This is a genomic window from Rummeliibacillus stabekisii, assembly GCF_007988965.1.
In the GTDB taxonomy this organism is placed as follows: domain Bacteria; phylum Bacillota; class Bacilli; order Bacillales_A; family Planococcaceae; genus Rummeliibacillus; species Rummeliibacillus stabekisii.
In genome coordinates this window covers 1-57,671 of sequence record NZ_BJVD01000002.1, presented here as the reverse complement: position 1 = coordinate 57,671, position 57,671 = coordinate 1, and the positions used below count along the sequence as shown (strand labels likewise).

Sequence of the window (57,671 nt, the reverse complement as noted above, 5' to 3'; positions counted from 1 at the left end):
AAAAATTAGAGAAATTAATGAAGAATGGCTACTTTGTAGAAGGCTTTGTGAGACTAGTAGGTACTGATAAAGAAAAGGCAGCACCTGAGCTGACAGTTCCTTTTGTTGGATTCAAAGGAGATTGGAACAAAGCTCCAATACTAGACAACATGATTTATGAGGATGGATCTTATCTAGAAACTTCCTTCATGGTTGATGAAAAAGGAAATGCACTAGGCGAAAATGCGCTGACAGGCGACTTAAGCAAAAATGCAATTGCTATCTCACCTAATGGTGATAAGCAAAAAGATTCTGTTACCCCAGTTCTTTCTTTCCTTCGTAACAGTAAATCTGTTGAGTATAGTATTGTGGATGAAAGCGGTAAGGAATTAAGGAAATTAACGACTAGAGGTGCACAAAGCAAAAATTATAAAGCCACAGCACCGTATGTATACAATCCAAGCAGAACAAACTGGGATGGCTATATCAGAAATGAAAAAGCTAAAGACGGCAAATACTTCTATCAAGTAAAAACACAAGTTGATTATGAAGGTAAAGAGCCACAGGTTACAAAGATTCCAGTAATTGTTGATACGGTAAAACCTGAAATTACTAATGCTTCATTCAGTAGCAATAAAGGTCAACTTTATTTTGAAGCAACAGATATGGCAGGTAGTGGATTGCAATATATTCAAATCCTTGTAGATGGTAAAAATGCAGGCTATTTAGATGGATCTAAAGCAAAAGCATTTAAAGTACCTGTGAGCAATGTAAAGGATAAATCAACTATTCAAATTGTAGCTGTAGATAATGCAAATAATATTGCATCCACAACAGTTACAAATGATAATACTATTCCTTACATTGTCACTACTTCACCAGAAGCCCTTGGTGTCTATGATACAAAGTCAATGGCTGTAACTGGATATGTTGAAGATGCTTCAAAAATTGAGGAATTAAAAGTTACCGGTGATAAATTGGAAGGCGGCGGTATCGAAATTCCTGTAACGTACAATAAAGTAACGAAGCGATATGACTTTAATACGCAACTGACATTTACTGAAGATGGCGTACATGATATTTTCTTCTCTGGTAAGGACTCAGTCGGAAATAAAATTGAGTTTAGAAGACAGGTTATTGTGGATACAACACCAGCGGAACTGAAGGTGGAAGGTATTCCTGATAATAATATTGTAGGAAAAGATGAAGAGAACCCAACACTAAAGATAACAGCTTCAGATAACTATGATGATCTGCGTCTTGTTGTGGATGGCAATGAAGTTTACAATCATGAATTCGATGAACCATATGAAATGAGAGCATTATCTCATTCGTATGATTATAAGCTAGATTTAAAAGAAGGCTCGAATAAAGTTGTGGTTGAAGCTACTGATTTATCTGGGCATGTGACAAAGAAAACGATTGTCATCTACAAAGGTCAACCAGAAAATGGATTTATCACAAATTATGATTTCGGTCCAACAGAAGAAGTTAGCACTGAAAATCCAGCTACTTTAACTGCTGAAGCAAATGAATCAGTTAAATGGGAAGCAAAAGTTACTGACCCAACCGGAAAAGTAATTGACTTAAAGCCTGGTGAAGGAAAAGAATACACTTCAACTTTCACACCAGATGAGTTTGCACCAAATGGTGAATACACATTAGAATTTGGTCCAGAAGGAAGCGAAAAACAAGTAGTGACGTTTACAGTTGCTAACTATCCGATTGTCATTGAAGGGCAAACCAAGAATACAAAAGGAAAAGCAGTAGAAGCTGTGACAGAAGATGGCGTCTTGAACATCGTTGCCAACTTCGCAAACCGCGGTGAGGTAAAACAAAACGCGCAAGTGTTAGTTCAAGTGAAAGATTCCAAAGATGAAGTGGTCATTTTCAAAGTGCTTAGCCTAGATGAATTCAAAAAAGCTTCTCGCGGAAGAGTTGGAGTAGATATTCCTCTCGAATCACTTAAAACAGGTGCTTATACTGCAGAGGTATTTGTTTGGGATAGCCTAGAAAACCCAACGCCATTGGCACAAACAAGCACAATCAACTTTGATATCAAATAATAAGGAACAGTTGAAAGGGAGGAGTATTCCTCTCTTTCTATTCATAAGGAGGGTCAATAATGAAGAAAAATATAGTCGTCTTTATGACTTCACTAATCTTATGTTTAAGTATTGTCATTCCGGCTTATGCAGCAAATATTGTAGTATCTTTTAATACAGATAAATCGGATTATAAAACAGGTGAAAAAATCTTAATAACGGGAAAAGTAATGAAAGATGAAGAACCAGGTTTAGGTACAAAACCTGTTTTATCAATGGTAGATTCCGATAGCAATCTAATCCAAATCTATCAGTGGAAAGATGGAGAAATACAAACAGATGGTAGTATTCATACAAGCATTGCGTTAAATGAATCATTAACAGATGGAACTTACAAACTTAAATTAACTGCAGGGGGCGTGTCAGATACCCATGAGGTTAAGATAACCAAGACAACTCAGCCACCATCTACAGGAGGAGGAGACTCAGGGACAACACCACCATCTACAGGAGGAGGAGATTCAGGGACAACACCACCTCCAGTTGTTACACAGCCTGGAAACCCTGGAGATACAACAGATCCAGTTCTGCCCGTTCCGGTACCCGAGTTCAGCCCAATCACATCAGAAAGCTTAGTTATTAAAGGAACGGCTTCTAAAAATACAAAAATCGAAATTACAGACAAAAAACAATTACAATTTGAGACTAATACACAAGATAACGGCGAGTTTACATACCAGTTATCCCAAAAGTTAGAGGCAGGAACAGTATTATATGCGAAAGCAAGAGATTTAAAAAGCGGACAAGCTAGTGATGAAGTAACAATAACAGTTCTTGATAAAACAGCACCATCTGTACCAACAGTAAAAAAATTCAGCGATAAAGACAAAGTGGTATCAGGCAAAACAGAAGCACGTGCTACCATCATTATCTATAAACAAAGCAAAAAAATTGCGACAAATAAAGCTGATTCTAAAGGCAGCTTTACAGTGAAATTAGCTAAACAAAAAGCTGGTACTACTTTAATTGTTAAATCAGTAGATGAAGCTGGCAATAGCAGTAAAGGTGCCAAAGTAAAAGTGTTAGACAAAACAGCGCCTAACAAACCTACTGCTAAAAAGGTAACAGCGAAAACAACTAAAATAACAGGCAAAGCAGAAGCAGGATCTAAGGTGTATGTAAAAGTTAAAAACAAAATTATTGCTAAAACTACAGCAACTAAAAAAGGAACATATACATTAAAAATTAAGAAACAAAAAGTTAAAACAGTCCTAGCTTTCTATGCAAAAGACAAAGCAGGCAATGTAAGTAAGGCAAAGGTAGTCAAAGTTGTTAAATAGTATCTTTATTATTCGCATTCTTAAAGTCTTCGATCTCATAAGAGGTTGAAGACTTTTTTGTTGGGATTAAAGTAAAACTTATGATTCATCCAATTAAAGTGTTACCATATTACTAATTTAAAATATTTAGAATATTTCGGTTGACGGAATATATGTACTTCTGTATATTTATTAGCAATATTCAAAATTTATTACTATTCATTTAAAAAGAATAGATGATAAGGGGGGAAAGGTATGACAAATAATACGGCGCCAAAGGTTGTAGACATACGAGAGGCAAAAGCTGGGAAGAAGCCGAAAGAGATTAATGTCTTTGCTCTTTTATTAGGATTGTTAGCTATCTGCGTAATATTGACGTATATTATGCCAACTGGAGAATATGAAAGGGAAATGATCGATGGCAGGAGTATTGTGAAGCCTGATTCGTTTCATTTTATAAAGGCTGAACCAGTTGGGTTTATGGGCATCTTGGGTAGTATCCCTGCTGGGATGGTCGATGCAGCTTCAATTATGTTTTTCCTCTTAATTATTGGTGGTGCATACGGCGTGCTGAATTCGACGGGTGCTGTTGAGGCTTTCATTGTAACGATGACTCGCAAGTTCGGCTCAAAAGAGAAATTACTCATTCCCGTTTTGATGCTATTTTTTGCATTGTTAGGCTCATTGCTTGGGATGTATGAGGAAACACTTCCTTATATTCTGATTATCACTCCGCTGATTGTAGGGCTAGGATATGATGCGCTTACAGGTCTTGGCATTGTGTTAGTCGGCGTATCTGCAGGTTTTACGACGGCGATTATGAATCCATTTACTGTAGGGGTAGCACAAGGAATAGCTGGGCTTCCGCCATTCTCGGGGATGGGCCTTCGGATTGCAGCTTTTGTTGTTATGTACATAGTATCTGTAATTTTTGTTTATCGGCATGCGATGAAAGTGAAACAAGACCCGTCCTTAGGGGAATATGGAACAATTCAACGTGAACAAATTGACCAGCTATTAAAGTCTGATATTACATTAACACGCAAACATAAATTGATTCTCGCTTGCTTTGTTCTCAATTTGATAATCCTAGGAGTGGGCGTTGTAAAATTTGGCTGGTTTATAAATGAAATTGCCGGAATGTTCATTATATTTGGCATAGCAATTGGGCTCATTGCCCGCTATAACACCAATACATTAGTCGATGAATTCATGAAAGGTTCTCAAGCACTCATTTATGGTGCCATGATTATTGGTGTTGCAAGAGGCATTGTGATTGTGCTCGATCAGGGACACATCATGGATACCATTCTGTATTATGCCTCTACTTTAATTAAGGACCTGCCTCCTTCCTTTGCGGCGATTGGCATGATGGTTTTCGATTCGCTGCTCCATATAGCGGTTCCTTCCGGCAGTGGGATGGCTGCTCTAACAATGCCGATTATGTCTCCGCTATCTGATATTATTGGTGTTACCCGCCAAACGGCTGTACTTATATTCACATTTGGCGATGGCATATTCAATATGATAATACCTGGCATAGCTGTAGCAGGGGCGGCCTTGGTTGGCGTTTCTTATATTCGCTGGTTAAAATGGCTGTTCCCATTGGTGCTCGTGCAATATGCAGTAGCCATCGTGTTTGTCATTATCGCCTATCTCACAAAATATGGACCTTTTTAAGGATATACAAATAAAAAAATGAGGTGTTCTAAATGAATGATACGAAAATAGAAAATGAAGTAGCAAGAATAGATCAATTAATTGAAGAAAAACGAGACAAGCTGATTGGCGTCAGCGATCAGCTTTGGGAATATGCTGAGACTGGATTTGAAGAATGGAAGTCTGCCGATCTCATTAGCAAGGTGCTTGAAGATGAAGGATTTCAGGTGGAGAGAGGGATTAGCGGCATTGAAACAGCCTTTGTGGGAAGCTATGGAAGCGGCAATCCTGTGGTGGCGATTTTAGGTGAATTTGATGCCTTGACTGGTCTAAGCCAAAAAGCAGGATCGACCAAACAGGAAGAGGTTGTGAAAAACGGTAACGGCCATGGCTGTGGACATAATTTGCTTGGTACTGGGTCGCTAGCCGCAGCGATTGCTCTTCGTCAATTAATGGAAGAAAACAATTTACCAGGTACTATACGGTATTATGGATGTCCTGGAGAAGAAATCGGGGGCGGTAAAATCTTCATGGTTCGAGAAGGCGTGTTTGATGATGTCGACTTTGCCTTAACATGGCACCCAGAAGCTCATAATAAAATTTGGTCTTCTCGCACACTCGCATGCTATGAAGTGAATTTCCGCTTTACAGGCAAAAGTTCTCATGCTGCAGCAAGTCCTTATTTAGGGAGAAGTGCGTTGGACGCGGTAGAGTTAACAAGTGTGGGAGTGAATTATTTAAGAGAGCATATCATTCCAGAAGCAAGGGTTCACTATGCGATCACCAATACAGGTGGAGTGTCGCCAAACGTGGTTCAATCAGAAGCGGAAGTATTGTACTTTGTTCGTGCGCCAGAAGTAAAACAAACACATGAGATTTATGAGCGGGTCTGCGACATTGCAAGAGGAGCTGCTCTTATGACAGGCACCGAGCTTGAGATTGGTTTTGATTCGGCCATGTTCAATTATATTCCCAATACAACGTTAGAAGCCGTTATGCAGGAAAAATATGTAGAACTTGGCGTACCCGAATTTGATGAAAAGGAAATACAATTAGCAAAAGAAATTCGAGATACACTAACAGATGCAGAAAAAGAATTTGGTTTGCAAAATGTGAAAGAGTTAAAAGGAAAAGAACTCGCTGATATTGTGGAGCCACATGTGGAGGACAAAGAAGTCATGCCTGGTTCTACAGATGTAGGCGATGTCAGCTGGATTGTTCCAACAGCCCAATGCTATGCTGCCTGTGCAGCAATAGGTACCTCTTTGCACTCTTGGCAAATGGTCTCACAAGGCGGGTCTTCCATCGGCCACAAGGGAATGCTGCATGCAGGAAAAGTGATTGCTGCTACTGCCGCTGAAGTGATGAAGAGACCAGATATAATCCAGAAGGCGAAAGAAGAATTGCTTGAACGTCTTGATGGAGAAAGCTATGTTTCACCTCTTCCAGAGGACTATAAGCAATATAGAATCCGTAGATAATTAAATGGATTCTACTATTGATTTTCCGCACAAAGAAAAACCGTGATGTTATCAACATATCACGGTTTTTTAGTGTGATTGAGATGACTAGGGGTGTTCCTAGGAATCAGTCTTTTCTACTAATTCCCATCCAGTATTCCTCCCAAATAATATCAAGTCGTAGATAGAATTCCTGCTCATCATAATACTGTGACTCTAAGAACAAACCATTCATTAAGCATTGGAAGGCAGTTGTCATGTCTTCACTTTTTCCTTCTCTAACCTCTTTGTTGCGTATAGCTTCTTCAAAGACAGCATTAATTGCTTGTCGTTCTATTGCAATAAGTTTTTGGAAGCTTTCTGTGATTTCGCTTTGTAAAATTTCAGGCGGGAAGAGCATCAGCCTTCTAAACAATTTCATTTTTCCAGCTTCAGATAAATGATATTCTGCCGCGGTTACTAACAATCCATACAGCTTATTTTTGGCGTATCCATTCTTCAATTGTTCTAGCATATCCTGCAGATGCTTATGATGCTCATCAAGTATCTCTTGATAGATATGCAGCAACACATCTTCCTTTCCCTCAAAGAATGCATAAATAGATGGAGGCTTTATGCCAACAGCATTTGCAATATCCTTTAAAGTTGTTCCTTCATATCCTTTTATGGCAAATAGTTCTGTAGCCGCTTTCATAATGTTAATTTTTGTCGACAATCTATTTCCTTCTCCCTCTTGATTACCTAACTAATATTAGGTAGTATATATTTTATTAAACTTTATATTATCTGAATATTTCATATTAATTTAATTATTTGTAATATAACTGGAATATTCACGCAAAAAGGGGTGGTTTTAAAGTTAATCTAGCATTGCATGAAAAGAATTCTAGCCTTATCACTTTAAGTATAAATGAAAAAGGAGAGCAGACAATGAAAATTAAAGTAATCATGCCTATTATTTCAGATGTATTTTTAGAGGAAACGAAAAAGGAATTTGATTTATATGGTGCGGCTAACACAGAATTTGGGGTTTGCAGTCTAGATTATGGTCCTGCATCAATAGAAAGTGAATATGATGAAGCATTTAGCGTGCCGAATTTGCTAGAAAAAGCTAAGGAGGCGGAAGAGGAAGGCTATGATGGAATTATTAGCGATTGTTTCGGAGATCCCGGAGTGAAGCCTGCCAGGGAGATACTAGATATTCCTGTCGTTGGGCCATGTGAAGCAGGAATGCTATTTGCGAGTTCATTGGCCAAGTCCTTTTCAGTCGTGTCGGTGCTACCGAATGTGGTGCCAATGATTGAGAATATCAGCAAGACTTTAGGTGTGCACGGGAATCTAGCATCCACTCGATATATTAATATTCCTGTATTAGAAGTTCATGAGAAGGAAAGGTTGAAAGAGGCCCTATTCGAAGAAATGGTGAAGGCAATAGAACAAGACGGTGCACATGCAATCGTACTTGGATGTACAGGCTTTTTGGGCGTAGCAGCAGAACTGCAAGAGCGCCTTAGGGAAAAAGGTTATGAAGTCCCAGTGATTGATCCGGCCTTTGCTGCCACAAAGATGCTAGAAGGTTTGATAGAGATGGGTGTGAAACAAAGTCGTTTGACATATATGACGCCACCTTCAAAACAAAGAGTAAAGATGTAATAGAGTTTAGTTCCTATGAGTTAGAGCTGAGTAGAGGAGAAGAGGCAAATGGAAAATAAACAAAATGCAATGGATGATTATTCACTATCTCGCGTACCGCAATCAGCACGACAATCATTATGGAATGTGTCGATTGTACGTGTTGGATCAATGGCAACGATATCCTCATTTGTGATCGGGGCAGCATTAGGATATGGCATGACCTTTTGGCAAGCCTTTTGGGCAACGATGTTCGGCAGTGTCATTTTAGAAGTAATTAGCCTTCTCCTAGGATATGCAGGAGCACGTGAAGGTCTTTCCACGAGTCTATTGTCAAGATGGACGGGCTTTGGCCGTTATGGGTCAAGTATTATTGGTGCTGTTATTGCGATTTCCACAATTGGCTGGTTCGGTGTACAGAACTCCGTTTTTGCAGAAGGGCTAGTACAGGCAAGCCATGGGAAATTAAGTCTCCCTGTTGCGGCTACACTAACGGGACTTGCTGTTACGGTTCTCGTGATTTTTGGATTTAAATTATTAAGCGCGACCGCGACAATCGCTGTGCCTGCATTTCTAATCGCTGTAGCCTTTGGGATTTATCAGGTCCTTAAAGATCATTCCATTTTTGAACTAATGAGCACGGCTCCTGCTGGTGAAAAGATGACCATGGGCGTAGCAGCAACAATGGTCGCCGGAGGATTTATTATCGGAGCAGTCATCACACCGGACTTTAGCCGTTTTGCTAAAAGTGGAAAAGACGTCTTTTGGATGACGATGATTGGAACTGTTATTGGCGAACTTTTTATTAATATGATTGCGGTTTTGATGGCACTTGCTGCTAGAACAAATGACGTGGCGAGCATCATGATGCAAACATCTGGCTGGCTAGGCGCATTAGTAGTCGTTTCATCAACGATCAAGATTAATAATTTGAATTTATATTCTTCATCACTTGGTTTTACAAACATCTTTGATTCAGTATTTAAGGTTAAATTAAATCGAGGAATTGTCACATTGGTTATTGGGATTATTGGAACGCTGCTTTCCGTTCTAGGCATTCTTGATAAATTCGTGGATTTCCTTGTCTTGTTGGGCGTTCTGATACCGCCAGTTGCCGGTATTATGGTGATTGACTATTTCATATTAAAAACCAATCGCCAGGCACTTGATGAGAGCAGAGAAGAAGGGACACTACCAGTGGTGGGTGAAAAGCTAAGTCCGATTACACTTATCGCGTGGGCAATGGGTTTTGCTGCAGGTTACTTTGTCACTCTAGGGATTCCATCTATTAATTCTCTTGTGGTAAGTGGAGTAGTTTATTACATTGGGAAATTAGCTACGAGATCGAGTGCAAATAAACATATTGAAAATGAGAAACAAGTGGCATAATAAAAAATCGGAATATTCGGGAGGCTTTTTAATGAGGAAAATAGGCAAACAACAAATTGAAGATATTGCAGTTGGCGCAGCAATGCTAGGAACAGGCGGTGGAGGTGACCCATATATCGGAAAGCTGATGGCACTGCAGGCAATCGAAGAATACGGGGAAGTCACACTTTTAGATGTAGAGGAAGTACCAGACGACGCTTTAGTAGTGCCATCCTCCATGATGGGGGCACCAACAGTGATGCTGGAAAAAGCGCCAAGCGGTGAAGAGCCTATTTTGGCTTTTAAAAACCTTGAAAACTATTTAGGGAAAAAGGTGTATGCCACATTCCCAATAGAAGCAGGCGGTGTCAATTCTATGATTCCATTTGCGCTTGCTGCCAAACTAGGCATTCCTGTCATAGACGCAGATGGAATGGGTCGAGCATTCCCTGAATTACAAATGGTCACTTTTTATCTAGATGGAATATCTGCTACACCTGCCATACTCGCAGATGAAAAAGGTAATACAACTTTGTTATCTACGGTGGATAATGTGTGGACAGAAAGAATTGCTCGTGCTGTCACTATCCAAATGGGCGGATCCGCTATGACTGCGATGTATTCAATGACTGGCAAGAATCTACGCGACAGTGGCGTGAAAAATATTTTAAAACTGGAAGAGGAAATCGGTAGAACGATTAGGCTCGCTAAGGAAAAGAATGTAAACCCAATCCAGGAATTATTGAAGCAGATTGATGGTTATGAATTGTTCAACGGCAAAGTTAGCGATATCAATCGCAAAACAGAATCAGGTTTTGCGAAGGGGATTGCAACATTTGAGGGACTTCATTCATATAAAGGGGAAACACTGCAGCTACATTTCCAAAATGAACATCTTCTTGCCAAGACAGACAATCGCTTACTTTGTGTTACCCCGGATTTGATTGCGGTGCTTGATGCAGAAACAGGGCTACCTATCACAACAGAAGGCATTCGATATGGATCAAGATGTGTCGTCATTGGTATACCATGCCACCCGAAATGGAGAACGGAAGAAGGAATTAAGGCTGTCGGTCCAAGGTACTTTGGATACGATGTGGACTATGTACCTGTAGAAGATCTTGCGAAAAAAGGAGTGCTATCATAATGAGTATTTATCGTATAGGAATTGATGTAGGCGGAACCCATACAGATGCCGTTTTGCTAGACCAAAATAATACTGTATTGTCAGAGACAAAATCCCCTACAACTGAAGATGTGGCAACAGGCATTTATAATGCAATGCACCAAATTATTACGCAAGCAAACGTACCTCGCGAGAAAATTAAATATGCAATGCTTGGCACCACTCATTGCACGAATGCCATAGTAGAAAGAAAAAGGTTAAATAAAGTAGCTGCCATCCGAATCGGAGCTCCTGCAACTTTATCAGTGAAGCCACTGATTGGTGTTCCTGATGACCTTCGGGAAGTACTAGGGAAACATGTTTATCTCGTGCGTGGAGGTCATGAATTTGATGGCAGGGAAATTGTTCCTTTAGATGAAGACCATATATACCAAATAGCTGAGGAGATTAAGGGGAAGGTAGATTCAATTGCGATTACATCAGTGTTCTCACCTGTATCCAAATCGCATGAAGAAAGAGCAAGCGAGATACTTCGAGAAGTGCTAGGCGAACATATTCCTTTATCACTATCCTCTGAAATTGGTTCAGTAGGACTGTTAGAAAGAGAAAATGCAACAATTTTGAATGCATCCGTTGTGAATGTGGCAAAAACAGCAGCCGACGGATTTATTAACGCACTGAAAAGCGAAGGAATAGATGCGAAAGTATTTTTCGGACAAAATGACGGGACACTAATGTCTATTGAATATACAGTCAAGTACCCTATATTTACTGTAGCGTGCGGTCCGACCAACTCATTACGAGGGGCTTCTTATTTAAGTGAACTCACTGATGCAATTGTCGTAGATGTTGGGGGCACAACATCCGATGTGGGTGTTTTAGTACAATCCTTCCCGCGAGAATCGTCTCTAGCAGTTGAAATTGGTGGTGCTAGAACCAACTTCCGTATGCCTGACCTTGTGTCGATAGGACTTGGAGGAGGGACAGTGATTCGTACCCAAGATAATGGAGATTTCACGATTGGACCGGATAGCGTTGGGTACAAATTACAGGAAAAGAGCCTTGTCTTTGGAGGAGATATTTTAACGGCTACAGATGTTGCTGTAGCTCTAGGCAAAGTAGAGATCGGTGATTCTGCTAAGGTAGCACATTTAGATAAGGAATTGTTGAATAGAATGTACACGAAGATGGTGTCACTTGTAGAAGAAGCCATTGATAAAATGAAGACGAGCGCAGATCCAGTACCTGTAATTCTTGTAGGAGGAGGTAGCGTATTGTTGCCGGAACAACTGGAAGGTGCTTCAGAGGTAATCCGTCCGAAGCATTCAGGTGTTGCCAACGCAATCGGTTCAGCTATCTCACAAGTAAGTGGCCAAATCGAAAAGATTTATTCTTTAGATGAAATAGGAAGAGAAAAAGCATTAGAGCACGCAAAACTACAAGCTAAAACAGAAGCGATTAATGCGGGGGCAGCTGAAGAAAGCTTGGTCATCGTAGATGTGGAGGATGTTCCACTTGCCTATATGCCGGGAAATGCAACACGTATACGCGTAAAAGCTGCTGGTGATTTGGCACAATTTGAAATGAAAGAATTGGTGTAATTTTAAAGTTCCATTTATAATTTAGCAATTGATCAACAGACGTTCCATCTTCTTAGGGGGATGGAATATCTTTGGAATTAATGATGAGTATCATTGTAATTGTGTAAAGAGGAGGGCGCTGATTCCTGCAGATACAGTTCAAGGTGTCATAAACACAAAAAAATACACCTACTTTTTAGTAGATGCTATAACTATTTTTGCATAATCAAGATAATTGGTGAAAATCCCATCAACTCCTAAGCCAATGACTTTCTTGGTAAGTTTTTTTTCGTTGTTAAAGAAAAAAGTATACACAAGTAAATTATTTTTATGGAGAAGTTTAATTAAATTCTTATCAGCAATTTCAGCATTCATACCAACACCTGATGAGTATTCTCTCCATTTTTTTATCTTTTCACTTGTGAAATTCTCTGTGCTTTTATAGGTGTTAAGTTGAATTAAAGGAATCTTAGAATCAAGTTTATGTACCTTTTTCAAACTGCTTGCAGAAAAAGATTCAATTATTACTTTACTTTTTATCTTTTTCTTTTTCATAATATCAATGAGTTTACTTTCCATCAAAGTTTTATGATCTACTAATCTAGTTTCGATATAATAATTCGTTTTGTCTCCATATTTATCGAATATTTCCTCTATAGTTGGTACCCTTTCTTTACTATACTTCTTATCAAACCAACTACCTGCATCAAGTTCTTTAATCTCTTTTAAAGTTAAACTTCTTACATCCCCTTTACCATTAGTTGTTCGATTAACTGTATTATCATGAATTGCAATTAAACGATCATCTTTTGTCATTCTTAAATCAATTTCGATATAATCAGTACCCAAATCAACAGCTTTATTGTATGCAGCCAATGTGTGTTCCGGGGCCATAGAAGATGCACCACGATGGGCCAGAATTAACTTCTTATCTTTTCCTTTCACGGAATTGACATCTGTTGTTGACTCACATGCAATTAAAATCATTCCTAAAACAGAAGCACCCAAAATTTTAGACAGTTTATTCATTACTTCACTCTCCTGGTAGGCTTTTTAAATTATTAATTTTAATAATAATATTGTTCCTGCATGTGAACAACGTAGATTTCATTTTTTATGTGAAATTTTTATACTTGCTACATTTTATAAAGTAACCGATAAATTCAAATGCCTAACTCTAAAAATAAAGGAACATTTTCTACAAAGGTTCTGGCGCATTCGCTGTTTTTTGTTTCTTTGCTTTCCGAGCCCACGAAAGGATGATAGCTATGATTAAGGCGAGCCCTAGGTAGCCCATAGTAGAGTAGACTTTTCCGACAAGGGTGGTAAAGCCGACAAGGCTTGCGCCGAATCCAAGTAAACCAATCACAACAATAGCAGGCTTGAAGTATTTTTTTTCAGGTTGTACGAAACGAACGGTGAAAGCATAGAACATGCCGACCGCAGTGTTATACATCATGCCAAGCAGGGCAATTCCCATTAGCACTCCAACAATGGGGTGGATTTGGGCAGCTAATTCAAGTGTTGGCATGTCAACACCTTTGATCACATCGATCTTTACAAACATCGCAATATTAATAAGGATAATTAAGGCACCCAACATAATCCCGCCATATATCCCACCCATACCTGCGACTTTGCGGTCTTTAATCGTTCCGCCCATCACAATCAACAAGGCGGCTCCAGCTGCGATATTATAGGAAACATAAAGCAGTGCACCCAGCACCCAATTAGAGGCAGCGGAACCTTGCTCTTTAGCGATTGTGTTGGCATCAGCTAAGGAGAGATCCATCGTAAAAATAGAATAGATTAATATAATGAAAATAATCGCCATTAAATAGGGAGTGATAACAGCGATCAAATTGATGATATTCTTTATATTCAGCAATAATGTTAGGATGGTGGCAGCGACCATAATCAAACTGCCTATTAATGGAGGAATGCCGAACATTTGATGGAATGTTGATCCAGAGCCGGCAAACATGACAACCGCTACACCGAATAAAAAGAACGTAATTAAGACATCTAAAACAAATCCGATATACCGACCGCCAATATGATAAATCACTTCTTTATGTGAAGAAGTTTGTAAATCTGAGCCAAGCTGAGCCAACATATAGCCTAGAAATGTAAAGGCGATAGTTGCAAGAATTCCACCGACGGTTCCCCAGAGACCAAAGCTTGTAAAGTACTGCATGATTTCCTGGCCGGAAGCAAATCCGGCTCCTACAATCAATCCAACGAAAGCGGCGCCAATCTGTAAACTTTTCCTCATACATTTCCCTCCATTATTTGTAATGTTTTTTGACAACAGTAAAGGATTCCACAGCCTCACGGTCAATCTCATAGCCTATTCCAGCAGCCTGCGGCACGTTGATGTAGCCATTTTCGGATACGACTTCAGGCTTGATAATATCCTTATCCCAATATCTATTTGAGCTTGCTGTATCTCCAGGTAACGTAAAATTCGATAATGTTGTTAAAGCCACATTATGTGCACGCCCAATGCCTGATTCGAGCATGCCGCCACACCACACAGGAATGCCGTTTGCTTCACAGTAATCATGGATTTTCTTGGCTTCGGTTAATCCGCCGACACGTCCGATTTTAATATTAATAATTTTTGTACTCCCAAGCTCTACTGCTTTTCGTGCATCTTCAAGCGAGTGGATGCTTTCATCTAAACAAATCGGCGTTTCTAGCAATTTTTGCAGCTGTGCATGGTCAATAATGTCATCTGACGCTAAAGGCTGTTCAATCATCGTGAGGTTGAACGCATCCAGCTGTTTCAGCAATTCTGCGTCTACTAACCTGTAGGCGGAATTGGCATCTGCCATCATGGCAACATCGGGGAAAGTGTCTCGTAATATGCCCATGACTTCCACATCCCAGCCCGGCTTAATTTTCACTTTAATCCGTTTGTAGCCTTCTTTGACATAGCCATCGACTAATTCAACTAGCTCTTCAACCGATTGTTGAATGCCAATGCTAATCCCGACTTCAATTTTATCTCTTGTACCGCCGAGTGCAGAGGCAAGAGATTGATTTGTTTGTTGTGCATAAATATCCCATACGGCTCCTTCAATGGTGGACTTAGCCATATTATTTTTCCGAATAGGTGCAAATAACTCACTAACTTCATCCGGGTGGTGGATTTCCTTATTTAAAAGCAATGGAATTAAAAAATCCTCTAGCATATGCCAGTTGGTCTGCAAGGTCTCTTCGTTATACCAAGGGGAGTGGAAGGCGACTGATTCACCCCAGCCAATGGTTCCATCTTGGTCCTGCGCTTCAAGCACAAGAAAATCTCTATCTGTAAATGTTCCAAAACTTGTAGTGAAAGGATCCTTTAATTTCATTTTTAGTTGACGGATAGTGATATTTACAATTTTCATAGTTATTCTCCTCCAAGTTCTAATGTTTCTGTTTTTACAAAAATATAGTCATTATGTGTTTCATACGATTGCAAACGCACAGCCGCATAGCCTGTTTTAAAGAGGCGTTGAAATATCTTACGTGTTTGCAAGCGCCAATCTACCGCTAGTATTTGACTTTGCGCTTTGAGGGATTGAAAATCTTTCGGCACTGCAATAGAATAGGCATGTTTATTTAAGTCTTGCTCAGGGCTTGCAATAAAAACGGGTAGCTGGTCTTCATTCAGAGAAATGGTGTTCAAGGCTTTGACGACTTCTATTTGAGGCTGTTGTTTTTCAACCACATATGGACTAGTCAAATGCCAATGCACTTCAAACCGGTCTGAGGGTAATCCTTGATTAAATTTATTTTGCATTTTTCCGTAGCAATCTTCGAAGTAGGTGTTACATATGCCGTTTAGTTTCGTTAGGTTTAGGGATGCATTGCGGGTTTCAAGTGGATCATACGTCCATTTCATGATGTGGAAGCCCTTTACAATGGCCATTTCACGCTGTGCAAGTTTTAACTTTTCGCCAATACCTTGTGAACGGTAATTCTCATCAATCCCGAGCATATGAGAGCATAAATAGCTTTTTCCATTATCAAAACCAGGAAATCCATAGCTGAAGCCAACTAAATCGACTCCATCAAATGCTCCAACTATAATGCCGCCATTTTTTACAGCTGTTAAGGTTTGATGAGTCGGTATGGGATCCATATCCCATACTCTTTGTTCAAGCTCTTGAATCTGTTCCATCTCTGCAATGGTCTTCAATTCTCGAATATTCATCATCTAATCGCTTCTTTCTATTTGATGTAGGGCTAGTATTAAGGCTCTTGCAATAATTTCAGCACCTGTTGGGAGTCGCTCCTGATTAAAAGTCATATTTGGGTGATGTAATCCTGGTGTAACCCCACATCCAAGCCCAAGCATGGTTGTTTTCAAATGGGGGCATGTATAGGCATAAAAGTGAAAATCCTCACCACCTGGTGTTACAATCTCAGGAGCTAAATGATCTTCACCAACCACATCGAGGATGGCCTGCTTCATTATGTTTTTCGCGCTATCATCCACTTGTGCTGCTGCAATATGCGCATCTATCTTGTAAGTGATGACTGCGCCAAATAATGTGCTGACAGCTTCCACTACTTTGTCAAAGCCACTTGTTAATTCATCCATCGATTCATTATTTTGAGCCCGTGCATCGATGCTGAATGTGGCACTCCCAGGAATGATGTTAGTAGATGAACCACCTGCCTGAAGCTGTGTCATCTTAATAGAAGCTGATTGTTCGGGACTAATCCAAATCCTTTTTAACCCATCGATCATGGCAGCTGCTACTTCAATGGCATTCACTCCTTTCTCAGGACGTGCTCCGTGTGCTTCAAGTCCTTGGATGGTTCCGGTAAATAGTTTTGCCGCTCCGTGATAGAGTGCTGGTGAATAGGTTCCGTCCTGCAACTCGTATAGCGGTCTTACATGGGTGCCGAACAAATAGGTCAGGGAATCTACAATTCCTAATTCGGCGAGTGCCTTTGCTCCTTGCGCTTTTTCTTCAGCCGGCTGAAAAAGAATTCGAATGGCGCCTGGCAGGGAAGGGGCCATTTCTTTCAGGAGCAGCACTACCCCTAAGGCCACAGTCATATGTCCGTCGTGTCCACAAGAATGATTTGCTTTAAATTTACCGTCTACTTCTTGCCATAGTGCATCCATGTCTGTGCGGAAACCGACTTTTGGAATGCCTTCTCCAATATCAACATATAAACCCGTCATATTTTTAAAAAGATGTGGCTTCAAACCCTCTTGACGAAGGAATTCTGCAATATAAGACGTTGTTTCTACTTCATTCCAACTAGTCTCAGGGGAATGATGTAGATGTTCGAAAATCGTTTGTAGTCTTTCGGTAAATGGTTGATTCATCAGTTAAAACCACCGATCTGCAATAAAGCTATTTTTATAATCATCGTATCTTACTCGCTGATCCTGATAATATTGCGGATCAAGAGTCATCATGCCTGTCACGATAACATTTAAAAATGATATAAGAGATGGCATGAGATCAATCGTCGACAGTTCAGGCTGTTCGAGAATAAAGGAATATGAGCTGTGTTTATGGATAGGGGCTAATTTCGAATCTGTAATAGCTATGACCGTTACCCCTTGGTTGTGAAGAGTTTCTGCAATTTGAATGGGTTCCTTAAAATACCGATGCAATGAAATGACAACGACAACCGAATCCTCATCTATTTCCTGCATTGTCCGAAAGAGATCCGCCGAGTCCGTTTGAATCAGCTTCACGTTCGGCCGAAGGATATTTAACGTAAAGTGCAGCCATCTTGCCCCAAACTCTGATGCACCTCCACCCAAAATATATAGATTTTTTGCTTTATGTAGTCGTATGGTTGCCTCATTAAAATGTTCTTTATTAATTTGCTTGGCAATCCCGCTGATTTTTGTACTGTCTTTGTTCATGCCTTTTTCTACTAGACATTGGTCATTGTAGAGCTCCATTTTCGAAGAAACATAGTAACCAAGTGTACTAACAGCAGTATTGTTAAAAACATGTAAGGTAATTTTCTTTTGTAGTTCTGTATAGCCTTCAAGCCCAAGCGCAAAGCAGAAGCGAATAACTGTCGTTTCACTTGTTCCCGCCTTTTCACCAACCTCAGTAGCTGAGTGAACACTCACAAATTTGGGATGCCGTAAGACAAAGTTTGCTACCTTTTGTTGAGCTTTTGAGAGATCATGGAATTGCATCTCAATCAATTCTTTGATACTTCGTTCTTTTTCCAAGAGAAGTTTCTCCTTTTTATTGTATGTTTTGAAGTTTCAACTTCATACGAGGATAACATAAATTAATTCATAAAACAATGAATATTCAGAAATTTTTTATGGGATTAATTGATCACGGATGGATAAAAAGAATAAGGTTAAAACTGATAAGATCAGGAGAGGAAATAATGAAGAATACCTTGAAATTGACAGTTATACGAAAAGCCAATTTAATGGTCAGTTGTCTACTATATAATTATGAAATTCTAAAAATTAATATATATGTTGATGAAGTGGGATAGCGGAGACTCCTTAGGGATTAGCGAGACAGGTAAGATCCCACAGGAAGCGCAGCTGACGAGGAAGCTTACCGCTCGCCCCTAGGAATGCGTAGCTGTCCCACTTCAATTTAATATGAATTAATAAAAACCTTTACAATTACACATGTTCAATACCTCAATACAAATCTATCAGCAAATGGTACCGCCAACTTCACGAATATCTTCATGATCATGTGCAGCCGCTAGTGCCGATAGTTTAATGCCTTTTACGATGGTATCTAGACTTAAGCTTGGTTGGTTGTTAGAGACGGCTTGCTCAGGGATGAAAGGAATATGGATAAACCCTCCACGAATATGTGGCGCATGATTAGCCAGATAATGCATGACGCCATAGAATAAATGGTTACAGACAAATGTACCGGCAGTATGAGAGACGGCTGCTGGAATCCCGGCTTCTCTCATATCATGCACCATTCTTTTAACTGGCAGAGTGGACCAGTAGGCAGCCGGACCGTCTGCTGCAATCGGTTCATCAATGGGTTGATTCTTCTTGTTATCAGGGATACGCGCATCATCAATATTAATAGCAATCCGTTCAGGTGTAATTTGAGTGCGTCCACCAGCTTGTCCAACAAGAATTATCACATCGGGCTGGTGCTTTTCAATGGATTCCGTTACAACTTTAATTGACTCATGAAAAACAGTAGGAACTTCTTGTGTAATGATGGTTACATCATCAATTTTTTGGCCTTCTAACTTTTTCACAGCTTCTAAAGCGGGGTTCACAGTATCACTACCAAACGGGTCAAACCCGGTAATCAGTACTTTTTTCTCCATTTGAACATTCCTCCTATTTAATTAGAAAATACATAAGAACGATATTGAAAGCTAATGCACATAATGCTGTTGGAATTTGAACACGAATAACATGATTCTTATCCTTTAAATCTAGAAGAGCTGCAGGCACAATATTGAAGTTTGCAGCCATTGGTGTCATCAATGTGCCGCAATAGCCGGCAAACATTGAAATAGCCGCTATTTGATTCGGATTTGCGCCGAATTGTTTGATCAATAACGGAATGGCAATGCCAGCTGCCATCACAGGGAACGCTGCAAATGCATTTCCCATAATCATCGTAAAGACAGCCATGCCGATACAGAATGCAAATACTACCCAGAATAAAGATGTTTCTGGTATAACCTTTGTGACCATATCTGAAACGACTTTGCCCACACCAGCAGAAGTGAAAATGGTTCCAAGTGTAGCTAATAGTTGAGGGAGTACAACTGCCCAGCCGATTGCTTCTAATAATCTTCGTGACTCTTTAATGGTGGTTTTAGGTGTACTTTTTGTCAGAGCTACTGCTGCGAGGATTGCGATTAAACATGCAATGCCCAGTGATACAAGTGTAGGGTTAGCTGGATCTAATAATTGCAGTGAGCCAATTTTTACATTAACAAATAACTTAGAGCCTATAACCGTGATAATCGGTATTAATAAGGCAGGCAGGAATAACATATTTCCAAGTTTCTTCCGGCGCTCTTCGCGTTGTCCCTCAGTCGCCTCTTCATATGAACCTTTCTTTAAACCGCCCAAGCCGACGATTAGCACCATAAGGATAACCATGATTCCTATGTAAAACGGCGGTATGACTTTGCCGAATAGTAGTGTAAGAGAATAAAGAAGATAGAATAAACCGGAGGAAATTCGGCGTGGGTTTGCTTTATCTAAAAAAGTATAGATGGAGCAACAAAACCCAATAATACCCATGATGATATAAATAAATTCAACTGAAAAAACCATTAGCTCACATCCTTTTTACTGATCGGTGGAGTGTTCTCTGTCTTGCCTCTTAGTTTCCGATCTAGCTTTTTATCAAAGAAATAAAGTCTTATTGAGTGGACGATGAAAACAAAGATAGCGGTAGGGATACCCCAAAGTGCCATCGATATAGGGTCTGCTTCAATCCCGTTTTGATCAAAGAAGCCTTTCATCAGTAAAATTGCACCGACAGCTACAAAAATATCTTCTCCAAAAAAGAGTCCAATATTATCTGCTGCTGCAGCATGCGCTCGAATTTCTTCTTTTTCTTTTTCGGGAACCTCTCCATATTTTGCTTCTGCTGCACCCTCAGCCATAGGGGCGATAAGCGGTCTAACAGTTTGTGGATGCCCGCCAATACTATTTAATCCAAGAGCGGCACCAATTTCGCGAATCAGCAAGTAGATCGTAAGGATACGGCCTGCTGTAGCGGCTTTTATTTTTGAAACAAGATGTCCCGCCTGATTTTGTAACCCGCTTCTTTCTAAAAGGCCGATGACGGGAAGTGTAACAATCAAAATAGACATATAACGATTTGTCGTAAAGGCTTCTCCAAATTGGGTAATGATTTCTTTTATAGGCATACCTGCAATTAAACCAGTTACTAAACCGGCGACAGTTACAACTACAAGAGAATTTAGCCTTAATGCAAATCCGATGATAATTAATGCAACGCCAATTAAAACCATATAAACTCTTCTTTCTCTTAGGAATTTTTTGAATATAAAAATACTAACAGATATAAAATAGGCTGAAAAGGGCTTCAGAAGTTTAATTTTAAAATAGTATTAATTATCTATAAATTATATATAAATAAAAATATTAATAAATAAATAAAGACTTTACTCTATTTTAAATTGTTTAAATCTTTAAAATAAAATATACTATAATAGTATATTGATATTTATATTAGAAAAGCTATTAAATTAATGATTTTTGCGAGGGGGAGACTTAATGGATTATTCCTTGTATCCATTGGGAGAAAATGCAATCATTATCGAATTGGGAAATGAACTAAATTTACTCACGCATCAAAAGGTACAAGCAATTTCATCTTTTTTAGAGAATCATTCATTCCATTGGATGGTAGAATACATACCTGCATTTTCGACAGTAACTATTTTTTATAATCCGTTAAAAATAATGAATAATTTAAAAGGAGAGCTCCCAAACCAGTTTGTTTGCAATGAATTACATGAGGCATTATCAGACTTACCTGTGAACCAGCATACAGAAACGAGAATTGTGGAGATTCCGGTATGCTATGGGGAACAATTTGGCCCGGATTTAGAATCTGTTGCTAAGTTGAACGGCTTAACGGCAGATGAGGTAGTTCAAATCCATTCTTCTGCAGAATACACTGTCTATATGATTGGGTTCGCGCCGGGATTCCCGTATCTTGGTGGGATGTCTGAGGAGATTGCAGCGCCTAGATTGCCATCTCCAAGATTGAAAATACCCGAAAGAACAGTTGGGATTGCTGGCAAACAAACGGGTATCTATCCGATTTCAACACCTGGTGGCTGGAATTTAATTGGCCGGACACCAGTAGAGCTATTTCAACCAAATGCCGAAACACCAAGTTTGTTGCGAGCTGGAGATAAAATTCGTTTTAAACCGATTAGCTATCAAGAGTACATAGAGTGGGGAGGGCAAGAAGGATGATCACTATAAAAAAACCCGGACTCCTCACAACGATTCAAGACCTAGGTCGGTATGGCTTTCAAAAATACGGGGTAGTTGTGGGCGGAGCAATGGATACCGTTGCACACCGGATATCGAATTTGTTAGTGGGAAATGAAGAAAATGCCCCTACATTAGAAATCACACTTATGGGTCCTCATATAGAATTTCATGAAGATACACTTCTATCAATTTGCGGTGGTGATTTATCTCCTTCAATTAATGGAGAGCCAGTTTCAATGTGGAAAACCATTTATGTGAAAAAAGGAAGCGAACTTCGATTTGGTGCGGCGAAGGGTGGATGCCGAGTGAACTTGGGGGTTGCAGGCGGATTGGCTGTACCCTCGGTCATGGAGAGCAAGTCAACATACCTTAAGGCTGGAATTGGTGGGTTTAATGGAGGAGCTATAAAACAGGGAGATAAAATTTCAACCGATTCAATTAGTGGAGTAGCACAGCACATGATGGGTCAACTGAAAAAAGACATGAGAAATCAAACATTCGTAGAAGCTGAATGGTCCATTGCATCTGAGCTCATCCCTGCTTTTAAAAATGACCAAGTGATTCGTGTGATGAAGGGACGTCACTACTCACTTTTTTCAACTTCAAGCCAAAATGCTTTTTTCTCCTCGTGTTTTGATGTTTCTGCACAATCGGACCGGATGGGGTATCGATTAAAAGGAGTTCCATTGTCGTTAGCGCAACCGATTGACATGTTATCAGAAGCGGTAAGCTTTGGGACAATCCAAGTACCTTCAGATGGAAATCCGATTATTTTGCTGGCAGACCGCCAAACAACAGGAGGCTATCCAAAGATTGGGCAAGTTGCTGCTGTTGATTTGCCATTATTGGCTCAAGCAAAGCCAGGTGATACCATCCGTTTTACAGAAATTACTCATGAAGAGGCCCAGATATTGCTTTTACAAAAGGAAAGAAAAATACAATTACTAAAAAAAGCGATAGAATTGAAATTAAACGAGGGGGAATAAACATGCTTAAGGTTGATTTGAATTGTGATATGGGAGAGAGCTTCGGCGCTTACAAAATGGGAAGAGATGAAGAAATTCTGGATTTCATCACTTCAGCTAATATTGCTTGCGGCTTTCATGCAGGAGACCCTGCGACCATTAGGAAAACGGTCCGTATGGCAATAGACAAAAATGTTGGGCTAGGCGTACATCCAGGATTGCAAGATTTAGTCGGCTTTGGTAGAAGAAATATGCAAATTTCTCCGCAGGAAGCATATGACCTTGTTGTCTATCAAATAGGAGCAATTTATGCTTTTGCTAAATCAGAAGGCGGACAAATTCAACACGTGAAACCCCACGGAGCTTTATACAATATGGCAGCAAAAAATTCATCACTCGCGATGGCGATTGCAGAAGCCGTCTACAAAGTGGATCCAAGCATTATTTTATTTGGTTTAGCAGGAAGCGAGATAGTCAAAGCAGGTGAAAAAATTGGCTTGCGCACAGCAAATGAAGTATTTGCCGACAGAACATATCAAAGTGATGGCTCACTAACATCAAGAACTGAACCGCAGGCTCTCATTACGGACCGCGAAACAGCTGTGAAAGGCGTCATCCGCATGGTAAAGGAAGGGACTGTAGCGTCACTTCAAGGTATAGACGTCCCTATCCAAGCAGATACCATTTGTATTCATGGCGATGGAGAGAATGCACTGGACTTTGCTAGTTATATTTCTAGTAGCCTGCGGGAAGCTGGGATTGAAGTAGCAAAGATTGCAAGCTTTAAGTGAATAACGCCTTGATAGTTGTGCTAAAAAAATTACATATATTCTTGAATGACAGAGGCATGGATTGTGGCACCTAATGAGCACCTACTACGCATCACTTCTTCTTGCCGCTTCCAAATAAAATTCCATCACATCTACGATAAATCGATTCAATTTTCTATCTAACTTTTTGTACATATAGCCAAAGGGATTGCGAATAAACTGCTTTTTGGTCTGTTGAATGGTTTCTTTGAAGGCCGTAAAACTAATATCTTCGAGTTGTTGTTTGCGGGATTGATATATTTCCCATTCCAGCAACGGCTTTAGTTGCTTGTACACCACATCTGCAAACCTCTTTGTCTCTGATGTATTACCTGTGGTAGAAGCTAGATAATGAAAGATTCGATTACGTATGGATGTATTGAGCATCGGGTACGTATGTTTACCGTATTGATGTTTAGGATTAGAAGATAAAGAAGGTTCTTGTTCAGTTGTTACAACCTCCGCCTTACTCTCACAAGGGGTTTCAGCTTCCTCTTGATGTGCCAAAATCGATGTGTCATGGTAGGGTAAAATAGAAAAGATGTTGGCGCCTTTGATGCCATTCATCTTTTTTGTTTGGATGCGTTGGATAATTTGAAATTCTTCTAGGCGTTTAAGCGTACGGAAAACAGTTCTTACAGAAATGCCTAAAGCTGCTGCAATTGTTTGTGCTTTTAGGTGGCAGGCTCCCGGGTAATCCAATGCATGCGAAACCATTTTATAAAGAATTGCCTTGTCTGATGGAGTCAAATTGTAGTAATGCTTGTGGATATGTTGTTCCACTACTTCGTCCATTTCTTGTACAGTTGTAAATGTCGCATATGGTGCCAAATAATCAAAACGTGCCATTGTATTCTCCCTCTTTCTGCTTTTACATGTTAAATAGAAGAAAGTGGAGAAAAGAGGACAACAAGAGAAAGAATTTTTTCGCTTTATGTGAATGATGATATCAGTCATGTTAAATAAATATATGTCTTCAATCTTCTTTCAGGTTGAAGGCTTTTTTATAAAGAAAATTTTTTCAGAATGAATTTCATGCAGAGGAGGTAGAGCAAATGAAAATACTATTGGCGCCTGATTCATTCAAAGGTAGTTTAACAGCAATGGAAGCTGCGAATGCTATGAAAGAAGGAATAATGGAAGTTGATTCAAAAGTTGAAACAATTCTATTGCCTGTAGCAGATGGTGGAGAGGGAACGATGCAAAGTTTAATTGATGCAACGAATGGCAAACTTACCCGCGTACTTGTAGAAGATCCGCTTGGGAAAAACGTCCAGGCAGCATATGGAGTGCTTGGTGATGGAGAGACATGTGTAATTGAAATAGCTGAAGCTTCAGGGCTTACTCGTTTAAATAAAGAGGCATTAAATCCGATAAAGGCGTCTTCATATGGGACCGGACAATTGATCCAGCATGCATTGAATGCAGGGTATCGTAAATTTATCATTGGATTAGGTGGGAGTGCGACGAATGATGGGGGAGCAGGCTTGCTGCAGGCTCTTGGCATTCGTTTATTAAATGATGAAGGCGCAGACCTGAAAAAAGGTGGAGGGGCATTAGCTGATGTAGCCTCCATAGATATGAATGGTTGGGATGCTCGCATTGCAGATTCTGAATTTATCATAGCGTGTGATGTGAAAAATCCATTCGTCGGTCCAAATGGAGCTTCAGTTATTTTTGGACCACAAAAAGGTGCTTCTGCTGAAGAGGTTGTTTTATTGGATTCTAGTTTAAAACGTTTTGCGAATGTGATTGAAAGAGAGGTTGGCATTGCGTTACACGAGAAAGAAGGAGCAGGAGCCGCGGGAGGTGCTGGAGGAGCATTCCTAGCTTTTTTTGATGGACAAATGAGACAAGGTATTCAAGTAGTATTAGAAGCTGTTGATTTTACTCACCATGTATCATACGCCGATCTTGTTTTGACCGGAGAAGGAAAAACAGACCTACAGACATTATCAGGAAAGGCGCCCATAGGAATCGCCCAAGCAGCCAAAAAAGCAGGCAAACCCACTATTTTAATTTCTGGAACGATTGATGAGGGTTGCCGATATAGTCTTACACCCTATTTTACTGAAATCGATTCAGTTGTAGAAGAGAGCGTCTCAACGGAAAAAGCAATGGATGCAGCCTTTGTATATTTGAAAGAGAAGACAAAAGAAGTGATGGCACGATTCGTATATAAAGAAAAAGGAAAGTAGTTCACCCCAGTGCTAGAGGGATATAGCTAATAACATTGTAAATTGGAAACGCTGAACTGAGAAGAATCAGCGTTTTTTTATTTCAATAATTCACTTAAAAATATCATTGTAAAGAATGTTCCATTCAGTGTACATTTAATGTGTAGAAATTGGAAAGGGAGGTTGAATAGTGAAAAGAATTATATTTATAGTGCTATCTATCATTGTTTTAATTACTACATTAGTCGGTATTAATCATTCATTTCACACATCAAATAAAACCCCTTTTCCAGTTGTTAATGGAGTACTCTCACTAATAAATTGGAACACGAAAAGCGATCCTATTATTATGCTTAATGGAAATTGGGAGTTTTACCCGAACGAGTTGATTGAACCAAGGGCTGACAGGGATGTATTTAAAAGATACCAACGAATACAAAAACAAATTGCAGTTCCAGGTGATTGGAAGAAGGCTTTTCCAAATAAAACAAGTAATGGTTTTGGTACATATCGCTTAACTATTAAGGTTCCTACAGATGGAAGTTACGGAATACAAGCGAATTCTATCCGAAATTCAAGCAAAATTTATATTAATGGAGTGGAAGCAGGAGGAGCTGGGCAACCAGCAGAGCAAAAAGAAAATTTTATTTATAGTAATCAAAATTATACGGTCTTTGGTAAAAGTAGAAATAAGCAACTTGAAATCGTAGTTCAGGCAGCTAATTATACTTACCATACTGGTGGCATAGTTCATCCGCTCACTTTTGGAAGGAGCAAGGACGTTACAGCAAAGCAAGAATTAAATGAATTAATAGAAGTAGGCATTATTACTGGTTTTATACTGATTGGTCTCATTCACTTTTTTACTTTTTTGCAGAGAAGAAGATATGTTGATGAATTATACTTTGCATTATTTTGTATCGTGTTGGGCATCTATAATTCAATGCTTAATAGCTATGTATTTTTCACTGTTTTCTCTTCTTTCACAGCGCATGAACAATCGCGCTTGCAGCTATCTGCTATCCATCTAGTTGTATTGTTTTTCTTGCTGTTCGTGTCCCGATTGTTTATAGAGCATACAAAGAGGAAAGTATCTCTATTTTTAAGTATCTTACTGTGTGTCCAGCTCATAATCATCAACACCTATAATCCATTAAGCTACATCATTCCATCTATTTCACTATACGTACGTCAAATAATGCTAGTAGCCATATTAGCTATCTGCTTTATCTACATTCTTCAAGTATTACTGAAAGCTTTCCTAGGAAAGAAAGAAGGATCGGATTATTTATTGCTTACGATGACAACTTTCATGTGTTACGGATTGGTATTAGGGCTTAATTTCCTGTTTGAAATTGAAGCGAAAAGCATGCTGCCACTCTTAGGCTTACTGATGATTTTTAGCTTGTCATTGCTTTTAAGTTTTCGGTATCAAACAGCATATAAACGAATACAAAACCTCTCGGAAGAACTTCTGGTGCAGCATAGATTAAAAGATGAATTTTTAGTTCGTACATCGAATGAATTGAGTACACCTATCGATACGATATTAAACAAATCTTTGGCACTTATGGAAGGAATTGATGGGCCTTTGAAGCGCTCGCAGCATGAAAAGGCTATTGCAATATATAATGAGGGAAAGCGAGTAGCGAGCCTAGTTGAGGACTTATTATTTGTTTCTAATTCAAAAAATAAAGATATTCTTACTAATCCACGCGCAGTTGATTTAAAGGTGGCAGAAGAAGTAATCGCTGAAATTCAATATATGTATGCACAGAAGATGAATGTAAAACTAATAAACCATATTAGGGATGATCTGCCCCTCATTTTTATAGATGAACAAAAGCTGAAACAAGTGCTAACTATTTTATTATCGAATGCCATTCATGCAACGAATCAAGGGACGATTACAATTGATGCAAAAGTAGTTCAAGAAGAGATGGAAATTTCCGTAACTGATTCAGGTATAGGGATTGCAAACGAGCATTTAGAACTGATTTTTACTCCTTTTTACCAAATAGATAACCATACAAATGATCAAGAAGGCCTTGGCATAGGGTTAAGTATTGCGAAAAATACCATTGAACTTGCTGGAGGCAAAATAAGGGTGGTCTCTGAAGTAGGAAGGGGTTCTTGTTTTACATTTACAGTTCCTCTATTGTCTAATGCATTACTAGAAATACAGACGGGGCAGTTAGATCCTGCAAGAGGAGAACAGCTTTACGCAGCTGCCCTTCTTTCGGAGAATAACGATAATTATCTCTCCACTATATTAGTAGTAGATGGAGAATTAGAACAACGCAGTATAATCCAACAGATGGTTCAAGCGTTGCAATATAAAGTCCTAAGTGCAAACAACGGCGAGGAAGCGCTAAATATCATTAAAAGGGAATCAATTGATTTGATTATCACGGATACATTGTTAATGGATATGTCAGGTTATGAATTATGCCAATCTGTACGAGAAGAATATGGACCAATAGAACTGCCGGTCATCTTATTACAATCCGCTAAACACACATCGAATTTAGTATTATCTTTTCAGGTGGGTGCAAATGGTTACCTTCAAAAGCCTATTCAAAAAGAGGAGTTAAAGGCTCGAATTGAATCACTCCTGCGTATGAAAAAATCAGCTCAAGATGCTTTGCATGATGAACTGAGCTTCCATTATGCTCAAATTAAACCGCATTTCTTATATAACTCACTTAATACGATTATTGGTTTAAGCTATACAGATGAAGAAAAAACACGCGAGGCACTGCAGCATCTGGCAGTCTATTTCCGTGCGAAATTGGATTATCGGAGGCCAGAAGCTCTTGTCTCACTGGAAGATGAGATAGAACTTGTGGAGTCTTATTTGGCCATTGAAAAAATGCGTTTTGGCAACAGGCTGAACGTTATCTTTGATATTGATGCAACAATTGAACTAACTATTCCTTCTATGACTATACAGCCGCTTGTGGAAAATGCAGTGCAGCATGGCATATCGAAAAATAAAAATGGTGGGACCTTGCTTTTGTCTATTCAGGAAGAGGCAGGATATATTCATATCACCATACAAGATGATGGAGTGGGAATGCCATTGGAAAAACAAAGGGAGCTTTTAGAAGGGCGAAGTAATCGTCTTGGTTTCACGAATCCGTTGAAGAAGTTAAAACTTATAAAAGGAACGGTTTTCCAATTAGAGAGTAAAGAAGGTAAAGGTACAAAAGTAACTATACAATTACCGAGGTGATAAACGGTGAGAGTCATGTTAATCGATGATGAAGAGATCGCATTGAACGTAACTGAAATGATGCTGAAAGAGTTTGATGATGTGAATGTAGTCGGGAGTTTTATGGATCCCTATGCGGCTCTAAAGATAATGGAAACATCACAAGTAGATGTTGTTTTCTTAGATATTGAAATGGGTGATGTGCATGGGATCCATTTTGCCTCATTAATCACAAAGAAATTCAGCCATGTCCAAATTATAATGGTAACAGCCCATCCCCAATATGCCCTTGAGGCATTTGATGTAGATGCGGTTGACTATCTATTAAAGCCCATCAATAAGAAACGCCTGCAAAAGGCTATAGAGAAAGTCCGTCGTTCAATCGGGAAATCGGATGCGAATACAATGGAGGATACGGTCTCTTTCTATGCTGAATCTCTGGGGAGCTTTAATTTAGTAGATGACAAACAGAATCCCTTGAAATGGCGTACCAAAAAGGTGAAAGAGCTTTTCCTATTCTTATGGATGCGAAAGGGAATTCCTGTCCATAAAGCCATCGTAATGGAGAAATTATGGCCTGACACAAACCAGGAAAAGACAACAAGTCTCCTTCACACAACGGTTTATCAGCTGCGAAAAAAGTTCAAAGAAAAAGGAGTGGAAAATGCCATTTCCTTTAATAATAATCACTATACTTTGAATGTATCGGTACGTAGTGATATCAAAGAGATAGAGAAAATTACCAAAGCCCAACAGCTATTGCCCTCTGATACCGAAAAACTCCTGCTACTCTATAAAGGTGACTTTTTAGAAGAGGAAGACTTTATATGGGCACTATCATTTCAGCATCAGGTAAGGCAGTCCGTATTACGTTATATGGAAAAGTGTATATCTTTTTATAAAGATAGCACATTGGTTGAAAGTTGTTTAAAGAAAATGCTAGAAATCGATTGTTACCAAGAAGAATATATGTATAAATTGCTAGTATTCTACAAGCAAACGAAAAATATGAGCGAAATGAAAAGATATTATAAAAACATAGAAAGCCGATTAGAGGAAGAATTGGGAATTGAGGTCCCATTGAAAATCAAAGAGCTCTATCAGCAAACTATTTAGCATAAAAAATAACACTTACTACTATTAATAAGGTAGTAAGTGTTTTTTGTTCAGAATTTGTTCAGTGGCGAAAAGGTATTGTGGATAAGGTATTTCTGAGACGAATAATTCATCCATAGAGATTTTGTAAACTATTATGCCTAACTTAGCAATACCGACGTATGTTGGAACATGCTATAAGGTGCTAGAGTTTGGTAGCGATCAAGACATTGATGCTATCTTTAGCACCTTGAAAGAAAAATAGTTATAGAGCAACTACGTTCCAAAATCAAAAAAATATTATAGGAGGTAATTATGAAGAGGATTAGCTTTATTGTATTAGCTTGTATGCTGATCTTGCAAAACTTTATAGGCCCATTGTCTGTGCATGCGGTTACTAATACCGACCAAAAGCAGAGTTTTAATGCTTCTATAAGTGCAGATCAGGAAGGAAAAGCTGTACTAAATTGGAATCTAACAGCTGGCTCTGGGAATGAGAATAAGGAGACATATACATTCCGGAGTGAGTATACATTCGATACAGGACAACAAGGGAATTTACCTGTCGGGAGTTACTCAGTATCGCCAGAAGGTGTCATTACTGTAATCGTAACAGCTGGCCAAGAGAAAGATGCACAGGGAACAATTCCGCTTGCGGACATTCAGAAATCAACAACTAATCATGAAGATGACCCATCATCGGAAGAGTCTACTGATAAAGTGAAAGAGGTTACTGAAGAAAGCAAACCTCCGATAGTCAATATAGGCGAAGAAGACGGAACAGCTGTGAGTAAAGAAGAGACAAAAGATGAGAAAAGCCAAGAAGCTGTAAAAGAAGGAGCGAATGTTCCGGAAGAAGAGACTACACCTACAGTGGAAATTGAAAAGACAGTTCCTGCATCCCATATCTCGAAAATTACTGTACTAGTAGACAAGGCCACAGGTGGGAAAGAGGATATCAGCCATATCCCAGATTACCAGGCTCAAAATGGGGATGCTGTTACTTTAAATTTTGAGTTATTAATAGAAGCCGGCCACAAATATGGTGAAGGTTCAACCTTAAGATATAAATTACCAGAAATATTCACGAATATAAAAGGAAGTGGAGAGGTCGGAAGCATTGGTTCATTCAAGGTTGAAAATGGCGAAGTAGTAATTACCTTTAATGGATCTATTCGGGATGATGCAAACCAAGGTATTGAAATTCATAATGCAAGCTTTGCAATTGGTGCCCAATATAGTGAATCTAATACTCAGTTGGAATACGACCTAGTATTGCCTGGTCAAGAAACAATCCAATTGCATTTTAAACCCAAGGGTGGAAATGCCATTTTGAAATCGGGTAAACCCGAAAATAATGGTCAAAGCAGCAGTTCAATTGAATGGACAGTTGACATCAATACAAAATTAGACGAACTCTCAGGTGCAACTTTTAAAGATGTACTGTTACAAGGAAGTCCTGGGAAACATAAATTTGGTGAAAAGCTTTCAGTTAATGAGCTAATCGTGAATGCAAAGGGAGAGGTTGCAGAAGGATCTGAAGTATCTGTTACACCTATCTATAACGACGATAGAACTGAAGTTTCTTTTGATTTATCAAAGGGGAAAAAAGCGTATCGTATCCAATATGACAGTGTGATAGATGAGGGAGATTCTGATTCAGGAAGAGCTACCTATAAAAATACAGCATCTATAACAAATAGAGGTTCAACACAAGAAGCGTCGAATAGTCAAACAGTAAACTGGGGTCCTCCTATTGAGAAGTCAGTAAAGTCAGATGGGTATGGAACCAAAGCTGAGTGGACGATTAAGTATAACTATAACCGAAAAAACATTGTGAAAGATAAAGCTATATTGACGGATGTTATAACAGGGGATCATAAAATCAATAATGTGAGCGACGTCAAGGTCTATAGTGAAGATAATGAACTGATCGATGCTAGCTTGTATCATGTAGACCTTAATTCTGATGGGAAAGGGTACACCCTATCATTTAACCAAGATATTGACAAAACACCTTACCAAATTAAATATACAACAGAGAAAACAGATTATTTTACGGAGGGTGGAAAAGTTAGCAACATTATTACAAGAAAAGATAATAATAAAACGAGCAGTGCATCATTTAATTACAGCAATCCAAGTATCGTGAAATCCACAACAGGAACAAACTACAATGCGAAAACTATTGATTGGAAAATAGATGTCAATAAAGATTCGTATGAAATGAATAACATTATTATCACTGATACCTATGAGGGTGTAGGTATGAAGTTTAAAGAAGGCTCTTTAAAAGTAATAGGCTTAAATGAAGATGAGTATGAATTTGAGGATCAGGGAAATACAGGTTTTACCTTCAAAGTTAAAGGAACAATCAGTAAGCCATTTACAATAACTTATACGACTGATTATGAAATTAAAGATATTGGTGCTAATGACAGGAAGTATATAAACAAAGCAGGCATCACTTGGGAAACCAATAGCAAAAACTATACATCAAACGCTGAAGCTACTGCCAGCATTAGAGAAGAACAAAAAGCAAACGGTTATAAGAAAGGCATTTATAACTATAAAGAGAAAACCTTTAAATGGACTGTTGGAATTAATTTCAATGGTAACACAATTGAGAATGCTATATTTAAAGATCAGTTACCAGAAGGTCATGTTGTAAGCCAGGTTGAAATAAAACCAGTAATTGTGAATCCGAATGGGACAGTTTCTCCAGATGAAGGTGGAACACCAATTACAAGTAAACCTGATTTGAAGGGTAATAAGATTGAAATTGCTCTAGGAAAGATTACAGGTTCCTATGAAATCACATATACATCTGAATTAGAAAATGGGATTTTCCCTGTTACCGTGGGTAATTATAGAGCGAAAAATACAGCAGAACTATTCGATGGTGAAAATAAAAATGCCAGTTGGACAGATGAGGTTACTGTCAATTATACAGATGAAACACTTTCAAAAGATGGGAAAGGGAAAAATGCTACATCACAAATTAATTGGAATTTGAAGTTAAATTATGGACAATCTAAATTATCTAATATATTTATTTCAGATGCAGTAGGAAAAGATGCAGATGGAAATCCAAATCAATTAATCTTAGAAGATTCCTTCAAAGTATACGAAGTTACTTTAGCGGGTGAATCAAAAAATAGCAAACCAGCTGAAACAAAAACTTTACTAGAAGATGGGTATATTGTAAGAGTAGATAATGCCGAAGGCTCATTTACACTTACATTTAATGAACCTATAACTAAAGCCTATTATATTGAATACAGCACTATTTTCTTAGGAGCACCAAATGATATTGTCGAGAATGGAGCAACTCTTCGTTATGATGGTATTACGACAGGAAAAGAAGAAGTAAAAACAAAGAAATTTAATTATTGGTTTAGTGGATCGGGATCTACAAAAAAAGTACCGTTACAGCTAAAAAAAGTAGATGAGGCTACGAATGAAGTTTTGCCAGGAGCAAAATTTGCTCTTTATAACAAAGACAAAATTAAGCTTACAGAAGGCACTACGAATGATAATGGCGAGCTGCTTTTCCCTGTAAAACTAGGTGAAGGGAAATATGATTTAAAAGAGATAGAAGCACCTACAGGATATCTAAAAAATTCGGCTAAAGAGATTGAGTTGAAAATAGCTTCTTTAAAAGACGGCATTCAATATGAAACTGTTACAAATAAAAAAATTCGTCAGGCAATTGAATTGACTAAAACAGATGCAGAAGGCACTCCACTTTCAGGTGTTGAATTTGAACTTAGACAAAAAGACGAATCAGGTGAGTACAAAGTAGTTACTGGCTACGAAAAATTAACAACCACCGAAGAAGGAAAAATTAATGTTGATGAGTTGGAGCCAGGAGATTATCAACTAGTTGAAACCAAAGCGCTATCTGGCTATTGGTTAGATCAAAAGCCAGTGGACTTCAAAGTGGTAAAGGATCAAACGGAACCGACAAAAGCAACCATGAAGAATGACAAACAGGGTGAGTTGATTGTAAAGAAAGTTGATGCAACTGATACGTCAAAACCATTAGCAGGAGCGGAGTTTGCGCTTTATGACGGAAATGTAGAAATTGCGAAAGCAGTAACAAACGAATCAGGTATTGCAACATTCTCTCCTATTAAATATGGTGAATACACACTGAAGGAAACAGAAGCACCCGCAGGTTATTTAATGAATAACGAAATTGCTATTGGTATAAAAGTGAAAATTGATTCACCAATTGTAGAGACAGAACCGATTAAAAATGAAAAAATCCTCAATGCGTTTAAATTAATTAAAAAGGATGAAGAAAACGGTAATTTCTTAGCAGGAGCGGAGTTTGATTTACTTTATAATGATAAAGATGAGATAGTAAAAGATAAAGAGGGCATAGAACTTAAAGGCCTTAAAACAAATCAAGACGGTGAAATTCAAGTTGGCCATCTTGAACCAGGGGATTATCGTCTGATCGAAACAAAAGCCCCGAAATATTATTTGTTAGACAAAAAAGAACATCCATTTACTATTACTAAAAATCAAACAAAGTTCACAGAGGTATTTGCTACAAACAAACGTGGTAAAGGGCAAATAAAAATTGAGAAAGTTGATGCTTCAGATCATTCTATTCTTTTAGATAATGTGGAATTTGAGCTAACAAATGAAAGGGGAACAGTTAAAAAAACTGCCACAACAGATAAGGGAATTGCAACATTCACAGATTTACCGTATGACACGTATACAATTGTGGAAACCAAAGCACCTTCTGACTATTTATTAGATTCAAAAGAAAAAACAATCGTTCTAGATTCAGAGAATCAAACAGACAATGCAATTGTTTCTAAAACGATTGAAAATAAAAAAGCGAATCGTTCAGTTTTGTTAACAAAATATAATGAAGATAAAACATTAAGACTTAAAGGTGCTATCTTTGAGTTAAGAAAAGCAACAAATAATGTGGATCAAAACAACTCTCCTATTTATGAAGTAGTAAAAGGAATTGATGTTGAAAAACTTACATCAGATGAAACTGGTCAAATTTTTCTAAAAGATTTGCCGATTGGAAAATATCAATTGGTTGAAATCAAGGCGCCTTCTGGCTATCAATTAAATCAAACGCCAATTGAATTTGATATTATGGATCAACAAAAAGAAACAGTTTATCGTGAAAAAACAAATAGCAGAATACCTTGGAATGGAGGAGGGTCACCAGGCGAACCAGAAAAGCCTACAACACCAGAACAACCAGGTGAACCAGAAAATCCAAGTAAACCGGAAGAGCCAACAAAACCAGAAGAACCAGGTAAACCCGAAAAACCAGGTGAGCCTGAAGAACCAACAAAGCCTGAAAAACCAGGAAAACCTGAACATCCAGACAACCCAGAACAACCAGATAATCCGGAAAAGCCTCATAAACCCGAGGATCCAAATAAGCCAGATCAGCCAAAAACATCATCCGATAAACCAAATGTGCCAGGAAATTCGAATAAACCTAATAAGTATACAAATACAACTCTTGAAACATTTGGAGGAAAAGCCTTGCCACAAACAGGTGAAGGGTATTCTCTAAACATGATAGTTGGAGGAATTGCCTCAAGTATACTGGGCCTTTGGATGATTCTTTATAGTTTTAGAAAAGTTAGAAAATCATTTGGTAAAAATAATTAGTTTTTTACTTAGGCACTTGCCACTATTAAAAGGTGGTAAGTGTTTTTTTGTTCAGTTTTTGTTCAGTGCTTTGATGGTAGGATTGTCAAGGTGTCCTAATGAAGGTTTCCGATAGAAAATTATTGTATGAAATGGAGTTGTTTTTTTAACAATTTTATATAGAATTTCCTGTAGTTTTTGCTATACTATGAAAGTTGAAATTGATTCGAAAGATACAATAGAGGAATTATTTCAAGTTAAATGGAAATTCGAATAGGACATTATGCTTATGACTGAAAAATAATTTTTATTAGAAAGTGTGTTTTAGGCATTAAGAATTATTGAGAGGAATATAATTAATAAACCCTATAAACCTAATGATAATAAGGGTTTCAAGGGCATGATAAGGAGCCGAAGTGCTTACTATGAAAATACGAGGAGAAACAGTATGAAAGTATTAATAACAGGAGGCTATGGTTTCATTGGTTCGCATGTAGCTGACCGCTTTCATAAAGAAGACCATGAAATATTTATTATTGATGATTTATCATCAGGCAAAAAAGAGAATATCACCTTTAAACACAAAGGATACGTACTTTCTGTTGATGATCCAAAATGTGAAGAAATTTTTAAAGCGGTCCGATTTGATATTGTCATTCACCTAGCGGCTCAAATAAGTGTCGTAAAATCCTTTAATAATCCTTTGTTAGATACAGAATCTAATGTTGTTGGGCTTGTAAATATATTATCACTTTCTCAAAAGTACCATGTGAAGAAGTTTATATTTGCTTCATCTGCAGCTGTATATGGTGTGAACGGTCAATTGCCTTTATCAGAAGAAGAGGAATGTGCACCAATATCACCATATGGAATCAGCAAATGGATTGGTGAAACGTATTGTGAAAAGTGGAACGAAATATATGGGTTTGAAACTGTGTGTTTTCGTTTTTCAAATGTATATGGTCCTCGTCAGAATAGTAAAGGCGAGGGTGGGGTCGTTTCTAAGTTTGTAAACAACACATTAAATAGCGAAGCACTGAAGATTTTCGGAGACGGCGAACAAACGAGAGATTTTATATATGTCGGCGATATTGCGGACGCTATATATAGGTCGACCAATGCTCCTATTAGTGGAGTCTTTAATCTATCCACAAACACAGAAACAAGCATTAATGACTTAGCACAGATCTTTCAGGATATACATGGAAAAGTAAAAGTAAATAGGCAGCCTGAAAAAGAAGGCGATATCCGTCACTCTGTTTTAAATAATAGGAAAATCATGGATGGCATCGATTGGAGTCCACTTTATGATATTAGGACAGGATTAGAAAAAACATATCAATGGGCTACAAGAGATCGGGCGCAAAAAGAAATAGCAGCTACTACTGTAGAAGCAACAGATAAGCCGAAGAATTTTGCGCATGTAGTAAAGCCTTTTAAAGCTTATATAGAAAATATAGTAGTTTTCCTTATTATCGCATGGTTTGAGCTGACAAATGATATATCTATTTTTAATACGACAGAAATTGGAGTTTTTTATATTATGATTTTTGGTGCTATGTATGGCATTAAACAATCTATCTTGTCTGTCGGATTATCAATCGGACTATTAACCATGGAGAAACTGTTTGACGGAAGAGAGTTTATATCATTATTGTATGATACATCATTTTTCTTCCAGATTGCCTTATTTTTATTTATCGGATTAGTAGTTGGCTACTCTGTACAACGTAAAACAAACCGCTTGCAAGAGCAGCGACAAAAAATGACTGAGCTGGAACAACGTTATGAGTTTTTAGAAGGCATTCATACAGAAACTCGAGAGGTTAAGGATGAGCTCCAAATGCGTCTATTGAATAGCGAAGATAGCTTTGGTGAAATTTATTCCATAATAAAAGAACTAGATGAATTAGAGCCGGAAAAGGTATTTTCAAAAGCTGTTCAAGTAGTAAAACAGGTGATGGACGCTGATAATGTATCAATTTATGTCTTTAATCGTAACCAAGCATTTTTAAGATTAGTAGCGAATACAAACTTCTCTCAATCAGCTCAAAAAAATTCGATTAAAGCAACTGAATATAAATATATACAGCATGTATTGCAAACAGGCACTATCTTTGTAAATAAAGAGTTGTGGCCGGATACGCCTATTATGGCAGCACCCATCTATCGCAACAATAAGATTTCTGCTGTGATTACAATCGACTGGATGGAATTTAAACACATGTCACTCTACCATGAAAATTTATTTAAAATCACAACAGAGCTTGCTGGTTCAGCATTAGATAGAGCATTGCGTTATATAGAGGCGACAGAGGCTAACCGATTTATTCCTGAAACGAATGTCTTATATCTAGAAGTATTTAAAAGCATATTAGAAAGCAAGAGGGAACAAAAAGATAAGTACGGTATGCCGTATGCAGTGCTTGAGGCTTTTGTTGTTCAGCAAGAGATAAGCGTTTATGCAAATAAATTATCAAATTTATTACGAGAAACGGATTACATTGGCATGTTAGACCAGAATCGGATGGGTGTCATTCTTTCGAATACAAATCGGAATGATGTGGAGTTAATTTTATCGCGTTTTGAGGCGAATCATATTTCTATGCGCTTGTTAGAAGGGGAAATGTAAAAATGCTGTACCTCTATCTTATTTATGTAATAGTCTCTGCTATTATCCTTGCGTTGGCTAAAAGAAATGTAAAGGAATGGCTTTTAGGTATGACGCTTGTGTCCTTTTTACCGTTAATTGGCTGGTTGTTACCTAGCATTTGGCCAAAAAAGTTTATTTCAAATGAAGGTAAATTTTTAGAGGATTATATGAATGAGCAAACGAATGATATAGAAATTGAATTATTAACAAAAGAAGAAAGTGTAAAGCGTGAAAAAGAATTGAATGTGATTCCGATTAAAGAAGCATTGGTTATCAATGATTTTACGACGAGAAGGAAATTGATGCTCGATGTTTTAAAGAAAGACACCATGCAATATATTGATGTGATCAAAATGGCAGTGCTAAATGAGGACTCGGAAACTTCTCACTTTGCTGTAGCTGCTGTCATGGAAGTGAAACGAAAATTATCTCTTTCACTTCAACGCTTTTCTGTTGAGTTTGAAAAGAATCAGCAGGACACAACGGTTGCTAGATCATATGCGCAGGTTGTGAAAGAGTATATGGCAAGCGGATTTTTAGATGATCAAACGTTAAAGAAGTATAAGTATATTTACATCCAAGCTGTAGGGATATTGATTGAACATGGGCAAGGTGAAACAGAGATTTATGAAGAGAAGATGAGCGTAGAAATGGAATTGCACGAATACCAAGAGGCTGAGAAGACAGGGCTTCAATACTTGGAGGCGTACCCTTTGCAAGAGGAGCCCTACCTGTTTCTGATGGAGTACTATTACAGAACAAAATCTAAAATGAAGATGCAGGAGATTTTAGATGAATTGATGAATTCAACAATCCAATTTTCCAATCGTGCTCTTACCGTCGTGAGATACTGGTCGGGAGGAAATAAGCATGAACTTCAAAAGTAAGGAATTAAGAAAAGTATATATTATTCTATTTCTTTTATTTGCCTGTGGTCTTTTACTCTTGTTTTCTCGTTCTCAAATCGTTTTGAAAGCCCAAAAAGCAGATCATCCACAAAGAAATCAATATTTGGCAACGTTGGAGAATCAGCGGAAGACACCTCAGCTAACCGGAGATAATTATTGTATAGCATATAATTCTTCAAGCGATTATAACAGGAAGCTAAAAGCGAATGCTGAAAAAGCGCTTGAAAATATGAAAAAGCGAACCACAATTTTTGATACGAAGGAACACCGAGTAAAGTTAAAGGATTGTAATACCACAATTCTTGCTACCGAGCATTTAAAAGATCTTGGTTCTGTAGAGACTATCGAAAAATATGTACAGAATGGTGGCTATGTCCTTTTTATGTCAGTCCTTAATCAGGATTCAGCATATCAAATTTTATATCGGAAGTTGGGTATCTCAAGTTTTGGAGATTATGTATCACCAAAAGGTATTCACCTTTTGTCAAATGTATTAATTGGAGAAAAAGGATATAAAGTCGACGATGATTTTATAACAAACGATTCGATCAGTCTGGACCTTGATGATCAAACAGAATTGCTTGCTGAAAGTGCAGATAAAACGCCGCTACTCTGGAAAAGTAAATATGGCGAAGGGGCTTTTATGGTTTTCAATGGGACCATCATGCAAGAAAAGATAAGTCGTGGTCTATTTACAGGTGCCTTAAGTCTATTAGTTCCTGATTATATTTATCCTGTGTTTAATGAAAAGCTGTTTTATATTGATGATTTTCCCGCACCTATTCCAAAAGGCAGGAATGTTGCTATATCAAAGGAATATCAGCGTGACATCCCATCTTTCTATAATGAAATTTGGTGGCCGAATATGCTGAAAACAGCGAAGAAGTATGGTTTTAAATACACTGGTGGGATTATCGAATCGTACACAGATGTAGTAACACCTCCTTTTGATAGTGTAGAAGATAAAGATAGCCATTACTTAATTGCCTTTGGTAGAGAATTATTAAAAAGCGGCGGAGAATTAGGCTTTCATGGATTTAATCATCAATCGCTTGTTTTAGACCCAAAAGTATCTTCAGTATATGGCTACAAGGTGTGGAAGGATGAAGAGGATATGTCGGATTCCATTCGTGAACTCAGCGCGTATGTAAGCAGGGCATTCCCAAATTACAAGATTACAAGCTATATTCCTCCTTCCAATGTACTGTCTGAAGAAGGAAGACGTGCTTTAAAGGCAGCTTGGCCAGATTTGACTGTCATAAGTTCTGTGTATAGGGAGGATATGACGGGGCTCGGCTATGTCCAAGAGTTTGAGGTTGCAAAAGATGGCATTATTGAAATGCCTCGAATTACATCAGGCTATTTTGAGAGCGGATTTGATCGGTGGTCAATCGCTAATACTGTTACAGAGTTAGGGTACTTTTCTCATTTTGCCCACCCCGATGATGTGATTAGTGAAGATCGCAGCAATAATCTTGGCTGGAAAGAGATGTATGATGAGTTTGATCAATACATGGCAAGAATTAAAGAAACGTATCCGTGGCTGCGTGCTAATACATCAACAGATGCAGCTTATGAAGTAGCCAATACGCTGCAAATGCAAGTAGAATGGAGAAATACGGAAAATCGTTTGGAAGGTCATATTAGCAACTATGCGCCGAACCAGTTTTATATCCTACGAACAGATAAGAAGCTGAATAGATTAGAGCATTGTGAAGCTATAAAGATTGATACACATACGTACTTAATAGAAGCAAAAAAGGCAGATTTCAAAATTGATTTGGGGGAATCCTGATATGCGCATATGCTTGATAGCTGAAGGATCTTATCCATATGTGGCGGGCGGTGTTTCTAGCTGGATTCACAGTCTTATGACAACGATGAAGGAGCATGAATTTATCATTTATGCTATAGGAGCAGAAACAAAACAAAAGGGACAGTATAAATACCAGCTGCCGCCAAATGTAGTGGAATTAAAAGAGATATTTTTAGATGAATATTTATATGAGAAAAAGAAATGGGGGAAAAGGTATAATCTTTCGACTGTACAGAAAGAGTCCCTCATCTCGTTAATCAATAATGATGTAAATGTGCCCTGGAACGAGTTATTTGATTTGATACGAAGCAAGAAGTTTTCTAATGTAGGCGAATTTTTATCAAGCAAGGATTATTATGATCTGGTCGAATTTATAGGGAAGAATGAATACACGCAAGCACCTTTCACTGAACTATATTGGACGATCAGCTCTATGTTGCTACCTCTCATATCCATTATCCAGCATGAGGTCCCTAAAGCGGATATCTACCATGCTGTCTCCACAGGATATGCAGGTGTAATAGGGACATTAGCCAAGCATCTATACCAGAAGCCATTGGTCCTGACAGAACATGGGATCTATTCGCGTGAAAGAGAAGAAGAAATTATTAAAGCAGATTGGGTTAAAGGATATTTCAAAGATATTTGGATTAACTACTTTTACACTTTATCAAGCTCTATTTATTATGCTGCAGACCAAGTCGTGACACTCTTCAACCGTAACAGAGAAATCGAAATAGAATTAGGCTGCCCTGATGAAAAAATTCGGCTTATTCCGAATGGTGTTGAGTGGAAGGATTATCAACAGCTAGAAGTAAAATCAGATACTCAACATATTCGAATTGGAGCAATCGTCAGGGTCGTGCCTATTAAAGATATTAAAACAATGATTCAAAGCTTTGCATTAGTAGAAAAGAAGGTTCCAAATGTTGAGCTCTATATCATGGGCCCTACTGATGAGGACTCTGAGTACTACGAGGAGTGCCTTCAATTGGTAGAAGCTCTCGAAATAAAAAATATTGTTTTTACAGGTTTAGTCAATATCAAAGACTTTTTAGGGCAAATAGACTTTTTCCTATTAACTAGTGTTAGTGAAGGCCAACCATTGGCTATTCTTGAAGGGTTAGCCTGTGGGAAACCCTTTGTATGCACAAATGTTGGTGGATGCAAAGAAATGCTGTTTGGCGGATTAGATGATGATTGTGGTCAGGCAGGATTTATTGCACCGGTTATGCATTATGAAGAAATTGCGCATTACATGATTGAACTATGCAATAAACCTGCATTACGCAGAGAATTTGGAAAGAATGGATTGGAACGAGTGAAACATTTTTATACCAGATCTGCTTTGATATCAAACTATCGACAATTATATCAATCGATAGGAGAGGAATAGACATGGCGGGAATTGGTTTTGAACTTCGAAAACTATATAGAGAACAGGGGCTTGTTCAAAATGTAAGAGCTTATGTATATTCTTCTGTCACTACGATTGGTCCAATGATCTTATGCTTAATTTTGATGTTTGCCCAACAAATGATGATGAAGGCGAACGGCAGCATATACTTAGAGAACGAGCTGTTTATTGCAACGATGGTTTATAGTTTTGTGTTCTCCATCATCATAACATCGGGATTTTCAATGAGCGCTACTAGATATGTTGCCGACATGGTGTACCAGAAGTCATTCAGCAAAATTATTTCAGCTTATTATGGAACTCTCATTGTTGTCGTGCCGCTAGCTGGAGTAATTGCTCTACTCTTTCTTTATAGTGTGGAAGAATCGATAGGCTATAAACTAGTTGCTTATTTGTTCTTTATAGAATTAGTGATTATTTGGCTACAAAATGTTTTTTTATCTGCCCTGAAAGACTATAAGAGAATAGTACGAGGGTTCGTGATCGGCGTTGTTATTTCAATATTAATTAGTCTCTTATTGTTCAAAGTGACAACACTACCACCCACAATTAGTGCTTTAGCTGGTATCGATATAGGATTCGCAGTAATAGTGGGAATGATTATGTTTCACTTTGAACGTGTTTTTCCAAGAGATCCTTCAAAAGATTACTTTGCCTTTTTAAAATATATCCGGAAGTATCCATCTATTTTCTTTAGTGGTCTGTTCGTGTATTCTGGCGTTTATATTCATAATTTTGTTTATTGGATATTCTCTGATCGTCATTTTATAGTGGCCGGCCGATTTGTCTTAATGCCATTTTATGATGTGCCAGTGTTTTACGCGTATATCTCTGTATTGTCGTCTCTCGTCTTATTTGTCGTGATGGTAGAAACCAAATTTTATGAAAGGTTTTTAAATTATTACCAAAACGTCGTGAACGGCGGCACATATGAGAGTATGAGCAAAGCAAAGAAGAAGCTTCGGGAAGTATTGATGCAACAGCTGACCTTCCTCGTAGAAGTCCAAGTGCTATTTACGGTTTTATCTATCGCTTTAGGTATTCTGTATTTGCCTAAGATTGGATTTACCATGGAACAACTGGATTTGTTCCTTATATTGTGTTTGGGATATGTCTTCTTTATCATTCTGTTTGTTATCTTGCATTTACTCATGTATTTTGATGATCGAAAGGGAGTTTTATTTATTAGTGGCTCATTTATACTAGTGAACGTTCTTTTGACGTTTGGCACTATGAAGATAAATTTTGATGGTGCAGGCATGTTTTTTGCGTCATTCTTTGTTTTATTCATTGCCATTTATCGGTTGCTTTATATTATTAAAAACTTAGATTACTATACCTTCTGTTCTCAGCCAGCTATTACGATGAGCAAGAAGAAGCAGGCTTTATCGCGTCCCTTAAAATCTCTTTCTCTTTTCGTTCTTTCTATTAGTGCGGCAATGTTGCTAACAGCCTGTTCCAAAGAGAGTCAGGCCGATAATAAGAAACAACAAGTGAAGAATGAGATAGAGGTCGAATCTGCGAAAAATAACGATAAGTTAGAAGATGATAAGCGTTTGTATGAAAAAGATCAAGATCACTCGATTAAAAATATGTATATTACCGTGTTGCCAGAAAAATCTAAAGGGTTAGATTGGTATAAACTCAATCGAAATACCAATCGCCAGAACAAAGACAAATTGGATATTATTTTTGCCGAAGGCACTGGTGGTGATAAAGGGGAATTTAGTGTAAATGAGGATGAACCTAATGCCAAAATAAGCCTTCGGGGGAACTCTTCACGAGAGGCTGCTCAGAAATCATATAAAATCAAATTGTTTGATAGTGCAGGTCTTTGGCAGCAACAACGCACAATTAATTTAAATAAACATATTGATGATCCAAGTCGTTTACGAAATAAATTGAGTTTTGACTTGATGGAAAAAATTCCACATATGACAAGCCTTCGTACGCAGTTTGTCCATTTGTATGTAAAGGATTTGACTGATGGAAACAAAAAGAAATATGAGGATTATGGTCTCTATACACAAATTGAGCAGCCGAATAAAAGGTTTCTTCGTACACATTTACTAGATCCGAATGGTTATTTATATAAGGTAACTTTCTTTGAATTTAATCGGTATCCTTATGAAATCAGAGTAAAAACAGACCCGAAATATGATAAACAAAAATTTGAATCTATTTTAGAGGTTAAAGGAAAAGATGACCCCGAAAAGTTGATTTCTATGTTGGATGATGTGAATAACGATAATATGCCAATAGAGGATGTTATTGAAAAACACTTTGATGTGGATAATTTGCTTACTTGGACCGCAATGAATATTCTCATGGACAATATGGATACGGATGCCAATAACTTCTTTCTTTATTCACCATTGAATTCTGATAAATGGTTTATCTTGCCGTGGGATTATGATGGCGGTTGGGAATTACAGCGAAGTGTTAATAGTATCCGACCTTACCAAGCAGGGATCAGTAACTATTGGGGAAATGTATTGTTAAATCGTTATTTTCGTTCAGAAAAAAATGTTCAAAGATTAACGGATAAAATTGAAGAGTTATCAAACCTAATCAATAAACGTACAGTGACTGCTCAAATGAATCAATATAAAGATCTAGTAAAGCCATTCGTCTTTAGCAGTCCAGATAAAAATTATTTGCCTATTGAAAATAAGCTTTATGAGAATGACTTAGACTTAATAAGAAATACACCGGATAGAGCTAAGAAAAGATATTATGCGGATATACAAAAACCGAAGCCTTTTTATACGGATGATGTAGAACAAAACGGTAAAAAATTGATCTTCACATGGGATGTTTCCTTTGATTTACAGGGCGATGATGTATTTTATACATTTACGGTTGCTAAAGACCCTTCTATGAAAAATATAGTTGCTACTAAGAAAGATATACGCACTAATAGAGTTGAATTAGACGATTTGGCTAAAGGTCATTATTTCTGGAAGGTATCAGTGAGGGATAGCAAGAACCATCAGCAAACCTCTTTTGATTTGTATACAGATGAAGAAGGAACAAATTATTACGGAATAAGAGATTTTGAGGTAGATTAATATGGATATTGCACAAAAGGTTTTTAGACACGAATTCAAATATTATCTCAACGCTTTGGAATATGTGGCATTACAAAAAAAGATTGCCAGTTTCTTACCGCTTGATTCCCATTCATTTGATGAAGAGGGGTATCTCATCTCAAGTTTATACTTTGATGGTATACATCAGCATTCACTGTATGACAAAAACAACGGCGTCCTCAATCGAGAGAAATATCGCATTCGTATTTATAATGGGAGCGATCAAAAGATTACGCTAGAGAGAAAAAGTAAGAATGGAGATTTTATATGTAAGGAAAATGCTCCTCTTTCTATGCAAGAGTACGAGGCCATTTTAAATGGGCATCCGGAGGTCTTGGCAGATAAAGAAGATGTATTGCTCAAGGACTTCTATGCCGCTTTAATGTATCGAAATTTCCAGCCAGTCGTTATTGTGAGTTATACACGAGAGCCATATGTGTATGAGCCTGGTAACGTAAGGATTACATTCGATAAAAAATTAAATGCTGCAGTCAATACTATTGATTTGTTCGATGAACATATGATTTCTCAGGAAGTATTATTGCCGGAACAAGTCATCATGGAAGTGAAATTTGACCATTTTTTACCTGATAGCATTCGTCAGTTATTGCAACCTGAGAGAATGCTGCGTTCTGCTATTTCTAAATATGTGCTATGCAGAGAAGCAACATTTCAAAACTTTAAATAGAAACTTGAGGGAAATTATATGAATGATACAATGGGTTTTCAAGATTTTTTTAAGAAAAGCATCCTTCATCTCGAATCTTTCGAGACGGTATCCTATATTGATATAGTACTAGGGTTAGCTTGTTCTTTTGGCATCGGGATGTTTATCTACTGGATTTATAAAAAATATTTCCGCGGTGTTGTCTATAGCTATAACTATAATGTTTCATTCGTTCTAATGACAATGATTACCACTTTAATCATTATGACCATCAGCTCAAATATTATCCTGTCACTGGGGATGGTAGGGGCTTTGAGTATTGTCCGTTTTAGAACAGCAGTTAAAGATCCATTAGATATAGCATATATGTTTTGGGCGATCGCAGCTGGTATTGCGACCGGGGCTAAAATGTATCCATTATCTATTATTGGTTCTCTTGCATTTGGTCTGGTCATTGCATGGTTGTCTAAGAAGAAAGCAAAACATGAAGTGTACTTGCTGATCATACGGCATACAGATGAAGCAACTGACGAGCTACGTGTATTATTGCGAAAACTAAATACAAAGCTAAAATCCAAAAGCATTCGTAACGGATTTACAGAGGTAACAGTGGAGATTAATTTAGTTGATGACAACACAGCTTTTCTGAGAGAAATTGACCAAATGAATGGTGTGCAGTCTTGCTCCTTAGTCAACTACACAGGCGACTACGCACAATAATGCATAAATTATATACAAACACAGCCTTATATGGAGGCTGTGTTTTTTACGGGTGTGAGCTTTTTTAGTAACCATTAATGGTATTATAGCGGTAGGAATATTTATAGAAAGGAGGAAACCGATATAGTTAATAATATCCGATTTTTATGGCGAGACAATACAATGGGTAGATGTCTTTCTTGCTTGATCATTGCTTGCCTAAGTCTCTTTATCTGGTGTATAGATGCCAGTGCAGAGACAACCACTTCTCGTATTTTTTATGTAGATAATAATGGGAATGACGAGAATAGCGGAACCATACATGAGCCTTGGAAAACAATACAAAAAGCCGCAAACAATACTGCACCTGGAGATCTTGTATATGTTAGGGGAGGTATTTATCCTGAGTTGGTCTCTATTAAAAATTCCGGCACAGCGGAAGATGGATATATTACGTTCAAGGCATATCCAGGAGAAACGCCAGTAATGGATATGAATGAGCAGGTGATAAAGAAAGGGAATTCAGCTTTCTTTACGATAAATGCAAATTACATTGTAATTGACGGATTTGAAATGAAGAACTTAATCACAAACGGTCCTGAATATTACCCGAACGGTATCCTAGTTATGAATCAGAGCCATCACATACGTCTCGTTCAAAATGATATTCATCATATTGAAAATCATTCGAAAAAAGGAAATGCACATGGGATATTGATTTACGGAAATGCCTCAGATCCTATTTCGGATATCACAATCAAGGACAACAATATCCACCATTTAATTCTGGGTAATAGTGAAGCATTAACACTGAACGGTAATGTAGAAAAGTTTACTATATCAGATAATGTAGTACATGATAATAATAATATTGGCATTGATATAGCGGGGTTTTATGGGACATGTACTGGGTGCATAGACCAAGCAAGAAATGGAACGATTAAAAACAATCGTGTCTATCTGAACAGTTCTAAAAAGAACCCATCCTACGCCGGGCACTATGCTGCAGGCGGTATTTATGTAGACGGAGGAAAAGCGGTTAAGATATTAAATAATATCGTATATAAAAATGATTTTGGGATAGAGCTTGCAAGCGAAAGAAAAGGGAAAACAACAAGTTCAGTAACGGTGAAGAATAATAATATCTTTAATAATAACGGGGCAGGTCTTCTATTAGGAGGGGCATATACCTCAAATGGTGGAGCAAGCAAAAATATCATTACAAGTAATGCCTTCTCTTTAAATGATATTAAGCATCAAGGCTATGGTGAGATTACTTTTCAAAAATATGCCAAAAAGAATCAGATTATAGACAATAAATTTTATATAAAGAAGAAATCGACGTCTATTGATCCCGCTCCGAAAAAAAATCCTGAAAACACTTTTAAAAATAACAAAACCTATTTTGAATTCTCCATTTTTCCAACCTATGAATATTTATCTCTATCTTTCTAGGATGCTTTAAATTTAATGTAATCAGGAACAATACATCCTAGCGTGAAAAAGCCAAACAAAGCAGAAGTTAATTTCTAATTGTTTGGCTTTTCATTTTGTTATTTTTCTCTTGAAAATTGTATTTGAAAAGCAGTCTTTCCATCTATTAGTAGATATAGCGGGACAAAAATTGGATAAAGACCAATGATTCAAAAAAGTAGTATAATAAAGTAGCTAAATACTTACTCAATATGATATAGTTCCTTTTTAGAACCATGGATTTCTTATATAGCAACGCTGGTAAGTTGCGATACATAGTTTTCTTTGAAAGGATTCAATTGTTTAAAAGAAGGAGAGAATATTGTTGAACAAGATAATTTTTGATGTAGATACAGGTATAGATGATGCAATGGCGATGGCATATGCAGTCAAAGCAAGCGAACTAGAGGTGCTTGCCTTTACGACTTGTTTTGGTAATGTGCCAGTGGAGGATGCAACCCGCAATACACTAACTGTACTAGAAAAGTTAGGAAAGCAGATACCGGTTTATCAAGGAGCGGCAGAGACCTTCGCACGTGGTGAGAAAACGCATTGGGCAAGGCATGTCCATGGTGAGGATGGATTAGGTAATAAAAGATCTGATGATATTTTGAATTTCCAGGCGGGAAGCCAATATGCACCTGATTTCATCATTGAACAGGTGAAAAAACACCCACATGAGATTACGATTATTGCTGTTGGACCGCTGACGAACATTGCGCTTGCTATCCAAAAAGATCCAGAAATTGTTTCGCTCGTGAAAGAAGTGGTCATCATGGGTGGTGCAGTAAGAGTACCAGGAAATACGACTCCATTTGCAGAAGCGAATATTCATGCGGATCCGGAAGCAGCAGAATTTGTTTTTGCTTCTGGTATTGAAGTGGTTCTTGTTGGGCTAGATGTAACCATGCAGACATTATTGCCAATTTCCAAGTTGCAAGAATGGCGTGAAACAGGAAAAGAGAGCGCTGCATTTTTGGCAGACATTACAGAGTTTTATATTGATTTTTATGAATCTACATATCCTGGCATTGGCGGCTGCGCGCTTCATGACCCACTAGCTGTAGGCGTTGTGATTGACCCAAGCTTTGTTAAAATGGAGTCCATCGAAGTAGGTGTCGTAACAGAAGGGGAAGAAGTCGGCAGAACCTTCGAGCAGTCAAATGGCGGACCAAAAATTCGCGTATGTACAGAAGTAGATGCAGATAGATTTGTAGAGCATTTTGTTAATCATACTGTATAACGATTTGAAAAAGGGGACCCTACACAGGTGTCCTCTTTTTCTGTCCTGTCTTCTCGACATTTGAGCAGTGCAACGTGTGAGAGTAGATGTCGTCCTATGCCTAGGAGGTGGATTTCTAGTGAAGTGGAAGAACAACTTGAAGAAGAAACAGGTTTTTATCTTTTGCCTGTTGCTTTTTTTATGTTTAGTTTCCATGGTTTTTGTAACGAATAACTATGGTGTATATGACCGACCAATTGCTAAAGTAGCCCATATGGAAGTCACGCATTCAGAAGCTGAGATAGATATGAATGGAAATAAAGATCGCCTGTATACGCAGAAGCTGATTGGTGAATTAAAAAATGGCAAACAAAAAGGAAAGAAAATCGAGTTAACGAATTCATACACGAAATCGAAGGCCTACGATCAAGCCTATAAAACGGGTGATGAGTTATTTATCACTATTGATAAGTCAAAAGGGAAGACCTTGAAGGGTACTATCCAAGATGTAAAACGCGATAAATATATGATGGCAGGTTTTTGGACGTTTCTCTTTGTTTTATACGGGATTGGGAAAAAACAGGGGCTATTCGCTGTCTTTAGCTTAGCTGTCAATATTGCTTTACTGGCAGGAGCTCTTGAAATATATGTACGAACTGGACAAAATCTATTACTTCTTTCGGGTTTATTGGTAATTCTCTTTACAGTTCTGTCGCTTTTGGTTATTAATGGGCCGAACCAAAAAACATATGCAGCCATTTTGACAACGTTGTTAGGGACCTTTGCTTCTATTAGCATTACACTGCTTGTCATGCGGCTGACTTCAGAAAACGGCCTTCGCTATGAAGAGATGCAGTTTTTGACACGACCCTATAAGACCGTGTTCATTGCAGGACTATTTATTGGAGCGCTTGGCGCCGTCATGGATGTTGCGATTACCATCACTTCTTCTATTTTTGAGTTGTGGGAGAAGAACCACGACATAACGATTCAGGCATTGAAAAAGTCTGGACTCGAAATTGGCAGAGATATCATGGGTACCATGACGAGCATTTTGTTTTTTGCATATATTAGCGGTTCTATTCCCATGTTGATTCTCTATTTAAAAAATGCACTTCCGCTAGGATACACGTTGTCCGTTAATCTTTCTTTAGAATTAACACGGGCTTTGGCAGGCGGCATAGGTATTGTGCTGGCGATTCCGATTGGCTTATATATTTCAATTTTTTTCATAAAGAGAAAGAGGGCTAATATATGAATACGATTGTAGTATTGGCAGCAATTTTACTTATTTTAATGATTCTTGTTGGAGGGGCAAAAGGGGCAAAATCCTTCATCGCGTTATTTTTGAATTTTATCGTCATTCTATTTACTGTTATCTTAATGTTAAATTCGCATAATAATCCGGTGGTTTTGACCTTGATTGCATGTATTGGCGTTAGTGCAATCAATCTCTTTTATATTAATGGCATTAACAACAAAACAGTGATTGCCTTCGTATCGACACTTATCACAATAAGTATTCTTCTTTTGCTTATTTATCTATTCGCCAAAAAAGCGATGATCCAAGGTTTCAGCGAAGAAGAAGAGGAGGGTATCAGTATATTTTCACTGCATATAGGAATAGATTTTGTGAAAGTAGCTGTATCATTAATCATTATCAGTACGCTTGGCGCCATTACCGATGTGGCAATCGCCATTTCTTCGCCGATAAGGGAAGTATTTCATCATAATCCGAAAATAAGCCGCCAGGAGCTTTTCAACTCAGGGATGGTCATTGGCAGAGATATATTGGGCTCTGATACGAATACACTTTTCTTCGCTTTCATTGGTGGCTACATGGCACTGCTACTATGGTTCCGTGATCTATCATATTCCTTTGGGGAAATCATTAATTCGAAAGTCTTCGGAGCGGAAATGCTGACGATTTTCTGTGGAGGTATCGGCATTGCGCTCATTATTCCGATAGCGGCAGGTCTTAATGCATGGTATATCACAAAATATGTACAAGGCGAAGAAACAAAACAATACGAATAGAAAAACTGTAATAAGCCTATCATTTCTAATGGAGATGAAGGCTTTTTCTTTATTGTTGGTGGATGACTAGGTTTCGCGTTTCAGTGCTATGCTTTGAAGGGTAGTAATGTACAAAGTGGTTAATTGGCTTCAGTTATTTTTGCGGAAGAATTCACTGCCAATTAACTGAAAAATTTATTTTTGTCTGTGACGAATTAAAGTCCTAAACACCTACTGTTTTCCATATAATAAACTGAATCATCACTCTCACCTGCCGCCGTACAAAAATCTTTAGAAAGAAGGGGAAAAGTTATATAATCAAGAAACACATTGGTGCAGCAGTGGAGGTGATTCTATTTGCAGCAAAAAATATTGCCGGCCATGTCGACGATGAAGGATTTTGAGAAGTTTTTAGCATCGCCCTTTGAAATAGGGGTATTTCTGGAGGTCCACATCTCTCAGCTGAAGAATATCCATAAAATGGCTAAAGAACATAATAAAAAAATGTTTTATCATATGGATTTAGTTCATGGACTAAAAAATGATGATTTTGGGACAACATATGTGTGCCAGGAATATAAACCATATGGACTGATTTCTACCAAATCAACCGTGATTACCACAGCCAAAAAAAATGGCGTAATCGCCGTGCAGAGAATTTTTTTAATTGACAGCCATGCGCTGGAGAAAAGCTATAAACTCATCGAGAAGATAGAACCCGATTTTATAGAAGTAATGCCTGGGGCCATGCCTCATATGATACGTGAGGTAAAAGACAGGTTGAACATTCCAATCTTTGCAGGTGGGCTAATCCGTACAGTGGAAGACGCAGAAAAGGCGCTTAATGCAGGGGCTTCTGCGATTACCACATCAGAGAAAGAAATATGGAAGCGCTTTTCCTAGAAGTTTGAAATGTAAAAATACTTGTTGACAGCGCTTTCTTTTACGATTAATATGTATTGTAAGTTAATAATCGTGAAGGAGATTGGGAGATCACAGGCAGTAGTAGCTCTTTTTGAGAAGCTATCTATGTCTATGGTCTCCCTTTTTCTTTTACACAAATTCATTCAAATAAAGGGGAGCGGTTAGTATGACACCATTTTGGGGTGAAATGTTAGGTACTATGATTTTGATTGTATTTGGTGCAGGGGTTTGCGCCGGTGCTAATCTAAACAAATCTTTCGCAAAAAACGGAGGATGGGTTGTCATTTCGTTGGCCTGGGGGCTTGCGGTGACAATGGGTGTATTTGCAGTCGGCAGTATAAGCGGCGCGCATTTAAACCCTGCTGTCACCATTGGCTTAGCGATGAACGGTGATTTTCCTTGGGCAGATGTACCAAAATATATTCTGGGTCAAATGATTGGAGCTATTTTAGGATCAGTGTTAATCTATCTTCATTATCTTCCACATTGGAAAGCAACAGATGATCCTGCCGCTAAATTAGGTGTATTTGCTACTGGACCAGCAATACCACATACATTTTCAAATCTTTTAAGCGAAATGATTGGTACATTTATTCTGGTGTTAGGCTTAGACTTTATTGGGGCGAACAAATTCTCAGAAGGGCTAAATCCATTAGCTGTAGGTTCCTTGATTGTCGTAATTGGGATGTCGCTTGGCGGAACTACAGGTTATGCGATCAATCCTGCCCGTGATCTCGGTCCTCGTATTGCTCATGCCATCTTACCGATTGCTGGTAAAGGCGGATCTAACTGGGGATATGCTTGGATTCCGGTTGTTGGGCCAATACTAGGTGGTTCACTCGGTGCACTTTTCTTTAAAGCAGCATTTAAAGGAGAGCTAACTGGTTTATTCTGGATTGTACTAATCGTGGTTATCGTGTTGCTTGTCCTGTGCTATATCTTTGGCGAGAAAGGGAAAATTGCACACGATCCCAAATCAGCTAAAATAAATGAATAAAAATATATAATGTTATCAGAGTTACTTAAGTCAATTACATCATACAATTTTAATAAACGAACGTTCTTTATCTATATTGTGTAGCAGAAGACGGCGACTCCGCGGGCACGCAAGAACGAAGTGATGAGAAGATATCCTACGGAGAGTGCGTCTGAAACGGAACGGTTATTGGCAGTAAATCACTGAAAGTGTTACGTAATTATTTTACCTATTTAAAATATGCATTGAGGGGGACATATCATGGAAAAGTACATTTTATCCTTGGATCAAGGAACTACTAGCTCTCGGGCTATTCTTTTTAATCATAAAGGAGAAATCGTTCATACAGCTCAAAAGGAATTTACACAATACTTCCCGCAACCAGGCTGGGTTGAGCATGACGCAAGCCAAATTTGGGGCTCTATCTTAGCGGTGATCGCATCTTGTTTATCCGAAGCAAACGTTAAACCAGAGCAAATCGCGGGTATCGGCATTACCAACCAACGTGAAACAACCGTTGTCTGGGATAAAGAGACAGGCAAACCGATTTACAATGCGATTGTTTGGCAATCACGTCAAACTAGCGGCATTTGCGAGGAATTAAAGGCTGCAGGACATAATGACCTATTCCGTGAGAAAACGGGTCTTCTGATTGATGCTTATTTCTCTGGCACGAAAGTAAAATGGATTCTTGATAATGTGGAAGGCGCACGTGAAAAAGCAGAAGCTGGAAAACTCTTATTCGGAACCATTGATACTTGGTTGATTTGGAAACTATCTGGCGGCAAAGCGCATGTAACAGATTACACGAATGCTTCTCGCACATTGATGTTTAACATCTATGACTTGGATTGGGATGAAGAGCTTCTTTCTATTCTGGATGTGCCAAAACAAATGCTTCCTGAAGTGCGTCCATCATCAGAAGTATATGCGAATACGGTAGATTACCACTTCTTTGGGCAAGAGATTCCGATTGCTGGTGCTGCAGGCGACCAACAGGCAGCGCTATTCGGCCAGGCATGCTTTGAACCAGGCATGGCGAAAAACACATATGGCACAGGCTGCTTTATGCTTATGAATACAGGTGAAAAACCTGTACCTTCTAAACATGGTCTTTTAACAACCATCGCATGGGGATTGAATGGAAAAGTGGAATATGCATTAGAGGGAAGTATCTTTGTTGCAGGTTCTGCAATCCAATGGTTACGTGATGGACTGCGAATGTTCAGAGATGCCGCTGACAGTGAAGAATACGCTACAAGTGTAGAATCTACTGATGGCGTTTATGTGGTACCTGCTTTTGTAGGTCTTGGTACTCCATATTGGGACAGCGATGTGCGAGGTGCAGTGTTCGGCCTAACTCGCGGAACATCCAAAGAGCATTTTGTACGCGCTACACTTGAATCACTTGCTTATCAAACGAAAGATGTTCTTTCATCTATGGAATCAGATTCAGGTATCGAGCTTAAAACATTGCGTGTAGACGGCGGAGCAGTGAAGAATAATTTCTTAATGGAATTCCAAAGTGATATTTTGAATGTGCCTGTAGAACGTCCCCACATTAATGAGACAACAGCTTTAGGCGCTGCATATTTAGCAGGTCTTGCTGTTGGTTTCTGGGACAATGAGGATGAGATTGCCCAACAATGGGCGATTGACCGGGCATTCGAGCCTACCATGGAAGAAGAAAGAAGAAATGACCTATACAATGGCTGGAAAAAAGCGATTCATGCAACAATGGCTTTTAAATAGTAACCACTTTTTAATGACAGCACATGTAGAAAATGATATAATAGAACCAAGTTAATAACAGGTTGGAGATTTGGAGAGGCCAAAGAAACATTTATTTATAAATGTTTTCTTTGGCCTCTTTTTATTTTATTCTCAGGAGGGTTTACTGTGGAATTTTCAAATAAAAATCGGCAAGAAATCAAGAAAGCAATGACAGATGTACAACATGATGTCCTCGTAATCGGTGGTGGAATTACAGGTGCCGGGATTGCGTTAGATGCATCAACACGTGGCATGAAAATAGCGCTAGTGGAAATGCAAGATTTTGCGGCAGGCACATCTAGCCGTTCAACTAAGTTAGTACATGGCGGTTTGCGCTATTTAAAACAACTGCAAGTCGGAGTAGTTGCAGAAGTAGGGAAAGAAAGAGCGATTGTTTATGAAAATGGCCCACATGTGACAACCCCTGAATGGATGTTGTTGCCATTCCATAAAGGGGGGACATTCGGCAGATATAGTACCTCTCTAGGTTTGAAAGTCTATGACTTTTTAGCAGGCGTAAAAAGATCTGAACGTAGAAAAATGCTATCAAAAGACGAAACGATCGAACGTGCACCACTTGTAAAAAAAGAAGACCTCATTGGCGGTGGCTATTATGTAGAATACCGGACAGACGATGCACGTTTAACAATGGAAACGATGAAAGAAGCTGTGAAGTTCGGCGCATTGGCATTGAATTATGCTCGTGTAGAAGAGCTTTCATATGAAAACGGAAAAATTATCGGTGTGATCGTTCGTGACCTTCTAACAGATGAAACATTTAACATCACAGCGAAAAAAATCGTCAATGCAGCAGGACCATGGGTAGATGATATTCGTGAAAAAGACCATTCAAAAAAAGGCAAAGTCCTGCAATTATCGAAAGGTGTTCACCTTGTGTTCGACCAATCAAAATTCCCATTGAAACAAGCTGTATATTTCGACACGCCAGACGGACGTATGGTGTTCGCGATTCCGCGTGAAGGAAAAACGTATGTGGGCACAACAGATACTTTCTATAATAAAGAAAAGGCAACACCACGCATGACAACAGAGGATAGAAACTATATCATCAAAGCGATAAACTATATGTTCCCGACTGTTGGCATAAAAGATGATGATGTCGAATCTAGCTGGGCTGGCGTTCGTCCACTGATTTATCAAGAAGGAAAAAATGCGTCTGAGATATCCCGAAAAGATGAAATTTGGGAATCTCAATCTGGCCTAATCACCATTGCAGGCGGTAAATTGACAGGCTATCGTAAAATGGCTGAAAATGTAGTCGATCTTGTGGCTAAGAAATTTGCAACAGAAGAAAATCGTCAATTCCCAGGCACAAAAACAAAACATCTTCCATTATCAGGCGGACATGTTGGCGGTTCAAAAGGTTTCCAAACCTTTATGGCCAATCAGCTTAAAAATGGTATCGATGCAGGATTAACTGAAAAAGAATCGAACGATATAGTACGTAAATATGGTTCAAATGCGGAAATTTTATTTGAAATTGCCCGTACGAAAAAAGAGGAAGCAAAAGATTGTGGCTTGCCTCTTGGCCTATTCTCTATGCTTGTATATGCAATCGAGCACGAAATGGCTGTAACGCCGCTCGACTTTTTCTTAAGACGAACAGGTTTCCTTCTATTCTCAATAGATACTGTGAGACAATCAAAAGAAAGAGTTATTCATTATATGCAAACAGTCTTTGGTTGGTCTGAAGAAGAGAAAGCACGTCTTGAGGAAGAGCTAGAACGCGAATTGAATTTTGCAGTGATTCCAGCAGATTTACAAAAATAATAATCACATTGAAACTATGAAAATCTCCATCTTCTAAAAAGATGGAGACTTTTTTGTTGGATGGAATACTGTCAAAAATCTATCACACCTTTTCTATTTACACTTTATAAATGGTGTAAATACTAACAAATTGACCTATCAATAAATGGTGTAAATACTAACAAATTGACCTATCAATAAATGGTGTAAATACTAACAAA

At 38.3% G+C, this 57,671-nt stretch carries 41 protein-coding genes (1 of these 41 running past the window's edge); 30 read left to right on the top strand and 11 right to left on the bottom strand.

The genetic code is table 11. The features are described 5' to 3' along the window. From RST01_RS06065 to RST01_RS06050, 4 genes are all read left to right on the top strand, one after another. A protein-coding gene (locus RST01_RS06065) for a S8 family serine peptidase (protein WP_147195192.1) crosses the window boundary here: on the top strand, positions 1-2,045 show its 3' portion. 2,305 nt of this gene lie to the left of the window's left edge; only the last 2,045 of its 4,350 coding nucleotides appear in the window; the start codon falls outside the window, past its left edge; its stop codon occupies positions 2,043-2,045. 59 nt (positions 2,046-2,104) lie between these two features. Continuing rightward, on the top strand, positions 2,105-3,364 hold the full coding sequence (locus RST01_RS06060) for an Ig-like domain-containing protein (protein WP_147195190.1): 1,260 nt from the start codon (positions 2,105-2,107) through the stop codon (positions 3,362-3,364). A 234-nt stretch (positions 3,365-3,598) separates the two neighbouring features. After that, positions 3,599-5,023 (top strand): YfcC family protein, encoded by a 1,425-nt coding sequence (locus tag RST01_RS06055; RefSeq protein WP_147195189.1) that lies wholly within the window; start codon positions 3,599-3,601, stop codon positions 5,021-5,023. Positions 5,024-5,055: 32 nt separating this feature from the next. After that, positions 5,056-6,483, top strand: a complete 1,428-nt coding sequence (locus RST01_RS06050; protein ID WP_147195187.1) for a M20 family metallopeptidase — start codon at positions 5,056-5,058, stop codon at positions 6,481-6,483. A gap of 106 nt (positions 6,484-6,589) precedes the next feature. Here RST01_RS06050 and RST01_RS06045 read toward each other — a convergent pair whose 3' ends face one another. Continuing rightward, positions 6,590-7,177 (bottom strand): TetR/AcrR family transcriptional regulator, encoded by a 588-nt coding sequence (locus RST01_RS06045; protein ID WP_147195186.1) that lies wholly within the window; start codon positions 7,175-7,177, stop codon positions 6,590-6,592. Between the two features lie 215 nt (positions 7,178-7,392). On the opposite strand from RST01_RS06045, the gene RST01_RS06040 reads away from it, so the two are divergent. From RST01_RS06040 to RST01_RS06025, 4 genes are read left to right on the top strand one after another with little or no spacing between them, the layout of a single operon-like run. Then, on the top strand, positions 7,393-8,115 hold the full coding sequence (locus RST01_RS06040; RefSeq protein WP_147195185.1) for an aspartate/glutamate racemase family protein: 723 nt from the start codon (positions 7,393-7,395) through the stop codon (positions 8,113-8,115). Positions 8,116-8,163: 48 nt separating this feature from the next. Continuing rightward, the gene (locus RST01_RS06035) at positions 8,164-9,483 is read left to right on the top strand and encodes a purine-cytosine permease family protein (RefSeq protein ID WP_147195183.1); all 1,320 of its coding nucleotides are present in this window, start codon (positions 8,164-8,166) and stop codon (positions 9,481-9,483) included. 31 nt (positions 9,484-9,514) lie between these two features. After that, complete coding sequence (locus tag RST01_RS06030) at positions 9,515-10,609, top strand: S-methyl thiohydantoin desulfurase family protein (protein WP_147195181.1); 1,095 nt, start codon at positions 9,515-9,517, stop codon at positions 10,607-10,609. Then, on the top strand, positions 10,609-12,189 hold the full coding sequence (locus tag RST01_RS06025; protein WP_147195178.1) for a hydantoinase/oxoprolinase family protein: 1,581 nt from the start codon (positions 10,609-10,611) through the stop codon (positions 12,187-12,189). The genes RST01_RS06030 and RST01_RS06025 overlap by 1 nt, the downstream gene beginning before the upstream one ends. A gap of 168 nt (positions 12,190-12,357) precedes the next feature. Here RST01_RS06025 and RST01_RS06020 read toward each other — a convergent pair whose 3' ends face one another. The 9 genes from RST01_RS06020 to RST01_RS05980 form a co-directional block, all read right to left on the bottom strand. Continuing rightward, on the bottom strand, positions 12,358-13,197 hold the full coding sequence (locus RST01_RS06020; RefSeq protein ID WP_244946658.1) for a glycerophosphodiester phosphodiesterase family protein: 840 nt from the start codon (positions 13,195-13,197) through the stop codon (positions 12,358-12,360). A 169-nt stretch (positions 13,198-13,366) separates the two neighbouring features. After that, entirely contained in the window at positions 13,367-14,443 is a 1,077-nt protein-coding gene (locus RST01_RS06015; RefSeq protein WP_147195176.1) for a YkvI family membrane protein, read from the bottom strand. 13 nt (positions 14,444-14,456) lie between these two features. Next, positions 14,457-15,563, bottom strand: a complete 1,107-nt coding sequence (menC, locus tag RST01_RS06010) for an o-succinylbenzoate synthase (RefSeq protein ID WP_147195174.1) — start codon at positions 15,561-15,563, stop codon at positions 14,457-14,459. Between the two features lie 2 nt (positions 15,564-15,565). Beyond that, on the bottom strand, positions 15,566-16,375 hold the full coding sequence (locus RST01_RS06005) for a GNAT family N-acetyltransferase (RefSeq protein WP_147195172.1): 810 nt from the start codon (positions 16,373-16,375) through the stop codon (positions 15,566-15,568). Then, on the bottom strand, positions 16,376-17,503 hold the full coding sequence (locus tag RST01_RS06000; RefSeq protein WP_147195170.1) for an amidohydrolase: 1,128 nt from the start codon (positions 17,501-17,503) through the stop codon (positions 16,376-16,378). A gap of 3 nt (positions 17,504-17,506) precedes the next feature. Then, a complete protein-coding gene (locus tag RST01_RS05995; RefSeq protein WP_147195168.1) occupies positions 17,507-18,376 on the bottom strand; it encodes a MurR/RpiR family transcriptional regulator in 870 nt (289 codons plus the stop codon). A 449-nt stretch (positions 18,377-18,825) separates the two neighbouring features. Further along, positions 18,826-19,473, bottom strand: a complete 648-nt coding sequence (gene pcp, locus RST01_RS05990; protein ID WP_147195166.1) for a pyroglutamyl-peptidase I — start codon at positions 19,471-19,473, stop codon at positions 18,826-18,828. A gap of 13 nt (positions 19,474-19,486) precedes the next feature. Continuing rightward, positions 19,487-20,440: a DUF979 domain-containing protein gene (locus RST01_RS05985; RefSeq protein ID WP_147195164.1), complete on the bottom strand. Its 954-nt coding sequence runs from the start codon at positions 20,438-20,440 to the stop codon at positions 19,487-19,489. Further along, positions 20,440-21,147 carry a DUF969 domain-containing protein gene (locus tag RST01_RS05980; protein ID WP_147195162.1) on the bottom strand — a complete coding sequence of 236 codons (708 nt, stop codon included), beginning with the start codon at positions 21,145-21,147 and terminating at the stop codon, positions 20,440-20,442. Before RST01_RS05980 ends, RST01_RS05985 begins: the two co-directional genes overlap by 1 nt. Positions 21,148-21,412: 265 nt before the next feature. On the opposite strand from RST01_RS05980, the gene pxpB reads away from it, so the two are divergent. The 3 genes from pxpB to RST01_RS05965 are packed head-to-tail and all read left to right on the top strand — an operon-like array spanning position 21,413 to position 23,900. Next, positions 21,413-22,123 (top strand): 5-oxoprolinase subunit PxpB, encoded by a 711-nt coding sequence (gene pxpB, locus RST01_RS05975; protein ID WP_147195160.1) that lies wholly within the window; start codon positions 21,413-21,415, stop codon positions 22,121-22,123. Beyond that, a complete protein-coding gene (locus tag RST01_RS05970) occupies positions 22,120-23,130 on the top strand; it encodes a 5-oxoprolinase subunit C family protein (RefSeq protein WP_147195158.1) in 1,011 nt (336 codons plus the stop codon). The genes pxpB and RST01_RS05970 overlap by 4 nt, the downstream gene beginning before the upstream one ends. A gap of 2 nt (positions 23,131-23,132) precedes the next feature. Continuing rightward, positions 23,133-23,900, top strand: a complete 768-nt coding sequence (locus tag RST01_RS05965; RefSeq protein ID WP_147195156.1) for a LamB/YcsF family protein — start codon at positions 23,133-23,135, stop codon at positions 23,898-23,900. A gap of 84 nt (positions 23,901-23,984) precedes the next feature. Here the strand turns inward: RST01_RS05965 and RST01_RS05960 are convergent, their stop codons facing one another. Then, entirely contained in the window at positions 23,985-24,767 is a 783-nt protein-coding gene (locus tag RST01_RS05960; RefSeq protein ID WP_184117522.1) for a helix-turn-helix domain-containing protein, read from the bottom strand. A 206-nt stretch (positions 24,768-24,973) separates the two neighbouring features. On the opposite strand from RST01_RS05960, the gene RST01_RS05955 reads away from it, so the two are divergent. The 19 genes from RST01_RS05955 to RST01_RS05865 all read left to right on the top strand — a co-directional run bounded on the left by RST01_RS05955 (position 24,974) and on the right by RST01_RS05865 (position 57,471). After that, entirely contained in the window at positions 24,974-26,116 is a 1,143-nt protein-coding gene (locus tag RST01_RS05955) for a glycerate kinase (RefSeq protein ID WP_147195152.1), read from the top strand. Between the two features lie 169 nt (positions 26,117-26,285). Then, a complete protein-coding gene (locus RST01_RS05950; protein WP_147195150.1) occupies positions 26,286-29,330 on the top strand; it encodes an ATP-binding protein in 3,045 nt (1,014 codons plus the stop codon). A gap of 15 nt (positions 29,331-29,345) precedes the next feature. Next, entirely contained in the window at positions 29,346-30,425 is a 1,080-nt protein-coding gene (locus tag RST01_RS05945) for a response regulator (RefSeq protein WP_244946670.1), read from the top strand. A gap of 294 nt (positions 30,426-30,719) precedes the next feature. Continuing rightward, positions 30,720-36,065, top strand: a complete 5,346-nt coding sequence (locus RST01_RS05940; protein WP_147195146.1) for a SpaA isopeptide-forming pilin-related protein — start codon at positions 30,720-30,722, stop codon at positions 36,063-36,065. Positions 36,066-36,492: 427 nt separating this feature from the next. Continuing rightward, a complete protein-coding gene (locus RST01_RS05935) occupies positions 36,493-38,676 on the top strand; it encodes an NAD-dependent epimerase/dehydratase family protein (RefSeq protein ID WP_184117521.1) in 2,184 nt (727 codons plus the stop codon). A gap of 2 nt (positions 38,677-38,678) precedes the next feature. Continuing rightward, on the top strand, positions 38,679-39,584 hold the full coding sequence (locus RST01_RS05930; RefSeq protein WP_147195143.1) for a hypothetical protein: 906 nt from the start codon (positions 38,679-38,681) through the stop codon (positions 39,582-39,584). After that, the gene (locus tag RST01_RS05925; protein ID WP_147195141.1) at positions 39,568-41,400 is read left to right on the top strand and encodes a DUF2194 domain-containing protein; all 1,833 of its coding nucleotides are present in this window, start codon (positions 39,568-39,570) and stop codon (positions 41,398-41,400) included. Before RST01_RS05930 ends, RST01_RS05925 begins: the two co-directional genes overlap by 17 nt. 1 nt (position 41,401) lies before the next feature. Next, positions 41,402-42,817, top strand: coding sequence for a GT4 family glycosyltransferase PelF (pelF, locus tag RST01_RS05920; RefSeq protein WP_147195140.1), 1,416 nt, complete (start codon positions 41,402-41,404; stop codon positions 42,815-42,817). Positions 42,818-42,819: 2 nt separating this feature from the next. Beyond that, positions 42,820-45,909, top strand: a complete 3,090-nt coding sequence (gene pelG, locus RST01_RS05915; RefSeq protein WP_147195139.1) for an exopolysaccharide Pel transporter PelG — start codon at positions 42,820-42,822, stop codon at positions 45,907-45,909. Between the two features lies 1 nt (position 45,910). After that, positions 45,911-46,618: a polyphosphate polymerase domain-containing protein gene (locus RST01_RS05910; protein WP_147195137.1), complete on the top strand. Its 708-nt coding sequence runs from the start codon at positions 45,911-45,913 to the stop codon at positions 46,616-46,618. A gap of 18 nt (positions 46,619-46,636) precedes the next feature. Beyond that, on the top strand, positions 46,637-47,317 hold the full coding sequence (locus RST01_RS05905; protein ID WP_147195136.1) for a DUF4956 domain-containing protein: 681 nt from the start codon (positions 46,637-46,639) through the stop codon (positions 47,315-47,317). A gap of 162 nt (positions 47,318-47,479) precedes the next feature. Continuing rightward, positions 47,480-48,751 carry a right-handed parallel beta-helix repeat-containing protein gene (locus RST01_RS05900; protein WP_147195135.1) on the top strand — a complete coding sequence of 424 codons (1,272 nt, stop codon included), beginning with the start codon at positions 47,480-47,482 and terminating at the stop codon, positions 48,749-48,751. A gap of 343 nt (positions 48,752-49,094) precedes the next feature. Continuing rightward, entirely contained in the window at positions 49,095-50,012 is a 918-nt protein-coding gene (locus RST01_RS05895; protein WP_147195133.1) for a nucleoside hydrolase, read from the top strand. Between the two features lie 118 nt (positions 50,013-50,130). Further along, a complete protein-coding gene (locus RST01_RS05890) occupies positions 50,131-51,249 on the top strand; it encodes a YibE/F family protein (RefSeq protein ID WP_244946657.1) in 1,119 nt (372 codons plus the stop codon). Further along, complete coding sequence (locus RST01_RS05885; RefSeq protein WP_147195132.1) at positions 51,246-52,028, top strand: YibE/F family protein; 783 nt, start codon at positions 51,246-51,248, stop codon at positions 52,026-52,028. The genes RST01_RS05890 and RST01_RS05885 overlap by 4 nt, the downstream gene beginning before the upstream one ends. A 336-nt stretch (positions 52,029-52,364) precedes the next feature. Beyond that, positions 52,365-52,910, top strand: a complete 546-nt coding sequence (locus RST01_RS05880; RefSeq protein WP_280524617.1) for a glycerol-3-phosphate responsive antiterminator — start codon at positions 52,365-52,367, stop codon at positions 52,908-52,910. A 187-nt stretch (positions 52,911-53,097) separates the two neighbouring features. Then, the gene (locus tag RST01_RS05875; protein ID WP_147195130.1) at positions 53,098-53,928 is read left to right on the top strand and encodes an MIP/aquaporin family protein; all 831 of its coding nucleotides are present in this window, start codon (positions 53,098-53,100) and stop codon (positions 53,926-53,928) included. Positions 53,929-54,168: 240 nt separating this feature from the next. Continuing rightward, entirely contained in the window at positions 54,169-55,659 is a 1,491-nt protein-coding gene (gene glpK, locus RST01_RS05870; protein WP_147195128.1) for a glycerol kinase GlpK, read from the top strand. A gap of 147 nt (positions 55,660-55,806) precedes the next feature. Beyond that, entirely contained in the window at positions 55,807-57,471 is a 1,665-nt protein-coding gene (locus tag RST01_RS05865; protein ID WP_147195126.1) for a glycerol-3-phosphate dehydrogenase/oxidase, read from the top strand. Positions 57,472-57,671 lie beyond the last annotated feature (200 nt).

What these genes read in the sequence shown, in the direction of transcription:
- RST01_RS06060 (WP_147195190.1), top strand. Translation starts at nt 2,105, where the DNA reads ATGAAGAAAAATATAGTCGTCTTTATGACTTCACTAATCTTATGTTTA.
- RST01_RS06055 (WP_147195189.1), top strand. Translation starts at nt 3,599, where the DNA reads ATGACAAATAATACGGCGCCAAAGGTTGTAGACATACGAGAGGCAAAA.
- RST01_RS06050 (WP_147195187.1), top strand. Translation starts at nt 5,056, where the DNA reads ATGAATGATACGAAAATAGAAAATGAAGTAGCAAGAATAGATCAATTA.
- RST01_RS06040 (WP_147195185.1), top strand. Translation starts at nt 7,393, where the DNA reads ATGAAAATTAAAGTAATCATGCCTATTATTTCAGATGTATTTTTAGAG.
- RST01_RS06035 (WP_147195183.1), top strand. Translation starts at nt 8,164, where the DNA reads ATGGAAAATAAACAAAATGCAATGGATGATTATTCACTATCTCGCGTA.
- RST01_RS06030 (WP_147195181.1), top strand. Translation starts at nt 9,515, where the DNA reads ATGAGGAAAATAGGCAAACAACAAATTGAAGATATTGCAGTTGGCGCA.
- RST01_RS06025 (WP_147195178.1), top strand. Translation starts at nt 10,609, where the DNA reads ATGAGTATTTATCGTATAGGAATTGATGTAGGCGGAACCCATACAGAT.
- RST01_RS06020 (WP_244946658.1), bottom strand. Translation starts at nt 13,197, where the DNA reads ATGAATAAACTGTCTAAAATTTTGGGTGCTTCTGTTTTAGGAATGATT.
- RST01_RS06015 (WP_147195176.1), bottom strand. Translation starts at nt 14,443, where the DNA reads ATGAGGAAAAGTTTACAGATTGGCGCCGCTTTCGTTGGATTGATTGTA.
- menC (WP_147195174.1), bottom strand. Translation starts at nt 15,563, where the DNA reads ATGAAAATTGTAAATATCACTATCCGTCAACTAAAAATGAAATTAAAG.
- RST01_RS06005 (WP_147195172.1), bottom strand. Translation starts at nt 16,375, where the DNA reads ATGATGAATATTCGAGAATTGAAGACCATTGCAGAGATGGAACAGATT.
- RST01_RS06000 (WP_147195170.1), bottom strand. Translation starts at nt 17,503, where the DNA reads ATGAATCAACCATTTACCGAAAGACTACAAACGATTTTCGAACATCTA.
- pcp (WP_147195166.1), bottom strand. Translation starts at nt 19,473, where the DNA reads ATGGAGAAAAAAGTACTGATTACCGGGTTTGACCCGTTTGGTAGTGAT.
- RST01_RS05985 (WP_147195164.1), bottom strand. Translation starts at nt 20,440, where the DNA reads ATGGTTTTTTCAGTTGAATTTATTTATATCATCATGGGTATTATTGGG.
- RST01_RS05980 (WP_147195162.1), bottom strand. Translation starts at nt 21,147, where the DNA reads ATGGTTTTAATTGGCGTTGCATTAATTATCATCGGATTTGCATTAAGG.
- pxpB (WP_147195160.1), top strand. Translation starts at nt 21,413, where the DNA reads ATGGATTATTCCTTGTATCCATTGGGAGAAAATGCAATCATTATCGAA.
- RST01_RS05970 (WP_147195158.1), top strand. Translation starts at nt 22,120, where the DNA reads ATGATCACTATAAAAAAACCCGGACTCCTCACAACGATTCAAGACCTA.
- RST01_RS05965 (WP_147195156.1), top strand. Translation starts at nt 23,133, where the DNA reads ATGCTTAAGGTTGATTTGAATTGTGATATGGGAGAGAGCTTCGGCGCT.
- RST01_RS05960 (WP_184117522.1), bottom strand. Translation starts at nt 24,767, where the DNA reads ATGGCACGTTTTGATTATTTGGCACCATATGCGACATTTACAACTGTA.
- RST01_RS05955 (WP_147195152.1), top strand. Translation starts at nt 24,974, where the DNA reads ATGAAAATACTATTGGCGCCTGATTCATTCAAAGGTAGTTTAACAGCA.
- RST01_RS05945 (WP_244946670.1), top strand. Translation starts at nt 29,346, where the DNA reads ATGTTAATCGATGATGAAGAGATCGCATTGAACGTAACTGAAATGATG.
- RST01_RS05940 (WP_147195146.1), top strand. Translation starts at nt 30,720, where the DNA reads ATGAAGAGGATTAGCTTTATTGTATTAGCTTGTATGCTGATCTTGCAA.
- RST01_RS05935 (WP_184117521.1), top strand. Translation starts at nt 36,493, where the DNA reads ATGAAAGTATTAATAACAGGAGGCTATGGTTTCATTGGTTCGCATGTA.
- RST01_RS05930 (WP_147195143.1), top strand. Translation starts at nt 38,679, where the DNA reads ATGCTGTACCTCTATCTTATTTATGTAATAGTCTCTGCTATTATCCTT.
- RST01_RS05925 (WP_147195141.1), top strand. Translation starts at nt 39,568, where the DNA reads ATGAACTTCAAAAGTAAGGAATTAAGAAAAGTATATATTATTCTATTT.
- pelF (WP_147195140.1), top strand. Translation starts at nt 41,402, where the DNA reads ATGCGCATATGCTTGATAGCTGAAGGATCTTATCCATATGTGGCGGGC.
- pelG (WP_147195139.1), top strand. Translation starts at nt 42,820, where the DNA reads ATGGCGGGAATTGGTTTTGAACTTCGAAAACTATATAGAGAACAGGGG.
- RST01_RS05910 (WP_147195137.1), top strand. Translation starts at nt 45,911, where the DNA reads ATGGATATTGCACAAAAGGTTTTTAGACACGAATTCAAATATTATCTC.
- RST01_RS05905 (WP_147195136.1), top strand. Translation starts at nt 46,637, where the DNA reads ATGAATGATACAATGGGTTTTCAAGATTTTTTTAAGAAAAGCATCCTT.
- RST01_RS05900 (WP_147195135.1), top strand. Translation starts at nt 47,480, where the DNA reads ATGGGTAGATGTCTTTCTTGCTTGATCATTGCTTGCCTAAGTCTCTTT.
- RST01_RS05885 (WP_147195132.1), top strand. Translation starts at nt 51,246, where the DNA reads ATGAATACGATTGTAGTATTGGCAGCAATTTTACTTATTTTAATGATT.
- RST01_RS05875 (WP_147195130.1), top strand. Translation starts at nt 53,098, where the DNA reads ATGACACCATTTTGGGGTGAAATGTTAGGTACTATGATTTTGATTGTA.
- glpK (WP_147195128.1), top strand. Translation starts at nt 54,169, where the DNA reads ATGGAAAAGTACATTTTATCCTTGGATCAAGGAACTACTAGCTCTCGG.